The organism is Bacillus sp. PAMC28748, from assembly GCF_014250415.1.
In the GTDB taxonomy this organism is placed as follows: Bacteria; Bacillota; Bacilli; order Bacillales; family Bacillaceae; genus Bacillus; species Bacillus licheniformis.
Genome location: NZ_CP060192.1, coordinates 1,883,312 through 1,940,982, shown reverse-complemented (window position 1 = coordinate 1,940,982; position 57,671 = coordinate 1,883,312). Strand labels below are relative to the sequence as shown.

General features: G+C 46.3%; 52 protein-coding genes, 2 pseudogenes and 1 other annotated feature (2 of these 55 running past the window's edge). Of the genes and pseudogenes, 18 read left to right on the top strand and 36 right to left on the bottom strand.

Features of this window, described 5'->3' with window-relative positions; all coding sequences use genetic code 11:
• From guaA to H7F26_RS09875, 5 genes are all read right to left on the bottom strand, one after another.
• Positions 1-1,316: the 5' portion of a glutamine-hydrolyzing GMP synthase gene (gene guaA / locus H7F26_RS09895; RefSeq protein WP_016886474.1), read on the bottom strand. The gene continues 226 nt to the left of window position 1, outside the view; the window shows 1,316 of its 1,542 coding nt (coding positions 1-1,316); its start codon is at positions 1,314-1,316; its stop codon lies off the left edge, out of view.
• Positions 1,317-1,504: 188 nt separating this feature from the next.
• Positions 1,505-3,730, bottom strand: a complete 2,226-nt coding sequence (locus tag H7F26_RS09890) for a DUF4129 domain-containing transglutaminase family protein (protein ID WP_003179513.1) — start codon at positions 3,728-3,730, stop codon at positions 1,505-1,507.
• Positions 3,731-3,734: 4 nt separating this feature from the next.
• A complete protein-coding gene (locus H7F26_RS09885; RefSeq protein ID WP_003179510.1) occupies positions 3,735-4,946 on the bottom strand; it encodes a DUF58 domain-containing protein in 1,212 nt (403 codons plus the stop codon).
• Positions 4,946-5,908, bottom strand: a complete 963-nt coding sequence (locus H7F26_RS09880) for an AAA family ATPase (RefSeq protein ID WP_061565912.1) — start codon at positions 5,906-5,908, stop codon at positions 4,946-4,948. The genes H7F26_RS09885 and H7F26_RS09880 overlap by 1 nt, the downstream gene beginning before the upstream one ends.
• A 166-nt stretch (positions 5,909-6,074) precedes the next feature.
• Positions 6,075-6,947 (bottom strand): cation diffusion facilitator family transporter, encoded by an 873-nt coding sequence (locus tag H7F26_RS09875; RefSeq protein WP_003179506.1) that lies wholly within the window; start codon positions 6,945-6,947, stop codon positions 6,075-6,077.
• 646 nt (positions 6,948-7,593) lie between these two features.
• Here H7F26_RS09875 and H7F26_RS09870 point away from each other — a divergent pair.
• On the top strand, positions 7,594-8,091 hold the full coding sequence (locus H7F26_RS09870) for a DUF4352 domain-containing protein (RefSeq protein WP_011201574.1): 498 nt from the start codon (positions 7,594-7,596) through the stop codon (positions 8,089-8,091).
• 37 nt (positions 8,092-8,128) lie between these two features.
• On the opposite strand, the gene H7F26_RS09865 is transcribed toward H7F26_RS09870, so the two are convergent.
• Positions 8,129-9,139, bottom strand: coding sequence for an acyltransferase family protein (locus H7F26_RS09865; RefSeq protein ID WP_009329151.1), 1,011 nt, complete (start codon positions 9,137-9,139; stop codon positions 8,129-8,131).
• Positions 9,140-9,410: 271 nt separating this feature from the next.
• On the opposite strand from H7F26_RS09865, the gene H7F26_RS09860 reads away from it, so the two are divergent.
• Positions 9,411-10,952, top strand: a complete 1,542-nt coding sequence (locus tag H7F26_RS09860) for a multicopper oxidase family protein (RefSeq protein ID WP_003179495.1) — start codon at positions 9,411-9,413, stop codon at positions 10,950-10,952.
• Positions 10,953-11,054: 102 nt separating this feature from the next.
• The gene (locus H7F26_RS09855; protein ID WP_003179493.1) at positions 11,055-11,933 is read left to right on the top strand and encodes an AraC family transcriptional regulator; all 879 of its coding nucleotides are present in this window, start codon (positions 11,055-11,057) and stop codon (positions 11,931-11,933) included.
• Between the two features lie 42 nt (positions 11,934-11,975).
• On the opposite strand, the gene H7F26_RS09850 is transcribed toward H7F26_RS09855, so the two are convergent.
• The 3 genes from H7F26_RS09850 to lepB form a co-directional block, all read right to left on the bottom strand.
• Positions 11,976-12,620, bottom strand: coding sequence for an SDR family oxidoreductase (locus H7F26_RS09850; protein ID WP_003179492.1), 645 nt, complete (start codon positions 12,618-12,620; stop codon positions 11,976-11,978).
• Between the two features lie 318 nt (positions 12,621-12,938).
• Complete coding sequence (locus H7F26_RS09845; RefSeq protein ID WP_003179490.1) at positions 12,939-13,223, bottom strand: hypothetical protein; 285 nt, start codon at positions 13,221-13,223, stop codon at positions 12,939-12,941.
• A gap of 451 nt (positions 13,224-13,674) precedes the next feature.
• On the bottom strand, positions 13,675-14,223 hold the full coding sequence (gene lepB / locus H7F26_RS09840; protein ID WP_003179488.1) for a signal peptidase I: 549 nt from the start codon (positions 14,221-14,223) through the stop codon (positions 13,675-13,677).
• 287 nt (positions 14,224-14,510) lie between these two features.
• Between lepB and H7F26_RS09835 the strand changes: the two genes are divergently transcribed.
• The 3 genes from H7F26_RS09835 to H7F26_RS09825 all read left to right on the top strand — a co-directional run bounded on the left by H7F26_RS09835 (position 14,511) and on the right by H7F26_RS09825 (position 16,287).
• Positions 14,511-14,768, top strand: coding sequence for a hypothetical protein (locus H7F26_RS09835; protein ID WP_003179485.1), 258 nt, complete (start codon positions 14,511-14,513; stop codon positions 14,766-14,768).
• A gap of 131 nt (positions 14,769-14,899) precedes the next feature.
• Positions 14,900-15,202, top strand: a complete 303-nt coding sequence (locus tag H7F26_RS09830; protein WP_003179483.1) for a hypothetical protein — start codon at positions 14,900-14,902, stop codon at positions 15,200-15,202.
• A 92-nt stretch (positions 15,203-15,294) separates the two neighbouring features.
• On the top strand, positions 15,295-16,287 hold the full coding sequence (locus H7F26_RS09825) for a DUF4003 domain-containing protein (protein ID WP_003179478.1): 993 nt from the start codon (positions 15,295-15,297) through the stop codon (positions 16,285-16,287).
• A gap of 42 nt (positions 16,288-16,329) precedes the next feature.
• On the opposite strand, the gene H7F26_RS09820 is transcribed toward H7F26_RS09825, so the two are convergent.
• A complete protein-coding gene (locus H7F26_RS09820; protein ID WP_061565918.1) occupies positions 16,330-17,349 on the bottom strand; it encodes a PD40 domain-containing protein in 1,020 nt (339 codons plus the stop codon).
• Between the two features lie 56 nt (positions 17,350-17,405).
• The gene (locus H7F26_RS09815; protein WP_009329156.1) at positions 17,406-17,786 is read right to left on the bottom strand and encodes an RlpA-like double-psi beta-barrel domain-containing protein; all 381 of its coding nucleotides are present in this window, start codon (positions 17,784-17,786) and stop codon (positions 17,406-17,408) included.
• Between the two features lie 192 nt (positions 17,787-17,978).
• On the opposite strand from H7F26_RS09815, the gene H7F26_RS09810 reads away from it, so the two are divergent.
• The 4 genes from H7F26_RS09810 to tyrS all read left to right on the top strand — a co-directional run bounded on the left by H7F26_RS09810 (position 17,979) and on the right by tyrS (position 21,095).
• Positions 17,979-18,380 carry a hypothetical protein gene (locus H7F26_RS09810; RefSeq protein WP_202604420.1) on the top strand — a complete coding sequence of 134 codons (402 nt, stop codon included), beginning with the start codon at positions 17,979-17,981 and terminating at the stop codon, positions 18,378-18,380.
• Positions 18,377-18,943, top strand: a complete 567-nt coding sequence (locus H7F26_RS09805) for a hypothetical protein (RefSeq protein ID WP_003179472.1) — start codon at positions 18,377-18,379, stop codon at positions 18,941-18,943. Before H7F26_RS09810 ends, H7F26_RS09805 begins: the two co-directional genes overlap by 4 nt.
• A gap of 196 nt (positions 18,944-19,139) precedes the next feature.
• Positions 19,140-19,586 carry a MarR family transcriptional regulator gene (locus H7F26_RS09800; protein ID WP_223307103.1) on the top strand — a complete coding sequence of 149 codons (447 nt, stop codon included), beginning with the start codon at positions 19,140-19,142 and terminating at the stop codon, positions 19,584-19,586.
• Positions 19,581-19,798: a binding site (T-box leader), on the top strand. (Overlaps the previous gene by 6 nt.)
• A 43-nt stretch (positions 19,799-19,841) precedes the next feature.
• Positions 19,842-21,095: a tyrosine--tRNA ligase gene (tyrS, locus tag H7F26_RS09795; protein WP_003179468.1), complete on the top strand. Its 1,254-nt coding sequence runs from the start codon at positions 19,842-19,844 to the stop codon at positions 21,093-21,095.
• Between the two features lie 282 nt (positions 21,096-21,377).
• Here tyrS and pgmB read toward each other — a convergent pair whose 3' ends face one another.
• The 13 genes from pgmB to H7F26_RS09730 form a co-directional block, all read right to left on the bottom strand.
• Positions 21,378-22,058, bottom strand: a complete 681-nt coding sequence (gene pgmB, locus H7F26_RS09790) for a beta-phosphoglucomutase (RefSeq protein WP_003179466.1) — start codon at positions 22,056-22,058, stop codon at positions 21,378-21,380.
• Positions 22,055-23,761, bottom strand: coding sequence for a glycoside hydrolase family 13 protein (locus H7F26_RS09785; protein WP_003179464.1), 1,707 nt, complete (start codon positions 23,759-23,761; stop codon positions 22,055-22,057). The genes pgmB and H7F26_RS09785 overlap by 4 nt, the downstream gene beginning before the upstream one ends.
• Positions 23,758-26,040 (bottom strand): glycoside hydrolase family 65 protein, encoded by a 2,283-nt coding sequence (locus H7F26_RS09780; RefSeq protein WP_003179462.1) that lies wholly within the window; start codon positions 26,038-26,040, stop codon positions 23,758-23,760. Before H7F26_RS09780 ends, H7F26_RS09785 begins: the two co-directional genes overlap by 4 nt.
• A complete protein-coding gene (locus H7F26_RS09775; protein WP_003179460.1) occupies positions 26,018-26,899 on the bottom strand; it encodes a DUF1189 domain-containing protein in 882 nt (293 codons plus the stop codon). The genes H7F26_RS09780 and H7F26_RS09775 overlap by 23 nt, the downstream gene beginning before the upstream one ends.
• Before the next feature lie 4 nt (positions 26,900-26,903).
• The gene (locus tag H7F26_RS09770) at positions 26,904-27,755 is read right to left on the bottom strand and encodes a sugar ABC transporter permease (protein ID WP_003179457.1); all 852 of its coding nucleotides are present in this window, start codon (positions 27,753-27,755) and stop codon (positions 26,904-26,906) included.
• Positions 27,756-29,063, bottom strand: a complete 1,308-nt coding sequence (locus H7F26_RS09765) for a carbohydrate ABC transporter permease (protein WP_061565914.1) — start codon at positions 29,061-29,063, stop codon at positions 27,756-27,758. It lies immediately after the preceding gene.
• Between the two features lie 41 nt (positions 29,064-29,104).
• Positions 29,105-30,358, bottom strand: a complete 1,254-nt coding sequence (locus H7F26_RS09760; RefSeq protein WP_009329168.1) for an extracellular solute-binding protein — start codon at positions 30,356-30,358, stop codon at positions 29,105-29,107.
• Positions 30,359-30,452: 94 nt separating this feature from the next.
• Positions 30,453-32,216 carry a glycoside hydrolase family 13 protein gene (locus H7F26_RS09755; protein WP_011201572.1) on the bottom strand — a complete coding sequence of 588 codons (1,764 nt, stop codon included), beginning with the start codon at positions 32,214-32,216 and terminating at the stop codon, positions 30,453-30,455.
• 115 nt (positions 32,217-32,331) lie between these two features.
• Positions 32,332-33,282: a LacI family DNA-binding transcriptional regulator gene (locus tag H7F26_RS09750; RefSeq protein ID WP_009329171.1), complete on the bottom strand. Its 951-nt coding sequence runs from the start codon at positions 33,280-33,282 to the stop codon at positions 32,332-32,334.
• 162 nt (positions 33,283-33,444) lie between these two features.
• Positions 33,445-34,983: an alpha-amylase gene (amyS, locus tag H7F26_RS09745; RefSeq protein WP_011197602.1), complete on the bottom strand. Its 1,539-nt coding sequence runs from the start codon at positions 34,981-34,983 to the stop codon at positions 33,445-33,447.
• Positions 34,984-35,111: 128 nt separating this feature from the next.
• Positions 35,112-36,491 carry a polysaccharide deacetylase family protein gene (locus H7F26_RS09740; RefSeq protein WP_009329173.1) on the bottom strand — a complete coding sequence of 460 codons (1,380 nt, stop codon included), beginning with the start codon at positions 36,489-36,491 and terminating at the stop codon, positions 35,112-35,114.
• Positions 36,492-36,562: 71 nt separating this feature from the next.
• Positions 36,563-37,240, bottom strand: a complete 678-nt coding sequence (locus H7F26_RS09735) for a DUF3298 and DUF4163 domain-containing protein (RefSeq protein WP_017474611.1) — start codon at positions 37,238-37,240, stop codon at positions 36,563-36,565.
• 277 nt (positions 37,241-37,517) lie between these two features.
• The gene (locus H7F26_RS09730; RefSeq protein WP_003179423.1) at positions 37,518-38,465 is read right to left on the bottom strand and encodes a helix-turn-helix transcriptional regulator; all 948 of its coding nucleotides are present in this window, start codon (positions 38,463-38,465) and stop codon (positions 37,518-37,520) included.
• Positions 38,466-38,558: 93 nt separating this feature from the next.
• Between H7F26_RS09730 and H7F26_RS09725 the strand changes: the two genes are divergently transcribed.
• Together H7F26_RS09725 and H7F26_RS22220 are read left to right on the top strand one after the other, a co-directional pair.
• Complete coding sequence (locus H7F26_RS09725) at positions 38,559-38,984, top strand: VOC family protein (protein ID WP_016886212.1); 426 nt, start codon at positions 38,559-38,561, stop codon at positions 38,982-38,984.
• Positions 38,985-39,294: 310 nt separating this feature from the next.
• Complete coding sequence (locus H7F26_RS22220; protein ID WP_219192634.1) at positions 39,295-39,354, top strand: hypothetical protein; 60 nt, start codon at positions 39,295-39,297, stop codon at positions 39,352-39,354.
• A gap of 318 nt (positions 39,355-39,672) precedes the next feature.
• Here the strand turns inward: H7F26_RS22220 and ftsW are convergent.
• From ftsW to H7F26_RS09705, 4 genes and pseudogenes are all read right to left on the bottom strand, one after another.
• A pseudogene (ftsW, locus tag H7F26_RS09720) lies at positions 39,673-40,820 on the bottom strand (putative lipid II flippase FtsW).
• Complete coding sequence (gene rodA, locus H7F26_RS09715; RefSeq protein WP_003179414.1) at positions 40,817-41,974, bottom strand: rod shape-determining protein RodA; 1,158 nt, start codon at positions 41,972-41,974, stop codon at positions 40,817-40,819. The pseudogene ftsW and the gene rodA overlap by 4 nt, the downstream one beginning before the upstream one ends.
• A 15-nt stretch (positions 41,975-41,989) precedes the next feature.
• On the bottom strand, positions 41,990-42,634 hold the full coding sequence (locus H7F26_RS09710) for a helix-turn-helix domain-containing protein (protein ID WP_061565916.1): 645 nt from the start codon (positions 42,632-42,634) through the stop codon (positions 41,990-41,992).
• 194 nt (positions 42,635-42,828) lie between these two features.
• On the bottom strand, positions 42,829-43,461 hold the full coding sequence (locus H7F26_RS09705) for a homoserine/threonine efflux transporter (RefSeq protein WP_003179409.1): 633 nt from the start codon (positions 43,459-43,461) through the stop codon (positions 42,829-42,831).
• Positions 43,462-43,607: 146 nt separating this feature from the next.
• Here H7F26_RS09705 and H7F26_RS09700 point away from each other — a divergent pair, with 146 nt between their 5' ends.
• The gene (locus H7F26_RS09700) at positions 43,608-44,435 is read left to right on the top strand and encodes a TrmB family transcriptional regulator (RefSeq protein ID WP_011197600.1); all 828 of its coding nucleotides are present in this window, start codon (positions 43,608-43,610) and stop codon (positions 44,433-44,435) included.
• A gap of 32 nt (positions 44,436-44,467) precedes the next feature.
• On the opposite strand, the gene H7F26_RS09695 is transcribed toward H7F26_RS09700, so the two are convergent.
• From H7F26_RS09695 to H7F26_RS09675, 5 genes are all read right to left on the bottom strand, one after another.
• A complete protein-coding gene (locus tag H7F26_RS09695) occupies positions 44,468-45,523 on the bottom strand; it encodes an LLM class flavin-dependent oxidoreductase (protein ID WP_003179406.1) in 1,056 nt (351 codons plus the stop codon).
• 259 nt (positions 45,524-45,782) lie between these two features.
• The gene (locus tag H7F26_RS09690; protein WP_003179404.1) at positions 45,783-46,757 is read right to left on the bottom strand and encodes an SPFH domain-containing protein; all 975 of its coding nucleotides are present in this window, start codon (positions 46,755-46,757) and stop codon (positions 45,783-45,785) included.
• 21 nt (positions 46,758-46,778) lie between these two features.
• Entirely contained in the window at positions 46,779-47,546 is a 768-nt protein-coding gene (locus H7F26_RS09685) for a TPM domain-containing protein (RefSeq protein ID WP_003179401.1), read from the bottom strand.
• Positions 47,546-48,571 (bottom strand): TFIIB-type zinc ribbon-containing protein, encoded by a 1,026-nt coding sequence (locus H7F26_RS09680; RefSeq protein ID WP_017474607.1) that lies wholly within the window; start codon positions 48,569-48,571, stop codon positions 47,546-47,548. The genes H7F26_RS09685 and H7F26_RS09680 overlap by 1 nt, the downstream gene beginning before the upstream one ends.
• Positions 48,572-48,593: 22 nt before the next feature.
• Positions 48,594-49,286, bottom strand: coding sequence for a PspA/IM30 family protein (locus H7F26_RS09675; RefSeq protein WP_044789758.1), 693 nt, complete (start codon positions 49,284-49,286; stop codon positions 48,594-48,596).
• A gap of 369 nt (positions 49,287-49,655) precedes the next feature.
• On the opposite strand from H7F26_RS09675, the gene H7F26_RS09670 reads away from it, so the two are divergent.
• Positions 49,656-50,933 carry an MFS transporter gene (locus tag H7F26_RS09670; protein WP_003179395.1) on the top strand — a complete coding sequence of 426 codons (1,278 nt, stop codon included), beginning with the start codon at positions 49,656-49,658 and terminating at the stop codon, positions 50,931-50,933.
• 24 nt (positions 50,934-50,957) lie between these two features.
• Here H7F26_RS09670 and H7F26_RS09665 read toward each other — a convergent pair whose 3' ends face one another.
• Positions 50,958-52,430: a carboxylesterase/lipase family protein gene (locus H7F26_RS09665; RefSeq protein ID WP_003179394.1), complete on the bottom strand. Its 1,473-nt coding sequence runs from the start codon at positions 52,428-52,430 to the stop codon at positions 50,958-50,960.
• A gap of 151 nt (positions 52,431-52,581) precedes the next feature.
• Here H7F26_RS09665 and H7F26_RS09660 point away from each other — a divergent pair, with 151 nt between their 5' ends.
• The 3 genes and pseudogenes from H7F26_RS09660 (at position 52,582) to H7F26_RS09650 (ending at position 54,141) form a co-directional block, all read left to right on the top strand.
• Positions 52,582-53,346 carry an SDR family oxidoreductase gene (locus tag H7F26_RS09660; RefSeq protein WP_003179393.1) on the top strand — a complete coding sequence of 255 codons (765 nt, stop codon included), beginning with the start codon at positions 52,582-52,584 and terminating at the stop codon, positions 53,344-53,346.
• A gap of 83 nt (positions 53,347-53,429) precedes the next feature.
• Positions 53,430-53,792: a DUF488 domain-containing protein gene (locus tag H7F26_RS09655; protein ID WP_003179392.1), complete on the top strand. Its 363-nt coding sequence runs from the start codon at positions 53,430-53,432 to the stop codon at positions 53,790-53,792.
• Positions 53,793-53,857: 65 nt separating this feature from the next.
• Positions 53,858-54,141 (top strand): annotated as a pseudogene (locus H7F26_RS09650) (DNA-binding protein).
• A 27-nt stretch (positions 54,142-54,168) separates the two neighbouring features.
• Here the strand turns inward: H7F26_RS09650 and ppsA are convergent.
• Positions 54,169-56,790 carry a phosphoenolpyruvate synthase gene (gene ppsA, locus H7F26_RS09645; RefSeq protein WP_061576042.1) on the bottom strand — a complete coding sequence of 874 codons (2,622 nt, stop codon included), beginning with the start codon at positions 56,788-56,790 and terminating at the stop codon, positions 54,169-54,171.
• 15 nt (positions 56,791-56,805) lie between these two features.
• Complete coding sequence (locus tag H7F26_RS09640) at positions 56,806-57,420, bottom strand: TetR/AcrR family transcriptional regulator (protein ID WP_011197593.1); 615 nt, start codon at positions 57,418-57,420, stop codon at positions 56,806-56,808.
• Between the two features lie 160 nt (positions 57,421-57,580).
• Here H7F26_RS09640 and H7F26_RS09635 point away from each other — a divergent pair, with 160 nt between their 5' ends.
• A protein-coding gene (locus H7F26_RS09635) for a hypothetical protein (protein ID WP_003179386.1) crosses the window boundary here: on the top strand, positions 57,581-57,671 show its 5' portion. Its footprint extends 140 nt past the window's final position; 91 of the gene's 231 nt are visible here — the first part of the coding sequence; it begins with the start codon at positions 57,581-57,583; its stop codon lies off the right edge, out of view.

The window sequence follows — 57,671 nt, the reverse complement described above, 5'->3', positions numbered from 1 at the left end:
AGAACGGTGAAGTATTGCCAAATATCTTTTTCAAGATCAGCTTTGGCGATTTCTTCGCGGAGGATCGCGTCTGATTCGCGGACGATTTCAAGCTTTTCCTCCGTCACTTCTCCAAGAACGCGGATGCCAAGGCCCGGACCTGGGAACGGCTGGCGCCAAACAATTTCGTCAGGGATGCCAAGCTCGGTTCCGAGCGCGCGCACTTCGTCTTTGAAGAGCGTATTCAGCGGTTCGATCAGTTCAAACTGCATGTCTTCAGGAAGGCCGCCGACATTGTGATGCGACTTGATCGTCTGAGCCGTCGCTGTTCCGCTCTCGATAATGTCAGTGTATAGCGTTCCCTGTGCAAGGAAGTCAATTCCTTTCAGTTTTTCCGCTTCATCGTCAAACACGTAGATAAACTCATTACCGATGATTTTGCGTTTTTGTTCAGGGTCTGAGACGCCTTTAAGCTTGTTCAGGAAGCGATCTTTCGCATCCACTTTGATCACGTTCATGTTGAAGCCTTCACTGAACGTTTTCATCACGCCTTCCGCTTCACCTTTTCGAAGGAGCCCGTGGTCTACGAAAATACAAGTCAGCTGGTCGCCGATCGCTTTATGGATCAAGACCGCAACGACAGAGGAGTCAACCCCGCCGCTCAACGCGCACAGTACTTGCTTGTCGCCGACTGTTTCGCGGATTTTCTGCATTTCAATCTCAATAAAGTTTTCCATTGACCATTCGCCGACGCATTCACAAACACCGAAAACGAAGTTCTTCAAAAGGTCGTTTCCGTATTCTGAATGGCGGACTTCCGGATGAAATTGAACGCCGTACCATTTCTTATCCTTCTTGCTCATTGCTGAGTTCGGGCAATGATGGCTTGTCGCATCAACGGTAAAGCCTTCTGGAACTTCAACAACTAGATCACCATGACTCATCCAGACGACTTGTTCGTTTGGAAGATCTTTAAACAGATCCGGTTCACCCTCGATATGAATGTTTGCTTTTCCGTATTCGCGCTGGCTTGCCGCTTCTACTTTTCCGCCAAGGTAATGCGTCATCAGCTGCATGCCGTAGCAAATTCCAAGAACAGGGATGTCCAGTTCGAAAATCTTTTCGTCGCAGCGGAAAGATCCTTCGTCGTAAACGCTGTTCGGACCGCCGGACAAAATAATTCCTTTCGGATTCATTTTTTTGATTTCCTCTGCCGTCAACGTATGAGGATGCAATTCACTATATACACCAAACTCACGAATGCGGCGGGTAATCAGCTGGTTGTACTGACTTCCAAAATCCAACACAAGAATCATTTCATTTACTAACTTCGTCATGGTGTCACCTCTTTATCAAATTGTCTTTTTGCACAGAAAAAATGGCGGCAGACACACGGCCGTCCTGCCCCCATTCACGGGACAAGGCCCGGCTTGTCCGATAGATAAGCCGCCGAGCCTGCCAGCAAGAATATATAAGGGTTTTTAATATTCACTTATTCTAACAATACGACTGAAAGCGGTCAAGACTATCTCTTTTTAATTAAATTTTCCCATAACTCAGCCGAATCATTCCAAAGCTTTGCGGCGTCTTCCTTTCGATACAAAGCCCGTTCATATTGAAGAGTCAAAGCCGTCATGTCCCCGCTTTGAAAGCGTTCATCAACCGTCTTCGCAAACTCGCGCAGCGTCTGGCCTTCTTCTTTTTGCATGCCTTGGCGCTTCAGCTGGCGGAGCAGTTCGTCGTAGGCTTTAAAGAAAACCGCTTCATCACGCCGTTTTTTCAGCCTGTTGATGATGATGTGCGGCATCCATTTCACCCTTGTATAGTAAAGCACCGCTGCAAACGCCAGCAACAGACCGAGTACGGCCGCACCAGTCAAAAGAGTACGGTCTGCATCATCGCTTCCGGCATGGGAATCGGCTTTGGCATCACGCTTTGCCTGGGATTCGGGCTTCTCTTTGTTGTCTTGTTCTTTTGCATCCTGCGGACGCTGGCCTTCATCATTTTTCTTATCATCTTCTTTTTTATCAGAAGCCGCGCCGGCTTGCTGACCGCTGGACTCTTCAACGAGCTGCTCGGGATTTAAAAAGCCTTTCGTCGGTTCAAACGTAACCCAGCCTTGCCCTTCAAAATACACTTCAACCCAGGAGTGGGCATTGTTGTTTGTCACCTCGTACATCGTGCGTTTCCGGTCTGCCGTCGTTCCTGCATATTCACCGGATGTGTAGCCTTTCACCCAGCGGGCCGGTATTCCGGCCGACCGCAGCAGTACGATCATAGCCGTGGAAAAATTGTCGCAGTAGCCGATTTTCGTCTCAAATAAAAACTGATCGACGTAATCCTGGTCTCCTTTAGGAACAGCGACATCTTCCGTCTCATAAGAAAATTCGGAAGAACCGAGATACTTCTCAATCGCTTTCGCTTTGTCATATATATTATCTTCGTCTTTCGTTAAATCGTGCGCCAATGTTTTCACGCGGTCGGGAAGGGAAGTGGGAAGCTGCAGGTACTTCTCATGGCTCCTGGCCCATTTCCCCTCCGACTCCAAGCTGACTTTCCTCAGCTGATCGACATCAAAGACGGGTGATTTATAGGTGACCGAATAGCTTTCCAGATTCTGAATGTCCGCGCCTGTCTTGCCGGCCGGTTTTATTTTCTCCGTATTTAAGTTCATGCGGAGCGGCACAAAGAAATTATTGAGCTTGATTTCGGTCGTCCCGATCGGATACAGGACATGATCGTACCGGTAAGCGGGATCGATATCGACGATCGCTTTGCGCGTTTCGGTCTTCACGCTTTCGTCGTACCACTGGTAATCCAGTTTATCCTCTTCAAGCTGAATGGATGCGCCTGATTTTTCGTCTTCAATCCAGCCTTTTCCTGTATAGCGGCTTTTTGTTTCCACCCTGAAATAGCTTCGTTCATTTCCCTGCCATGTAAATACCCATGTATCGTCTTTTGAAAATGGACCGCCCAATGCCTCATCATTCGTTCCATAGCCGACTTTGCTTCTGCCTGAGGAAGCAAAATCGCCGGTCGCAGCCGTCTGCAGAAACGGCACCGGATCAGGCCAGACGGGATCGGCTTTTGGCGAGACCGCGCCGATGCACACGGCGGCGGCAGTCATCAATAAGAGCGGTGCAAACCATTTGGCAAACCGCGATTTCGAGGATTTGAGCGCTTCTGATTCCCTGATCCGTTCCAAATACAGCAGGCCGAGAAGCAAAAAGCCGATCAGCACGATCCTGACGATCGCATATGACGCGTCAAACGGCGTAAATGTATCGATCACCGCGACATAAACAACGGTCATAATAAAAAAGAATAAAATTCTGCGCTGATAGATCACCCAGTAGTGCAGCAAGTATACGAGCAGCCAAAGAAGGACGTAAAAGAGCAGCGTCCGAAACAACGGCGACATATCCCGCCACATGCCGGAGAAAATATAGGAGAAATTTCGCTTTAAATCCTGGAAAAACAGGGCAATCCATGAAGGTGAAAACACCGATCCTTCGTAAAAAATCGTGTGCAGTGCAAACAGAACGAAGCCAAGGCTGACCGGAAATCTGATAAACCAAGGGACCTTAAAAAATGTAAGCAAAAATACAAGAGCGATAAATAAAATAAAAAAGACGGTGTGCCCCGTATCGGTAAAATACTGCAAAGGACGGAGCCACTCCCACAGCAGCAAAAAAGTCAGCACATAAAAAAGCAATAAACCGAACCTGTTTCTTTTTCCCCCGGACAACATTTTCTCACCTCGCTTCAGCCAAACCCCGGGAAAAATGTTCCCCGTAAATGACGTTTACTTCGATTCCCCGCGCTTTTAAATGCTGGACAGCCGCGCTTTCCTCGCTTGATAGATCTCCGCCTTTTTTCTTCACCAAACAAATGACGGGCCGCCCGCCGGAGAGCGGTTTCTTCAAAGCCTGCACCAGTTCGATCGTGATGCGGCTTGTCACAATATATTTGACGGCTTTTCTCATATCGGAATGTCCCAATTCCCCCTCTATCAGACTGTGAAACGGCTGGACTGCATTGCAGTCGGCAATCGCCAAGTAGTAGAACAGCTTTCTCAGCTGCTCTTCCCCCTGCCGAACCGGGAAGACATTCCGCTCCTTACCAATGGAAACAAGCCCTGCATTCGTCCCGCTCCGCATTGCCGAACGAATGATGGAAGCGGTAAACGTGACGATCTCTTCAAAAGCCTCAGACGGGGACTGATCCATAAAGACGAGCAGGTCATCCCCTTTCGTCTGCTCAAATTCCTTCGTCATCAGCTGGCTGCGGCGGGCTGACGTCTTCCAGTCGACCCATGCAAAACGGTCGCCCGGCTGATATTCTCTGATACCTGACGCCAGTGTACTGTCCTTGCGGCGAAGCTCTGAAACGCGGCCTGCATGCTCGTCATAAGAGCCTCCGCTGGCGCGGTAAGCGATCTCCTGATAGGAAGGCAAAACGAGAAAGGAAGCTTCCAATTGAATCTCGCATTCCCTTTCCAGCAGGCCGAGCGGATCACCTGTACGGACTCTGATTTTTGCTAAACGGTGGTCTCCTCTCGGAACCGAATCGATCGTGTACGCCATTTTAATTTCTTTTTTAAACCAAGGAAAGAGAAGCTGTTTGGCCTCTGCCGAACCCCTGTTTTTCCCCAGCGAATCAGGCAGGCAGTCTTCCACGATCATAAACATGATCGGAAAAGGCCATTTTCTCTTCAGCACGACGAAAGCCTCCAATTGATCACCGGCTTTATACTGCCCTTGGCTCAGCCTCCGCTCCGCTGTCAAGTTCTTCAGCGGATAAAAAGCAAACAGGAAAGCATAAAGCGCAAAGGGGAGAAATGAGTAGAACAGAAACCAGCTGACAAATCCCCCTTGAAACATCGCATAGCAAAACGTTGAAGCAAACAGAAGAAACAGAATAAACAGCTTCCATCCGTACATCACAAGACCGATGCGCTCTCTCATCAGCTGCTCATCGGCCTTCCGACGGGAACTTCGGTTTTTGACATGATGTCCTGAAGGACAGCTTCAGGCCGCTTTCCTTCAAATTTCGCCTCTGACCGCAGGATCATTCTGTGCGCAAGGGTAAAAGGCGCCAAATACTGAATATCATCAGGAATGACATAATCGCGGTTATATAAAAATGCAAACGCCTGAGCCGCCTTCATCAAGGCGATTGAGCCGCGCGGACTCACCCCGAGATAAACGGCGGAATGACTCCTCGTTTTTTGGGTGATCCCAACAATGTATTCTTTAATCGCAGCGTCTACATACACCTTTTCAGCTTCTTTTTGAAATGCGGCAAGCTCTTCCTTCTCTATGACAGGCTCAATTTCCTCAATGGGGCTGCGGTTTTCCTGAAGATTGAGCACTTGAAGCTCTTCGCGGACTGTCGGATATCCCATTCTCAGCTTGAATAAAAAGCGGTCAAGCTGAGCTTCCGGCAGCGGGTATGTCCCCTCATACTCGACAGGGTTTTGCGTGGCCATCACAAAAAAAGGCTTTGAGAGCGGCATTGTCACACCGTCTACTGTCACACTTCCTTCTTCCATCGCTTCCAGAAGCGCCGACTGGGTTTTCGGCGATGTTCTGTTGATTTCATCGGCGAGGATGATGTCCCCCATAATCGGACCTGAACGGTATTCAAATTCCAGCGTTTTTGGATTATATATGGAAACCCCTGTTACATCTGAAGGCAGTAAATCAGGCGTAAACTGGATTCTTTTAAATTCAGCGCCTGTTGATTTTGCCAGGGTGCGAACCATCATCGTCTTTCCGACGCCGGGTACGTCTTCCAGCAGAACGTGTCCGTTTGCAAGAATGGCAGTCAGGCTTAAAACGGCAATATGTTTCTTTCCTACCATTACTTTGTCAATATTATCAGCTACTTTTCCCAAAACGGGATGCAGCATTTCTTCGTATGACATCCTCTTCCTCCTCATTGCTGACGAATCGAATTTATTTAACTTTACCATAAACGATGTGCTCCCAGAAAACAACTGACTGGCGGAAAATAGAATTTTGTCTTTTTTCATTTCGAATTTACAGAGTGATGAGTGATGAAAGTAAAAAAAAGCGGTCAGTGACCGCTTTTTATTTTTCTTTAGAAGGCTCTATGTGAACATGGGAATGAACGATCGAGTGCTCCTCCTGCATTCTTCTCTCTATTTCATCGGCGATGTCATGGCTTTCTGCAATGTTGAGATCTGACCTTACCTCCACGATAATTTCCACGTGGATGGCGCTGCCCAAATAACGCGCTTTTACATCTTTGATGTTGCCGACGCCGGGAACTTTCCGGATCGTTTCTTTATAGGTTGAAATATGTTTAATATCGAATCCGTCCGTCAAGGAATGGGCCGCCTCTTTAAAAATCCCCCAAGCCGTTTTGCAGATGATTAATCCAATGATAAACGCGGCTGCCGTATCGACCCATGCAAGGTTAAATTGCGAAGCAAAGATGCCTGCGAATGTTCCGATGCTGACATAGGCATCTGATTTATTATCGGCGGCGGCTGCATAGAGGGCATGGCTGTTCACCTTTTTTGCCAGCCTTTTATTGTAGAGGAAAACCAAAAACATCACGACGGCGCTGCCTGCAGCCGTCCAGGCCGCAATCATGTCCGGTGTCGTTTCCTTCGGATTAAACAGCATTTCGCCCGAGCTGTACAGCACTTCAAGACCGACCACCATCATGATAAATGAAGCGATCATCGAGGCGATCGTCTCAGCGCGGAAATGTCCGTACGGATGGTCTTCATCAGGCGGCTTCTGCGAAATCCTGAGGCCGATCAGCACCGCTAATGAGGCGATAATATCGGTTGTATTGTTCAGTCCGTCGGCTCTGAGGGCTTCGGAGTGAAATGCAAGCCCGACGGCCAATTTAACAGCCGACAGTACAAGGTAAGCGATGATGCTGACCCATGCCCCGGTTTCACCTTTTTTTAATTCATCATACCGTTCCATAAAAAGCTTCCTTTCCCATCCGAGTTTTCGCTTTTAATCATACAAAGCAAAACTTGAGTGAGTCTATAGAAACATGATTCACTTCTTGCAGAAATATAGTCAGAGTAGAACTTTTTTTATTTAAGGAAACAAATTTCAGTTTGGTCAAAACCGTTAAAACCCGCTCTATATAAGGATTTTTCGAAAACCTCAAATTATTCAAGCGTCATAGGATGGAAAGGACGGTTTCTTCTTTCAGAATATTTTTTCTTTAGAATCCATGAATGATTCTTCTGAAAAACATTAAACAAACTCAAAATTTAAACGATATTAAAAAAGTCGAAAATAGTCCTTAAAGCTCTGACGATTAAAATATCATAATAAAATAGACTTTTTCCTTTTTTTGGATTATTATGTTTCAGACATTATTACATAGATTATGAGGTGGACATTACGATACATGCACCGACAATGGCCAGCGCAGATAGCAACCTTTTTATATCGCTGCTGCAATAGGAGGAACTGTCGGCGTCAGCCTGGCATATATCGTTCCGCTTATCCTGCTTTTAATCGGCGGATGTAAAGCATTGTTCAGCGGCGGGAATAAAGGCCTTGTCTATAAAAATGGTGGTTCTATGTCACGATTATTGGCTCCATCGTATTCGTCATGATGTTCGCTTCAAGCGGCTCTTCTACTCAAGAGAGCAAATCGTCCGGAAGCAGCGCAAAGACGACAGCCGCAAAAACTAGCGAAGAAAAAAGCAATGACGATGCCAAAGAAAAAACTGAATTCGGTTTAAATGAAACAGCTGATCTTGACGGCACACACATCACAGTTACTAACGTTAAAAAATCGATGGGCAATGAATATTTCAAACCAAACAACGGTAATGAATATGTAGTTGCAACACTTAACATAGAAAATAAAAGCGATAAAGATATTTCCTATAACCCGCTCGATTTTCAAATTCAAAATGAAGATGGACAAATTACGCACAATACGTTTGGACCATCAGATGATAACGACCTATCTTCTGGAAATCTGACACCAAACGGCAAGGTATCTGGAACAATCACTTTCGAGACTAAAAAGAGCAAAACATATAAAGTTATCTACACTCCTGAATTTTGGAATGACAAAAAGATTACTTTCAACCTTAAATAATTCAAAAAAACTTGCAAAGAAAACTTTGCAAGTTTTTTTAATTGCATTTCTTCCGCCCAAGTACGATCGGATACCGGTTCAACAAAAAGATGCAAGGCACCATTACAAGCAATGTCATGCCGGTGTAAAGCGCGCTCCACAACAGGGAGCCGTATGTCTCATCAAGGGAAACCTGTGTGAAGTAGTAGACGACGGCTTTCAGCATCCTGATGACCGGATAGTGCAGTACGAGAATGATCAGCGAGTTTTTGCCGAGGAATTGGAGAAGCCTTGCTTTTTCAAGGTGAAAGCTGCTGAAAATGACGCCTGCCGTCCCCAGAAATGAGGTCATATAAAAGAGCGCCATGTTTCCGTACTCATTGGCCCTCATATCCACTCTGACGTTCAGGGTCTGCAAGCAGCCGACCGCGATGAATAAAAGAAGCGTGAGCAGCAGCATTCTTCGGTCTCTCATCTCTTTCAGATTATTTTTCAACAGAAAACCGGCCGAATAAAAGACGATGGCGGTCAGGGCCACTTCAATATTCCACGGCAGCTTGATGCCGAGATATTGATAATTCAAAAAGCCTAAAGCGGCTGAGACCAATACGGCTATGACGATAAACAGTCTGCCTTTCCCCCATCTCTTCACGATGAAAAACAGTATTTCAACGATGAATAAGCATGTTAAAAACCAGAGCGCCGGGTTGTGTGTCAGCATGTAGTCATCAGGCATCGAATAAAAAATCCCTTTAAACGGTACAACCGGGTCGACATCCGAACTGCCGGTGAACGTAAAATGCCTCTCGACGAGAACCCAGAATAAATAGGCAAGAACGGAGAAGATGAAGTACGGCAAAAGGAGCGTCTTTATTTTTTTTAAGAGAAAAGATGTAAAAGTCATATTCCCATCATGGTAAACGAGGCCGGACAGAAAGAAAAACAGCGGCATATGAAATGCGAAAATGAACGTTTTCAGCCAATCCGGCGTCGGTGTATGGCCCAATACGACCAATATAATTCCCACGCCTTTCGAAACATCAATCCACTCTATTCTTTTCTGCAACACGGGTATCTCCTTTCAGACCGCTTCGCCCCATAAGAAAGGGTTTACACATAATGTACCATCATCCCCGCCTTTCTTCCTCCGCGAATCACGCCTCAAGGCGATTTTTAATCGTCAGGAAATATTTTGTTCATCTTCTTGTAATGATCGATTCTATTTTTTAACATACTCAGCACATACTGCGTTTCTTATTCTCATCATGAGGAACCAGACCATGCAACCCGTCTTATAATGTAATGATCTTTTCATCAGAACAAAAGAGGACAGGTGAAACATGAAACTTGAAAAATTCGTTGACCGGCTCCCCATTCCGCAAGTGCTTCAACCCCAAAGCAAAAGCAAGGAAATGACCTATTATGAAGTCACCATGAAAGAATTTCAGCAGCAGCTTCACCGCGATCTGCCGCCGACTCGGCTGTTTGGATATAACGGAGTTTATCCCGGCCCTACCTTCGAAGTGCAGAAACACGAAAAAGTCGCAGTCAAGTGGTTAAATAAGCTTCCGGATCGCCATTTTCTCCCCGTCGACCATACGCTTCACGATGACGGCCATCACGAACATGAAGTGAAGACGGTCGTTCATTTGCACGGAGGCTGTACGCCTGCTGACAGCGACGGATATCCTGAGGCTTGGTACACAAAAGACTTCCATGCAAAAGGCCCTTTCTTTGAAAGGGAGGTGTATGAATATCCGAATGAGCAGGATGCTACAGCTCTTTGGTATCATGACCATGCAATGGCCATCACAAGGCTGAATGTATATGCGGGGCTTGTCGGTTTATATTTTATTCGCGACAGGGAAGAGCGTTCATTGAACTTGCCGAAGGGAGAATATGAAATCCCGCTTTTGATTCAGGATAAATCATTTCATGAAGATGGTTCATTGTTTTATCCGCGGCAGCCTGACAACCCTTCGCCGGATCTTCCGGACCCGTCGATTGTTCCGGCTTTTTGCGGTGATACCATTTTAGTCAACGGCAAGGTATGGCCTTTCGCTGAACTGGAACCCCGAAAATACCGTTTTCGGATACTGAACGCCTCCAATACGAGAATCTTTGAGCTGTATTTCGATCATGACATCACATGTCATCAAATCGGCACGGACGGCGGTCTTCTGCAGCATCCGGTCAAAGTCAATGAACTGGTGATCGCGCCGGCTGAAAGGTGCGATATCATCGTTGATTTTTCACGAGCAGAAGGAAAAACCGTGACACTGAAAAACCGGATCGGCTGCGGCGGACAAGACGCAGATCCCGATACTGATGCCGACATCATGCAATTCCGCATCTCAAAACCTTTGAAGCAAAAAGATACAAGTTCATTGCCGAGAATATTGAGAAAGCGCCCATTTTACCGGAGACACAAGATCAATGCCCTCAGAAATCTGTCATTGGGCGCGGCCGTTGACCAATATGGAAGACCTGTTCTGCTTTTAAACAACACAAAGTGGCATGAACCGGTAACCGAAACACCCGCACTCGGCAGCACTGAGATCTGGTCGATCATCAATGCCGGAAGGGCGATCCATCCGATCCATTTACATCTTGTTCAATTTATGATTCTCGACCACCGGCCGTTTGATATCGAGCGGTATCAGGAAAACGGAGAACTTGTTTTTACCGGTCCGGCAGTTCCTCCGGCACCGAATGAAAAGGGGCTGAAAGACACCGTCAAAGTACCCCCGGGTTCAGTGACGCGCATTATCGCCACCTTTGCGCCGTACAGCGGCAGATATGTTTGGCACTGCCACATCCTTGAGCACGAAGATTACGATATGATGCGCCCTCTTGAAGTGACAGATGTTCGTCATCAATAAGAAAAAGCCTCCGCATTTGGAGGCTTTTAAAAAAGCACAAATCATCAAAAAAACCATCGCTTGATCCTGTACAATAGGATCATCAAATCGTAAAGGCTGTGGATGAATATGAATGATTACGAAAGAATTCAAAACGCGGTTCAGTTTATCGAAGAACACCTTCAAAACGATTTAAACATCACGGATATTGCGGCTAAATCGTGTTTCTCCCCATTTCATTTTCAAAGGCTTTTTCAGGCGATCTCCGGTTTTTCCGTTTATCAATACATTCGCAACCGGCGTCTGTCTGAAGCTGCGCTTCTGCTTGAGAAAACAGACCGTTCCATTCTCGACATTGCAATCAATTTCGGCTATGGCTCACAAGAAGCTTTCAGCAGGGCTTTCTCACAGTACTTCGGCATCACTCCGGCCAAGTATCGCAAAGCGAAGGTCAAGCTTGATTTTCAATCTAAAATTAATTTCCTCGAATATAAAGAAAGGATGACTGGAGATATGAACATCCCAAAGCCGCACATCACTCATTTAAACGACATACATATGATCGGATATGAGTACCGGACAAATTTAAACGATGAAAAGTATTTCGAAGATATCCCGAAATTCTACAACGATTTCGGCAGAAATGGATACTTTATGCAAATTCCTCAAAAAACGGATCCGAATATGTGTTACGGGCTGTCATGCCGCTTCCAGGATGACGGAGGTTTCTCATTTATTATCGGGGAAGCCGTTCGCGAAACAGCAGCCGGGGAAGTGCCGGAGCCGCTTATCTATACGAAAATTTCCGGCGGCAAATACGCCGTATTTCATGTAAACGGATCGACTGAATCAGTGCAGAACACAAGAAGATACATCTATGGATCATGGCTGATGAATACCAATTACGAGAGAACAGAAGGACCGGACTTTGAAGTGACTGATGTGTGCCGTTCCGTACCGCCGAACGAGATGAAGATGACCATCTATATCCCACTTCTGTAAAAACGCCGGGGAACCTTCTGACCACAGGTTCCCCGAATCCTTTTATATAGATTTCAGCGCCTCGGCGGGCGTTTGATCACCCGAAACCAAATCGAACGAACGACGGAATGTGTGCTCCTCGGTGAGCGCCGCCAAGATGGTATCGGCCACATCTTCACGCGGAATCGTTCCGCGCTCAAGATTTTCCGCGGCTTTCACCCGGCCTGTGCCCGGTTCGTTTAACAGGCCTCCCGGACGGATAATCGTGTAGTTTAATTCGCTGCCTTCAAGCATCCGATCCGCATAATGTTTGGCGACATAATACGGCTTTAACGCTTCATTCCAATTTTCACGGCGGTGTGCCTGCAATGTGCTGACCATAATAAAGCGGCGAATGCCTGCTTTTTCGGCGGCTTCGATCGTTTTAACCGCCCCATCCAAGTCGACCAAAAGCGTTTTGTCAGCGCCCGTATTGCCGCCTGAGCCGGCGGTAAAGACAATCGCGTCGCAGCCCTCCGCCGCTTCTGCGATGCTTTCAACGGTGCCTTCTAAATTAGCGAGCGCTGTTTCTGTTCCCGATTGTTTCAAAGCTTGCGCCTGCTCTTCATTTCTCACCATTGCCCTGACCTGATGTTCGCTGCTCTCATTCAAACTTTTCGTCAAACGGCGCCCGATTTGTCCGTTCGCCCCCACTACAAACACTTTCATCTGCTTATCCTCCTTGTTGCCAGTTTCTTATTTCATTATTTCACTGTCCAGATAATTGTTCAAACCGTCCGCTCGCCAAAATGCGCAAATGCTAAAAAGGCTTCCCATCCTAACTGCAGGCAGCCTTTCAGATCGTTGACAAAATAGGTCGGACTTTTATATTCTGTCCTATTTTTATGCAATTCATTCTGTTTTCTGGCGATGAGGACTCTTTCAAGTCAAGTCGCCGGATTTTTGAGATTTTGGCAGCAATGTTAAACGTAAATTCGCCTTTTCTCCGCGGGCTGAAGCCACTTTTGTTTTTTATATCCGGACTGTTTATGCTCGAAGCCAAAAGTATGTTGCCAGTGCCAATAAAAGCAAATAAAGGCCGGCAATGAAACGAAACACCCCTTTTTTTTCGGAAAAAGGAGGGTTGATTAACATGACAATAATAGTGGGTGCGAATAATACAATGAGAAAATATTTGTATTCTATAAAAAACGTACATATGGAAAGAAGAATAGAAATATAGAAAACTGCGATAAAACCACTTCCGAACTTTTTCTTCAGCTCTCCTTTTTTTTCTTCAAGCAGATGATCTATCTGTTGTCTATTAAACATAATGACCTCCTATCAGAATTTATGTAATATAGTACTTCAATCATTGCAGCAAACAACGTAAGAATTGCGATAACAATAAAAAATATTTAGAACAACTAAAAAACAAACCAAGAAATACGGTATGTTGCTTTGGAGCGAAAAAGATAGTTTTTTGATTACATGTTTAAAGAGTACCATACACTAAATTGTTAAATCGAGGATTTTTTAGTTATTTTTGTTTGGGTAATCAGCGATTAAACAGGCTTTTATACCAAATTAAAGGCAATCCTTATAATTCAGAGAGACCTAATTCTGCAACTGCGATATCAAAAACTGGCTCTAATTTAAATTTAAGTGAATAGTAGAATTGCCGCCGTGCTCAAGCATAGCGGCTTGGTTTAAACCACTTTTGGTGACTTTGCGACAAACAAAAAGACTTCCCATTAGGTATCATGGGAAGCCTTTTTGTTTTCTATTCTATTCCGCCGATCTCATTGAAAGGGAAATAACGGAACTCAACTTTGCCGACAACGGAGTCCATTGTGATAAATCCGAAAAAGCGGCTGTCTTTGCTGTTTTGACGGTTATCCCCCATCACGAACAAGTGATCTTCCGGCACCTTTTGTTCACCTGTTAATTTCTCCAATGTGAAATTATCGGTTAAATGTTCATGAAGCGTCAGCTTTTGCTTGTTTTTCTTTAAATAAGGTTCATCGTATGCTTTTCCGTTTATATAAAGGACATCATCCTTCATTTCGATCGTATCTCCCGGGAGCCCGATCACCCTTTTCACATAGTTTTCATCCGAATCAGGCGCGTGAAAAATAATTTTATCAAAGCGCTGAATATCGCTGATCTTACTAACCATGACCATGTTGCCGTCCTCTAAAGTCGGATACATTGAATCTCCCAAAACGGTTGACGGCGTAAACAGAAAATAGCGGCAAACCATCACAAGCGCTGCGGCGATGACAAGTGTTTTCACCCACGATAAGATCTCTTTTTTTCTACTATTTTTCATAAGTACTCTCCTTCACTTCCGGATCGTTTCATCGGCATTCCGCTCCTTCTATCATATCAGGCCGTCCGTCTGAATGCTTTCCGCAAGCACCGGCAGGCGCAGCCGTAAAAAAATGGTTGATACATATAATATTAGCGGTTGAAACGAAAAATCCTTTATTCAATGTTGAATTTTGTCAGTTGATCAGCTTATTAACAGCACGAAAAACCGTTATATATGCACAGGCAAAACGCCCCTCTTTATAATACATTATCATATCATGACCCAAAGGCGGTGATTGCCTCAAAATGAGCAGCTACGAAGAGTACTATGACAATTACGATCCATACAGCCCTGAGCGGGAAAAAGAAAGACAGTCAATGAAAGCGCGGCGTTCGGCGGATAGTAATAAAACAGATAAAACGAATAAAACAGATAAAACAGCTAAAGCGGATAAAACGGATAAAACCCGCAGCTCTGACGATGACCGGTTCAAATGCAGAAAAAGAAAGTGCTTTTCTGATGACGATGACGACCGCTTCAAATGCCGCAGAATGAAGTGCTGACCGTTGATCTTTAAAGCCGATTCATATATGATAATCGGCTTTTTTACATAAAATCACGGCTTCACCGCTTCAAACCGGAACATTCATCCATCGGGTGAATACCATGTATCTAAAAGGAGATGGAAAGGAATATGAGTGTTCCGAAAGATGCCGCTTGCTCGATGCCCCATGATCATCAAAGGTCTTTGCACGATTTATGCCGCAAATACATGCACTATCACGTCGTGCTGAAAATGAAGGACGGCAGTTCTGTTCACGGCATTCTTGAAGGGGTGAACCGTCAGGAAGCATCTGTCCTCATTCCCGAAGACGTGACAGATGAAAGGCAGTTTTACGGCGGTTACGGATATCCGCGCCGACGATTCAGGCGGTTCAGGAGAAGGATCTTCCCGTTTGTTTTTATTGCTGCGCTGTATCCTTTTCCATATTATTAAGCAGAAGCCCGATATGATGCCAAATCCCTGAAACTTATTTCCCTTTGTTTCGTATATACAAAAACACGCAAACCTAGGAAGGAGATAGATAAATGGCATCTGCTAAACTGCAGCAGCGATTGGATCAATATAAAGCAATTTACTCTGAGTTAAAAAGCGATTTAAAATGGAAAGTCACAGATCAGCGGACATTAATGATGATTGCTTCCATGTATGTCGTCAACAAGCGGCCTTTTGATAAAGAACGGTTTTTAAAGCTGAGTGAGGCTGTCAAACAGGCCGCCGGTACATTTTCGCCGTTGAGGTCAGCCCATCGCTACACTTTTGCCGCTATGTTTGACGTACGCTTCGAAGAACCTGAAACGCATATCAGACCTTTTTTCACTCTTTATGAAAAAATGACCGGCAACGGATTCAAAAAAAGTATTTTCACTTATTTGTCCGCTCTTATTCTTTTGACAAAATACCGTGATGAGCATGATCATGACAGCAAAATCAATCGGGCTTTGTCTATTTACAAAGGAATGAAGGACAAGCACGTTTTTTTAACATCTGCCGGCGACTACCCGCTCTCCGTGCTTTTGGCCGGTTCAGATATGGAGACAGGTGAACTGATTGACTATATCGAAGCGTTTTACCAAAAGCTTAACCAGGCGGGTTTTCGCAAAGGGAACGATTTGCAGTTTCTCAGCCACATCCTCTCGCTTATGCCGGAGCAGGATTCAGATCAGCTTGTCGCCCGCTCCCTCCGGATATACGATGAATTGACAAAAAAGCATAAAAGACCAAAGCCTGTCCATTACCCGGAAATCGGACTGCTCGCGCTGCTTGAGAACGGCGAAAAAGACATAGATGCCATCACTATCATGGCAGGCGCATTGAACAGCGATAAACTGTTCAGGTGGCAGAAAGACATGAATCTGAAAACGGCCGTCAACTTGTACATGAGCGAAAAAACGGAAGACCCGGCGCTTTTGGATACAGGGCTTTATCAAACGCTTGAAGCTGTTATTCAAGCACAGCAGACGGCAGCAATCGCCATTATGACAAGCTCTGCTGCAGCGTCTCAGGCAAACGGCTCATAAAAAAACAGCCGGCGCAGTCTGTTTGTGCCGGCTGGTGCCCGTTTATTCGTCAATGACCGTAAAGGTGTTGATGATCCCGTTTGTTTTTTCCCAGGCTTTGCTCACTTTTTTCGTATCCATATCATACGAATAGATCGTTCTCACCCTTGCTTCGCTCCCCGTTTCATCTTCAAGCAGCTTCGCATCTTTTGCTTCAGCGAGAAAGTAAAGCTTTTTCCCGTCTTTCGAGAATTGCGGCTGTGCTGAATCGACCAATGAAAATGCCTGCTGATCTGAAATGATCGCTTTGTATTTTTTCGTTTCGGCATCCATCGCATAAATCGCCTTCTGATCATCAGCCGATTCTGTAAAGACAATCGTTTTTCCATCCGGCGAAATTGCCACGTCATTGATAAATTTTGCTATCGTTCTCACCTTTTGCCGATCTTTCACACCCGCCATGGAAATGTTCATATTCGTCGGTTCGGGCGGCACGCCTTTGTTGTTCGCATCATCTGTTTTTTGATAGTCTTCCTTCAATGAATAATGCAGCATAACGAATTGATTGTCAGCTTTGTTGTACTGATAGTAGCTGACAGTTTCGTCCTTGTTTTTCAACGATGGATAGATGACATGAAACGCCTTTTGTTTTAAATCAAAGGAAGCAAGGTGAAAATTCCTCTCTTCCACAAGGTTGTATCTCATGAACAGCTTCGAACCGTCCGCCGATAAACTGAGCCCGTCGACATATTCATCTCCTGAATATAGGGTTGTTTTTTTGCCCGACTGTAAATCCAGCCTGATCAAATGCTTCACATTGCTGTTATCGGTGTTTGTATAGTAAAGAATTCGTTTTTTCCGGTCTAATGCCATAGCCGGATAATCCGTCATCTTTTCTTCATACAGCTTATTTTGATTTTCATAGTAAGCGGTCATCAGCTTCTGATCGGTTATCGATACAAGCAGGTCTGAACCGCCGCTCTTTGCCGGCTCCGCTTTTTCCGGGACGAAATAGCGGACGGCCGCAAATGCGCCTGCGGCTAAAATGACTGCCGCCAACAAAACAACTGAAACTTTTTTCATATTCGACCCCGCCAATTGAAAGAAGCAAGAAAACGATTTTTCTTGCTTCATTTCTCCTATTTTTTATATGTATAATGTCCGGCTACCTTTCCTTTGCTTGTCGGAAATCCCAAAGCTCTAAAAGCTTTCGGGCTTACATCCAAAACAGCGCCCGGCATTCTGCCGACATCATATTTATAGACTGTAATGACTTTGTGCGGTTTTGCTTTTGAATAGGCTCTTATTTTTGTGCCTTTTCTCGGAACATCGAAGCCCATCTTTGTGGCGCAGTCCCAATGGCCGAGCCTCTTGCCGTCAGCGCCGATTTTGCCCACTCCGTTGTACCAAGTGATATAGCCGCTGACTTTTTTCGTTTTAGCACTCGCTTCACCGGCAAAATTAAAAGCCAATAGCAAGCTGCCTGCCAAAACAAAAACAGAAAAAAGTATCTTCTTCATATAAAAATATCCTCCGTGAATGGGATTTTTTTCTGACATTCAAATTATACCTTTTTTCATAGAAATGGTATTTTACAGTTTGTTTACGTTTAAAATGCAATTGTTACGCCCTGTTTTCTGCCAATCTATTTTGAATAGATGACACCTTTGCCCGGATCGTTCGTATATAAAAGCGAAACCGAAATGAATAGGATGATCACAGTGAAAAAATCGAAACTGATCTCTTTATCCGCGGCTGCGATGCTTTTAGCCGTTCCCTTATCAGGATGTTCATCATCCGCTTCAGACCGTTCACAGGAGGTCGCAGATGACCAATCCATTCAAAAATACGATCTCGTATGGTTTGATTACGTGAATGACAGCGAATCCGACAAAGCACCATTACTGAAAGCAGCATACGTGAAAGATGGAAAAGAAAAGACGGAGACTTTCAAAAAATATGTGGAAAATGTAGAAAATGTCGAACAGCCTTATATTAAAATCCGCGATCAGGAAGCCTTCATCTTTCGTCCCCCATACATTAAATATGATCAGGAGCCGCTTGAGGGCGTCGTCAAAGACAAAGTTGAACAAAAAAGCAGTGATGAACAATGAAGAAAAAAAGCGCTCCTCTTATTTTGATCATGGCGCTGTCCCTCTTGCTGCCTTTTGCTCAAGCAGAGGCAGCAGGCAGCAAAGGAGCATCCGGGGTGAAGGCTTCGAGTTCCTCGGCTAATAACAGCGCTCTAAAAACACGTGCGGGTTCAGTCAACCAGAGTATGCGCAGTTATATGAAACAGTCTGCGAGCCGACGATACTTAAACAAGAACAGTCAGTTCAACACCATTCAGCGGACACTGCCTCCCGATGCCCTGTACAAAGGAAGCATCAAGCGGACACTCAATCAAAATCCTGCTGGATCAGCCTTTTTGAATTACTACTTTCCATATTGGATGATCTTCCACGTAGGCGGATATACAGCGGAACAAAAAAACATCCTCCGTACCGCAGGAATCAAAGAAAAAGCGCTCTCTGAACGAAAAGAAAAAAGATATTGGCTGTTGATTGAAGATCAAAACGGAAAGAAACATGCCGTCCTCGTCTCGAAAAAACAATATGACAGCATTCAAAAAGGGGACCGAATTGAAGTGCGCCGCAAACAGATCACCAAAAAATAGCTGAAACAAGCGCCGGTCATCATCATGATGCCGGCTTTTCTCATCATGTCAAACAAGGGCTTGCATTGATGGAGACCGTCTGTTAAAATTCATTTCATAGCTAATAATTCTGAAAATAAAAAGGCAGGCGTCACGATTGAATAGATCCCCCCATCTTCGACAGGAAGAACACGACACCCTCAGCAAGCTGAAGCGCATGCCGATCGAATCCTTGAATCTTGAAGCCATTTCGGTCGCCACCAACCTTTACCGGTCGGCGCAAAAGCTCCGCGTCAAAATGGAGACCGAGGTCCTTTCCTCATATCAATTGTCTTGGACGGCTTTTTCGATTCTTTACGATCTATGGGTATGGGGCAGGCTTGAAACGAGAAAACTCGCCGAACTGTCAGGAATTTCAACAGCCACTGCGAGCAATGTCATTAAAACGCTTGAGAAAAAGAACTTTTGCGTCAAAAGCGCGGATCCGAGAGACCGCAGACACGTTTACGCCGAGATCACACCGGAAGGAAAAGCCGCGATTGAAGAGCTTTATCCGGCGTTCCACAAAGGGGAAACAATGCTGATCAAGGGCATGACAAAAGAGGAGCAGAATACATTGATCGAGCTCCTTCGAAAAGTGAATGACAATCTTCATAAACCATAAGCAACGACGGGAACGAGTAGCGGACTGTCTCCCTGTTCCAGAGAGCCGGCGGCTGGTGCGAGCCGGTACAAAGGCAGACGTGAATTACCTCCCTGAGCTTTCTTTGTGAACCTTCAAGTAGCAAAGAACGGGAAGCCGTTACCGGAAATTGAGCGGAAGATGAAGGTCTTCAATCAGGGTGGTACCGCGTGCATTTGAGCCACGTCCCTTATCGGGATGAGGTTCTTTTTTTATACAAAAAAAGGAGGAGTTATCATGCAGCAACAACAATTTGATCAACTGACAACTGCCGAAAAGCGGGAAGTCGAAAGGCAGCTTCACTTATATATGGACGGAGCGGAGGAGGTCATTCCCCCGGAGGAACTGCGGGCAAAGCTGGCCAAATCGATTTTGACCGGCGAACCGCTGAAAATTAAGCTCGGCCTCGATCCGTCTGCGCCTGACGTACATTTGGGCCACACCGTCGTCTTGAATAAGCTTCGTCAGTTTCAGGAAAACGGACATATCGTCCAGCTCCTGATCGGCGATTTCACGGGGAAAATCGGTGATCCAACAGGAAAATCCGCCGCCAGGAAACAGCTGACGGACGAAGAGGTCCGCCGCAATGCCGAAACATACTTTCAACAGTTTGGAAAAGTGCTTGATCAGAACAAGGTCGAGCTTCACTACAACTCAAAATGGCTTAAACGATTAACCTTGGAAGACGTCATTGAGCTCGCGGGCAAAATTACCGTCGCCCGTTTAATGGAACGCGATGATTTTGAAGAAAGAATCGCCATGCAAAAGCCGATTTCGCTTCATGAGTTCTTTTACCCGTTGATGCAGGGGTATGATTCAGTCGTTCTGGACAGCGACATCGAACTGGGCGGAACGGATCAGCATTTTAACGTGCTCATGGGCAGACACTTTCAGGAAAAGTACGGAAAAGAAAAACAGGTCGTCATTCTCATGCCGCTGCTTGAAGGGCTTGACGGCATTGAAAAAATGTCTAAATCAAAGAACAATTACATCGGCATCGATGAAGACCCTCATGAAATGTTCGGGAAAACGATGTCTCTGCCGGACAGTTTGATGAAAAAGTATATCCATCTTGCGACCGACTTGGAGGCGGAAGAAAAAAAACGTCTTGTCAAGGATTTGGAAACGGGGGCCGTTCATCCGAGAGACGCGAAGATGCTTCTCGGGAAAACCATTGTCAACATGTATCATGGAAGCAAGGCGGCAGAAGCGGCCGAACAGCAGTTTAAGAAAGTTTTTCAGCAAAACAGCGCGCCGGACAATATAACAGCCGTACACTGGCAAGGTGGCGGAACGGTGCCGGTCACCGATTTATTGGTGACGCTCGAACTCCTTCCTTCCAAAAGTGAAGCCCGCCGCATGATCCAAAACGGCGGCGTTAAAATCAACGGCGCCAAAGCGGAATCGATTCATGCGGACATTGCACTCGAACACGGCATGATCATCCAAGTCGGCAAACGAAAATTTGTCAAATTGCAAATGCACCAATAAACAAACAGCCTAATCATCCTTTTAAAGGGATCGATTAGGCTGTTTTTCTTGAAAAACGCAGGCGATAGACTCTGCAACAGGACTGTATCCAACCGCCTGATAGATTCGAAGTCGGGTTGCTGAGATCGGTTGTATAACCAGCAAAACGCATATCTGAACGGTCTCCCTCTCCGGCCAGCCGAACGCCTTGATCTTGATCTTGTTCTTGGTATTGCTTCCCTCTCCGATTGCAGATAAGGCCGCCAGCGGCGGCCTGTCATTTTATGATTCTCGGGTTGCTTTTCATTTTCCTTCTCTTATACAGCAATAGCGCTGCCATCCTTCATTCAGCAGCTCAAACGTCAGCTCGTTTGTGTTGTGCACGATCAAATCGGCTCCGCGCAGCGATGTCTCATCACCGACTCCCACCGCGAACATCCCTGCGGATTTGATCGCGGCGATCCCGGCTTCAGCATCTTCGATTGCTGCACATTCAGACGGAGGCACACCGAGCAGTGCAGCGGCCGTCAAAAAGATTTCGGGGTCGGGCTTTCCGTGAGCAAGTGCGGCCGGATCAACGACACCCTGAAATTCGTCCATGACACCGAGCCGCTGCAAAATAGCAGGCGCGTTTCGGCTTGACGAAGCTAACGCAATGCTTATATGTTCTCTTTTCAATTCGGCAAAAAGCACGGAGATTCCCGGCAGCAGGTCGTGCGGAGTCAAGTTTTGGATCAGCTGTTGGTAGTATTGATTTTTCCGGCGCATGATCTCTTGTTTCTCCGCCTCCTGAAACTTTCCGGCCGCGCCGCCGTGAATCAAAATCTTATCAAGCGACTGCTCTCTGTTGATGCCTTTCAGCCGTTCATTAAAGCTCCGGTCAATCTCAATGCCGATTTGTTCTGCAGTATGTTTCCATGCGAGATAATGATACTCGGCCGTATCCGTGATCACGCCGTCCAAGTCAAAAATGACCGCTTTCATGATGTGTAATCCTTTGCCCGGCTGATCATCATGAAAGCTTCATAAGGCTCCATGTCGATACTGCCGCTTATATTAAGCCGCTCTCGGGCGTAGTTTGACAACAGCACATCCCATCTGTCCTCAAGCAATTCCGGCGAAGCATGAAACAGCGCCTTTTCTTCTGATAAATTCACGGCGACTAACAGCTTTTCGCCCCGATATTCGCGGATATACGCAAAGATTCGCGGATCTTCCTCGAGCAGCAGCCGATAGTCTCCGTACACGATGACTTTATTTTGTTTGCGCAGCCCGATGAGCTTCTGATAATAATAGAAAATCGAATCTTCATCGGCAAGCGACTCTTTCACATTGATTTCTTGATAGCGGGGATTTACCGCCAGCCAAGGCTCTCCATCCGTAAAGCCCGCGTATTTCCCGTCATCCCATTGCATCGGCGTTCTCGCATGATCCCGCCCTTTTTTCGCCACGGCTTTTCGAAAGTCTTCCTCTGTCATCGTTTTGTTTTCAATGACAAGTTCGCGGTATGCGTTTTTGATTTCGAGATCATCATACATTTCGAGCGGCATCTCGCTGTTTGTCATGCCGATTTCTTCACCTTGATAAATGAACGGGGTTCCCTTCATGCCGTGCAGAACTGTTGCAAATGCTTTGGCGCATTGTTTGCGGAGCTCGCGGTCATTGCCCCAGCGGGATATGACCCTCGGCTGATCATGATTTTCGAAATAAAGCGTATTCCAGCCGACATTCATTAAAGCGGTCTGCCACCTCGTCATCGTCTTTTTTAAAGCGATCGGGTCAAACGGCTTCATCTGCCATTTCCCATTCGGAGAATGCTGTTTGGTATCAATATCCATATGTTCAAATGTAAAAATCATGTTCAGCTCATGTCTGCTTGGATCCGTGTATTTTTTCGCTTCTTCAACATCTGAGCCGTTTGCTTCGCCGACCGTCATACAGTCGTAACGGGACAGCACTTCCCGGTTCATCTCTTGTATAAATTCGTGCAGACGGGGGCCGTTCGAATGATAGCGGCCGACGACATATGGACGGCTGTCATCTGTTTCATAATCGGGAAAGTCGACGAATTTGGAGATGGAACCGATCACGTCCATCCGCCAGCCGTCCACGCCTCTGTCCATCCAAAATGTCATCAAATCGTATACTTCGCGGCGAACCGCTTCATTCTCCCAGTTTAAGTCAGGCTGCTTTTTCGAAAAGTAGTGAAGATAATACTGTCCTGTCCGCTCATCGAGCGTCCATGCCGGCCCTGAAAAGATCGATCCCCAATTGTTCGGCTCTGAACCGTCCGCCTTTGGATCCTTCCAAAAATAATAATCACGGTAAGGATTGTCCTTTGACTTGCGGCTTTCGGCAAACCAGGCATGTTCATCAGACGTGTGATTCACGACAAGATCCATAATGATTTTCATTCCGCGTTTATGCACTTCATCAATCAATTGAAACATATCATCGTTCGTCCCGAACTTTTCGTATATGCTTCTATAGTCGCTGATGTCGTAGCCGTTGTCATCCTGCGGGGAATCAAACACAGGACACAGCCATATGACATCGGCTCCAAGGCTTTTGATGTAATCGAGCTTTTGAATCACCCCCTGCAAATCACCGAAGCCGTCTCCGTTGGAATCATAAAAACTCCGCGGGTAAATTTGATACACGACTGCCTCTTTCCACCATTGGCTCATCGGGCCATCCTCCTTTCATACCGTCCGTTCAGTGCGATCTGTTCTCCATAAACTGTCATAGAAAGCGGTTCTCCTTTTAAAAGACTGAAAACGACGCTGTTTTCCTCTACCTGCACATTGATTAGCCGGTCTCGATAATTGATGTTGAACGAATAACCGTCCCATTCCTTCGGCAGAAACGGAGCAAAAGACAGCTTCTCATCCTGAGTGCGCATGCCGGCAAATCCTTGCACGATGGCGAGCCAGCTTCCGGTCATCGAAGTGATATGAAGCCCTTCCTCGGTGTCATGATTGTAATTATCCAGATCAAGCCTCGCTGTACGCTTATACAGTTCGAGCGCTTTCTTTTCCATTTTGAGCTCAGCCGCCAGCACCGCATGGACAGATGGCGAAAGGCTCGATTCATGAACTGTCATCGGTTCATAAAATTCAAAGTTGCGACGTTTTTCTTCCATTGTAAATCGGTGATTAAAGAAATAAATGCCTTGCAGAACATCAGCCTGCTTAATAAAACTGGAGCGGAGAATTTTATCCCATGACCAGTTCTGATAGAGCGGACGGTCACCCGGTTCAAGCTCATCCGCTGCCTGAAGCTCTTTATCCAGGAAAGTATCATGCTGAATAAAAACATTTAATTCCTCACTGTATGGATAGTACATTCGCTCGATGATATCCTTCCATTTCTCGATTTCGGCTTCCCGTACATCAAGCCGGCGGCGTTTTTCCTCCGGGAGGATAGCGAGGTTTTCGAGCGTGTACTCAAGCGTCCATGACGCAATCAAGTTCGTATACCAGTTGTTGTTGACATTGTTTTCATATTCATTCGGCCCTGTGACGCCGTGGATCATGTATTTATTGTTTCGTTTTGAGAAGTGGACGCGGTCCGCCCAAAATCTGCTGATTTCGACGAGAACGTCTATCCCGTATTCTTTCATGTAGTCCCGGTCGCCTGTATAATTGACATAATTGTAGATCGCATAACAGATCGCGCCGTTGCGGTGAATTTCTTCGAAGGTGATCTCCCATTCATTGTGGCATTCATCGCCTGTGAAGGTGACCATCGGATAAAGGGCTCCTTTCAGCCCCAGTTTGGCGGCATTCCGTTTTGCTGCCTCCAAATGATGATAGCGGTACAAAAGCAGATTCTTCGTCACCTCCGGCTCTGCCGTCGCCAAATACATCGGAACGGCGTACGCCTCAGTATCCCAATAGGCGGCTCCTCCGTATTTCTCGCCGGTAAATCCTTTCGGCCCGATGTTTAAGCGTGAATCGGCTCCGTAGTATGTCGAGAAGAGCTGAAAGAGGTTGTACCGGATGCCCTGCTGAAGCTCATCATCCCCTTTAATTTCAATGTCCGCTTTTGCCCACCTTTCCATCCAATGTTCGGTATGCCTCCGCTTCGCTTCTTCATATCCCTGCCGAAGAACATTCGCCAAAAGCGCCCTGCCCTGTACTAAAAGCTCTGCTTCTTCAAAATCCCGGGACGTTGTGACAATGATCAATTTCTTTAAAGAAGCCTTTGTTCCCGGTCCCACTTCGTAACAGTAGCGGTTTTCCGCGTACATTGCATCCGTTTGAAAATGCTCGCTGACATATCCTTCCGTCACATTGCACATAGAAGCAGCCACCGTAAAACGCGGGGTTCCAAACGGATTCTCAATCGTTTTCGTCACAAGATGGCCGCGATGAGATTCGGCGCCTTTCGCTTCTTCCTGCCAAAACCGCTCTTCGAAATTGGCATCCTCATTTGCGACATTTCCATCAAGATAAGGAACAAGCGTGATGACCGCTTCATCGTTCAGGCATTCCGCTTCATAATGGATCGCGCACAGTTGCGGGACATCGAGGCTAAGAAAGCGCTCGGACGAAATTTTGACAGCCTTTTGATTCACACGGACGACAGCGCTTCTCCGCAAGATGCCTTCTTTCATATTAAGCTCCAATTCAAACGATTCGATGTCGTTTTGGCTGAGGTCGACTTTTTCGTCGTCTACATATACATCAATTCCGATGAAATTCATCGCATTGATCACTTTCCCGAAATATTCGGGATAGCCGTTTTTCCACCAGCCGACACGCGTTTTGTCAGGGAACCAAACCCCTGCGATATATGTGCCTTTGAGACTTTCGCCTGAATAGCTTTCTTCAAAATTCCCCCTGATTCCCATATATCCGTTCGCCAAGGATGTCAGACTTTCCTGAAGCCGTTTATGTTCCTTTTCAAATTTGTTTGTTTTGATTTTCCACTGGTCGATCTCAAATAGCCGCTGATTTGCCATGATTTCCTCCTGACTGTAGATTTTCGTTATGATGGCGGTTCTTGAAGATGTGCCTGAAAATGAAAGAGACCATCAAAGCACTACCGCACGAATGGATGAGCAGCATCGCGATGAAGTCAAAGCTGATCATACCGAAAGCCATTGCGGCTCCTGCCGGAAGCGCCGATCCGCACACCGCCGCTGCGGCCGCTTCCTTAAACGACCTTATCCCGGTCATGTTGGATTTTTTGGAGATCCAGATGCCTCCCGCCAGAACGGCCGTTAAAAAAAGCGAGATGATGAAAACCGCCGAACAGGCCAGCATGATGATAAGCGGCTTATATTGGGCAAACCACATTGCACCGATAAAATCCCCCAAATGACCGGCATCCAGATCATTCAGCCCAGCCTTTGCCGGATAGCGAACGGAAAACCCCGCTCCGCTTTGATCACTGATGATCAGATGATCTGACTGAAAGATGAGCGCATTTTGATAGCCTTCCGCTTTTATCCGCCCGTTCTCACCGCTTGTTTTTAATTCATCCTTCAAATCGACGGCCAGCAGGGTTCTCCCTTTCTCCACACGGTACAGCTCGTCTTCGCCCTTCAATCTTCCGTTTGTCAATTGGTAGCCTTTTAATTGTTTGATGAATGCCGCGTCAGCCTCTTGAGCGACGTTCGGGATCAGATACCCGGCATTGAAGCGGTCCATTTTCATAAACGCAAGGGTCATAGGCGCCATTAAACAAGCAGTCAAAAACATAAACAGAAAAGAAATTTCGAGCCAGCTGAATGCATGTTTGCAGCGCATGACGCCCGCCGGTGATGCCGCTGCTTTAAGAAATCGGACGATCAGCTTTTCGTTTCGCATGTCGTTCATCGATTTATCCCTTCGTTCCGCCGGATGTCAAACCGGACACAAAGTTCTTTTGGAGAAAGAAGAACAAGATGCAAATCGGCAGAGCTGCAAGAATCGCCCCAGCTGCAAACAGCGCGACTTTTTGCTGCTGCGGATTGGAGATGAATGTCTGCAAACCGACGGCGATGGTCAGGCTTTCCGGCGACCGAAGCAGAAATTTCGCCAGCAGATAGTCGCCGAACGGCCCCATAAACGCCCACAGCGCCTGGACTGCAAGCATCGGTTTCACAAGCGGGAGAACGACCGAAGCAAAGATCCGCAGGTGCCCCGCTCCATCAATTCGCGCCGCTTCATCGATTTCTCTCGGCACTGTATCAAAGTAGCCCTTCATCAGCCATGTGTTCATCGGAATTCCGCCGCCGATATAGATTGCAGTTAAAAACCAATATTGGTCCAAAGCTCCGATCAGCATGGCCAGGACGTAAAAAGCGGTCAGCGCCGCCATCGTCGGCACCATTTGAATGATCAAAAAGAAAATGAGGCTCTTTTTTCGGCCCGCAAACCGGTAGCGGCTGTACGTATAGCCGGCAAGCGTCACAATCGTCACCTGGAACACCATGACAGACAGAGCGATCACAAGTGTATTCCCGTACCAATTGAGGTAAAGCGTCTCTTCAAACAGCCGCTTAAAGTGGTCCAATGTCCATGCGCCCGAAAAATCGAGTGTAAAAGCCGCTACATTCCCGACCCGGAATGCGGATGATGCTGTGATCAAAAGCGGATAAATAATCACGATGCTTAAAAACGCCAAAAATATATAGGTCAAAACCTTGTTCAGCATCCCGGTGAACCGCGTATTTTTAAAAAGCCCTCTCATCTACATGACCTCCTCATTGCCAAAGGCATTCGATTTCTTAAAAGCAATCAGGGAAACCCCGATGACAATGAAAGAAATGAGCAGTGTGACAGCAGCCGCCACGGAATACTGCGGCGACGTCCCCGTCGTCAGCTTATAGATCCAGGATATTAAGATGTCGGTTGACCCGGCTCCGGCCCCCGCACTCCCCGGACCGCCTTCATTAAATAAATAGATGATCGAGAAGTTATTGAAATTAAATGTATACTGGGTAATCATCACCGGTGCGGTCGCAAATAAAATCATCGGCAGCGTAATGTGTTTAAAGCGCTGAATAAATGTCGCGCCGTCAATCTTTGCCGCTTCATAAAGCTCTCCGGGAATCGCCTGAAGCACCCCCGTCACCATGACATAAATGTAGGGAAAACCGAGCCACGTCTGGATCATAATCAAAGCCGTCTTCGTCCAGAACGGATCGGTCTTCCATGCGACAGCCGGGATGTCGACGAACGGAAGCTGGTTCAAAAGCGGGATCACCTGGACGTTCATCGCGCCCGCCGAGTCGTTGAAAATGTTGGCGAAGCTCATAATCGTAATAAATGCCGGAACGGCCCACGGAAGCAGGAAGATGATCCGGAACATCCGCTTGCCTTTAATAAAGTTCTGATTGACGATCAGCGCCGTCACGATGCCGAGAACAATTTGCAGCGTCGTCGCACAGATCGTCCAGATGATCGTCCAGCCCAGCACATCGGCGAATGTTTGCCGATACGAGCCAAGGAAAAAGATATTCATGAAATTTTTAAAGCCGACCCAGTCGATGAGACTGTTTGGCGGAATATGATAAAAATCGTAGTTTGTAAACGCGATAAACAGAGTCACCAGCACCGGAAAAATAATCACAAACACCATCATGAGATATGCCGGCAGCGTAAATAAATACGGAAACCCTTTGTCACCTGCATTTCTGATCATGTCCCCAGCCGTCTCGCTGATTTTCAAACCCGCCGCCTTCATCGCGGCGGTCTTCCGGGCATCATACAGATTAAAGATGTAAAACATCAAGAAAACGAGCGTCAAAATCAATTGCAGCGTGCCCTCTATCAAGAGAAACAGCGAGTGGTCTTCTCTGGGGACAGTCCCCAGCGTCACGAGACCGATCAGCGCCTGATAACCGAAAATCGCTAACTCACAAATAAACAAGCCTGTGATGACTAGAAAAAGGATCCCCTTTGAAAACTGCCGGTTTGCAATCTGGCCAGCACCGGGAATTATCGATAACAGCGCTGCCTTCCGGCTCCGGTTTGCTAGTGTTTGGTCTTTGTTCATTTTTTTCGCCCTCTATTCTTCCGGACGCTAAAACCGCCGTTTTATTTCACATACTTTTCTTTAATGTTTTCTTTGATCACGCGCACGGCATCATCCGCTGATTGCTGAGCCGATTTTTTCCCTGCTGCCGCGTCAAATATCAAGCTTTCTGCACCTGTCCACACTTCGGCCATTTCCGGAATATTCGGAGTTGGAGTCGCCGTTTCGTATTGTGTGATGACCGCCGACGTCAGCTCGCTTTTTTGCTCCCCTGCTTTCTTTCGAGCAGCGAGGTTGGCCGGAACTTCGTTCGTATCTTCATAAAAGCGGTAAGCGTTTTCGTCATTTGCGGCATATTGAAGCCATTTCTCAGCAAGCTCCGGCTCTTTCGTATATTTTGAGGCGACCCAGCCTTTTCCGCCTGCAAACGGGGCATACTCTTTTCCGTTCGGCAATGTCGGGATTTTCGCTGCGCCGTAGTTCAAACCGGCTTCTTTATAATTGGAAGCCGACCAAGGACCTCCGATAACAGCCGCTGCTTTTCCGTCCATAAAGGTCTGCTGGATAAAATCGTCTGCGCTCGTATTGTCCTGCATGCCTTTCGGCCAATATTCACTAAACCATTTTTCGGCGTATTCCACCGCCTCTACGGCTCCCTTGTTGTTCAGACCGATGTCTCCGGAATCCGTGCCGTCAGCTCCGAATACATATCCGCCGTATCCGGCCATTAAACCGTATGACATGTAAAAGTCCGTCCATTTTGCAAGAAAGGCGGTCGATTTTCCTTTTTCCGAAGAAAAAGCGAACCTCTTGTCTTTTGTTAAATCCTCGAGCTCGTTAAAAGTTTTTGGCGGCGTTTTTAACAGGTCTTTGTTGTAATAGAGTACGAGAGTTTCAATAACAAGCGGGATTCCATAGACTTTTCCGCCAACCGTCACCTGCTGCATTTCTTTGTCTCCGAAGCTTTTTGTGTCAGACGGTTTGACTTCCAGCAAATGACCTTGCTGTCCTAAGCCGCCGATACGGTCGTATGCCGCAAGCATGACATCGGGCGCATTGCCTGCCGGACCGTCAAGCGGAAGCGCTTCAAGCTGGTCGAACATCGGCTTTTCAACGATTTTGACTGTCACATCATTCTCTTTTTCAAAACCTTCCTTTATGCTTTCGACGTAAGGTTTATAGACCTCTTCTACAGACACGGTCAGCACTTTTTTCCCGCCGCTGCCTCCCGTTTCCTTTGAACTTGAACAGGCGGCAAGACCGAACAGCAGAACTGACGCCAGCAGCACTAAAATTCCTTTTTTTAAATGTTGCATCTTTTTTCCCCCTTCTATCTTGGAATCTGAGACAATTGTAATCCTCGACAGAAAGCGGTTACAATAGTTTTAAACCTGTTACCGGTAACAGAATTTAGACCGCCCCCAAAATGAAAAATCCGCCTGGCTGAATGTCGACCACATCATCATGCTGAAGCGCTTCTTCCGTCCACGCATCGTATATTCTTTTATCGCTTGCAATCTTCAAATCCCGCAATCTGACACGGCGCACCTCGCTGCCCTGGTGGAAGAAGTAGATCAGCTCTTTTCCTTCATGCGTTCGAGAAAAACTGACAAAATCGTTTTGGTCATCAACCAGCTTCCACTCAAGCGCGCCATAAGTCAATACATCATTCTCTTGTTTTCGCAAAGCGATCAGCCGTTTCATAAATGCGAGCATCTCTTGATTCTGTTTTTCCTCTTCCCAAACCATGCACTTCCGGCACAATGGATCATCGCCGCCGTCAAGCCCGACTTCCGTTCCGTAATAAATGCACGGCGAGCCTGTCTGAGCAAACATGAATGCCAAAAGAGAGCGCACCTTTTTGTCATCTCCTCCGCATCTTGTCAAAATCCGCTTCGTGTCATGACTGTCCAGCAAATTAAACATCACCTCATTGACCTGCTTCATCCCGCTCATTAAATGCGAATTGATGCGGCTGGCCATTTGCGAAGCTGAAATCGATCCGTCTGCAAAATAGTCAATCATCGGTTCTGTGAACGGGTAGTTCATGACCGAATGAAATTCGTCTCCTCTAAGCCACGGATCAGCCTGATGCCAGATTTCGCCCAATATAAAAATGTCGGGCTTTTCTGCCGTGACGGCTTGCCGGAATTTCTTCCAAAACGCATGATCAACTTCATTTGCCACATCCAAACGCCAGCCGTCGATATCAAATTCGCGGATCCAGTACAGCGCAATATCAAGCAAATAAGCCTGAACTTCCGGGTTGGCCGTATTGAGCTTCGGCATCTCGGGAGTAAACGCAAATGTATCATAGCTGCCTTCTTTAACAGGGAAAGAATGAATATGGAACCAGTCTTTATAGCGGGACGTTTCACCGTTTTTGACAACATCCTGCCACTCTTGCGAAGCGCTGCCAATGTGGTTAAAAACAGCATCAAGCATGATTTTCATTCCCCGCTCGTGAATCCGGCTGACCAGCGTGCGAAAGAGCTCCTCATCGCCAAAATGCGGATCGATGGAGCAATAGTCCAATGTGTCGTATTTATGGTTGGAAGGCGCGGCAAAGATCGGCGTCAAATAGATTCCGCCTACCCCCAAGTCTTCCAAATAGTCCAGCTTGTCCATGATCCCCTGCAAATCCCCTCCGAAAAAATCGTGCGCCTCAGGATCTTTGCTTCCCCATGGCAAAGCGTTTTCCGGAGACAAATCTTCCCGCCCGCTGGCAAAGCGCTCCGGAAAAATTTGATACCAGACGGTTGATTTGACCCAGTCAGGTGCATCAAATGTGTCTGCCTCATGAACAAACGGAAATTTAAAACAGTGTTTGCCTATATCCGCCGCTTTCCCGGCAAACGGACATGCACCATTGCTTCCGTAAAAAGTGTCTCGATCATCAGCGCCTGTCAGGATAAATCCGTATTGCAGACGCCTGAATGGAGGCGCCACTTCGGCAAACCAGTAATCATGGGTGCTTGTTGCGGCAATTTTCGCCATCGCAAGCTCGTTCGCTTTCCATGTGCCGCCGGTGTATTCGTAAGGATCGCCCCAAACCAAGCGGACGTGTTCGGCATCATCCTTTTTTGTACGGATCTTGATGTGCAATGTCCGTCCATTGTAAGAATAGGCATCAGAGCTGAAAGGCTGATGATGTATCGCTGCATATTCCATCATGTTTCCCCCTTTTGGTTGTCCGGCTGTGATAAACCGGCTTTTATTCTGAAATTATCATGACGGCGGTAACAGGAACAATCATTTTCAGCTGTTAACGGTAACAGAATGAGACACCCTACAAAGTCGATTCGCGGACAATAAGCTCCGGCTCAAAAAATTGATTGCCTTGCGGCGCTCCGTCTTCATTGATTTTTTTCAGCAGGATTCTCGCGCAAGCCTCTCCCATTTCAACAACAGGCTGTCTGACGGTTGTCAGGCGAGGCGAAGCGATCCGGTCGAGAAACACCCCGTCATAGCCGGTGACCGCGACATCTTCCGGAATTCTTTTACCAAGCGATTGCACCGCGCGGATAACCCCGAGCGCGATTCGGTCCGAAGCGCAAACAACCGCTGCAGGTGCGTCAAAGGATGCAAGCACTTCCCGCGCGCGTGCTTCACTTTTTTTTGAACTGTTTTCCATCCGGAAAATCGCTGCTTTTTTCAGACTGCCTTCCATCGCCTGAAGGTAGCCTTTTTCCCTTGACCGTTCAAAGGGCTCATCCAAATCGATCCCAAAAAAGACGACATTGCGGACGCCCAGACCAATGACGTGACGTGTTGCCATATAGGTTCCTTTTTCATTGTTAACATCAATAAAATCGTAGCCCATTTCATTTTGCCCGAATACAACGACAGGCTTTTCAAAAACCTTGATGAGCCCTTCAAAATCGGCTTTTCTCAACCCCGTCGCAATAATGCCGTCGCACTGGCCGATATTGAGAGATTTCCTTGTGACAAGCTGCAAAGCATAATGATGACGGTCCAGCTCGCGGCTGATTCCCGTTAACAGATTCATATAATAAGGTTCTGTTGTATCCATTTCTTCCAGTATGAGCAGCTTGACGACCTGTGTTCTGTTTTGAACGAGCGCTCTTGCTGCATAGTTCGGTATATAATTGAGCTCCTTCATTGCGGAATGAACAAGCTTTTTCAATTCATCCGTCACAGTCTCAGGATGATTGATCACCCGCGATACCGTCATTTTCGACACATTTGCTTTCTTTGCTACATCAGATAACGTTGCCATTTCATCCCCGCCTTACCTATGCGATTCAAACTGTCAGCAAGTCCTTCCTGAGGGCTGATGACACTTTGTTAAAATTAATTATAAAATGTAATCAAAGAAATTTATAAGACGGGCAAAATAAAAAAACGGATTTCCTTCAGGAAATCCGTCCTCTCTGCTCTTCTATCTTTGAACATAAATTGAAACCGACCCGCCGTTTACGTGAAACTCTCCCCAGCCTTCCGAATTGATGACAACCGGCTCCGAACGGTTTCCGGTAATGTCATGCCATGTCTCACCGGCGTTTTGCCGGCCGACATACATTCGCTTTGCCCCACCGGGTCCGTCTGTTATTAATGCCGCCAAACCTGAATTTGCAACCGAGCTGTCGCCTTCCCTTGTCCAGCCGACAATGTCATGGTGGTCGAAATAATCATGCTGTGCTCCGTACGCATACTGTTTTCTCGCTTTTAAGATCGGTTCAATTTTGTGTTTCAAGGCAGGAATTTCGCGCTGGGAGTCTCCTTTCGTCCCGTACATATCCCCGTAGAAAACCTGAGGGTATCCAGATTCCCTTGTGAGAATAAAAGCGTAAGCAAGCGGCTTAAACCATGTTTGGACAGTCGACTCAAGCGATTGCCCCGGCTGTGTATCATGGTTATCGACAAATGTAACCGCTTTCAACGGATGCTTGGAAACGACCGTACCGTTCAGCAATTTCCTCATATCATAGCCGCCTCCCTGTGTCGATGCAGCATGGAACTGATAATGAAGCGGCACGTCAAACACTGAATGATTAAAATTTGTTTTGTTCAAATAGTTTTCCAGCGCGCCCAAGTCATTCTGCCAATATTCAGCTACCGTAAACATTTCCTTCCCCGTTTTTTCCCTGACATGATTAACCCAATCCCGCAAAAAAGAAAATTTAATGTGTTTGACAGCATCAAGACGGAAACCGTCCAATTGCAGTTCATTGGCATACCAAGTGCCCCATCTCTTAATTTCTGCTGCGACATCAGGATGGTCATAATCGATGTCGGCATACATCAAATAATCATAGTTGCCGTTTTCATTGGAAACTTCCCAATCCCAAGCCTTTCCTTGAAACTTATAGATGCGGTTCAGCTTTCGGGACTCGTCCCAATCGGTTCCGTCAAAATGGTACCAATGCCATTTAAAATCGCTGTATGTGCTGCCGCGCCCCGGAAAATGAAAATGTGTCCAGGCTTTAATTCGGTGTTCTCCTGAAATTACGCGGTTGCGGTCAGCGGGATCGACTTCAACCGCGGTTACATCTTCGGTCGCATCAGCGCCGCCTTTGTGGTTGATGACCACATCCCCGTAAACGTTAATGTCGCGGGAATGAAGACTTTTGATCGCAGATTGCAGCTCTCCTTTTGTGCCGTACTTTGTCCGAACCGTCCCTTTTTGATGAAACTCCCCTAAATCATAAAGGTCGTAAGCACCGTAGCCCACATCCGCTTGGCTCGTTCCCTTATATGCCGGGGGAATCCAGACGGCAGTAATACCGTGTTCAGCCAAATATGCCGAGTCGTTTTGCAAGCGCTTCCAATGTTGGCCGTCATTGGGCATGTACCATTCAAAATACTGCATCAGCGTCCCTTTAAGATTTGCCGCCGCTGCTGCAGAATGAGGCAGCAAGAAGATGAGCGCAAATAACAGCGGCAGCAATCGGGCGTAAAGCCGTTTTTGTTGTTTCATGATTCTCCTCCCCTTTCAATGTGAAACATATGATATTGTATAAATATTCCGAATTTTTAACAAATACCATTTTCCCTATATTTTCTTCCAAAAGAAAAGCGCCGATATGGCGCTTTCTACTCATTTATTCAATAGCCTCTCTGCTTCTTCACTTCTTCAAGCTGAGATACAGTTACCAATTGATAGCCTTTTGCTTTCAGCTTTTTAATAATCTCTTCAGCAGCATCTGCGGACGTTGCATAAATATCGTGCATTAAGACGATTTTTCCGTCTCCCGCATGGCTCATGACATGATTGACAATCTTTTGCTTATTTTTGTACTTCCAATCTTCCGGATCAACATCCCACAATGAAACCTTCAGATTGGAAAGCGAGCGGACGGAATCATTGATCCCGCCGTATGGAGGACGCAAGTGTACAGGCAGGTGTCCGCTGATTTTTTCGATCATTTCTTGCGTGTCGTTAATCTCCTGATACGCTTTTTCATTTGACAGCCTTGTCAATAACGGATGGTCCCAGGAATGGTTGCCGACTTCGTTTCCTTCCTTCAGCATCCGTTTTATCGTTTCGGGATAATATTGCGCTCTGCTTCCAAGCACAAAGAAGGTCGCATGCCCTTCATGCTTCTGTAAAGCGTTTAATATTTTATTCGTTGTAGCGGGATTCGGACCGTCATCAAATGTGAGGGCAATCACTTTTTCATCGGGATTAATTTTCGCTTGCTTCGGAAGCGGAACAGGCTCCTGATCAGGTTTGGCCTGAAGACGATTCTTTTTCATATCCTGATATCGGTCTTTTAAAATATCTTTTACCCATTCTTTTTTTATTTTTACAGACTGTTCAAGACCGGTTTGTTTTTTCTCAAAATAAAATTCCACCTCGTTTTCAAGAAGCGCGAAGCGGCTGAAATGTTCTTCCTGAGGGCTCGTCCCTTCTTTTAATAAAGCCATGTCAGCAGACGGATTCCGATTTTTCAATTCCTGATAGGCAATGCTTGAAATCCTGTTCAGAAAATCTGAATTCTCTTCAAACAGATCTTGAAGGGACAGCAGCTTTTTCTGCTTTAAATCAGCGTTAAACGTCTTGACAGATGTTGTACCCGATACGCCGCCGGCCTCTATGTATTGATTCAGCACAACACTGGCCGTATCCTTTGTATAATAGACAACCTTATATTTAATGTTCAGTTCAAAAGGCCCGTCTTCATCCTGAGCCTGGGCCTTTGCGTTATCCTCTTTAAAACCGGCCAATTCTTGATTCACATAATCTTTTATTTGTTCATCGATTTCTTTTATGTGAAACACCGGATAATGGATGGCATACCTCTCTTGTTTGCTGTCATTGACCATGGATTCGACGCCGAGGCCGGATTGTCCGCGGTCTTTTTTTGGCTGAGGGGGCTCTTGGCTGTTGCTTGACACTTTATTGTAAGAGTACCCTGCCAAACCTATTAATATCGTTAAAAAAATCAACATTTTAACCCATCGAAATGATGGTTTGCCAGACATCGCTGCTCACTCTCCTGTTTCACGACTTGCTCTCTCTGTTTCTATTACAAATATTAGATCTAATGCCGGGGCTAATATAAAAGCGTCGACGGAAGCTTTATTTCCTGGTTTCCGGCTGCATACGGGGCGATATCATACTGCTGAAATACAATTGAAATTCCGCTGCTTGTATAATAGAATGCCGTATGTTCATCCAAACGGATATCGCTCTTTTTAAGATCAGAATAAAACTGTTCCGAATGTTCGTTGATATAGCTGAAAATATAGTTTTTTGCCTTTTCGATTTTCGCCTGATTGTTTAATACGTCAGTCAGCACGACTTGTTTATGCTTGTCAAAGTCAAAGTTGTAGGATGTTACGGTGTACTTGCCGTGCGCACCGCCGGAGAACTGATAGTCATAGATTAAAAAGCTCAGTTTGCCTTCCTCGTTGTATTTGACTTTGTAGGACGTTTCATAAACGTTTTCTTCATCCTTATCCTTCTTTTCGGCATCATTAACGATTTTTTGAAATTCTTTATAGGAATTTTTTAAATGAAGTTTTACCGCATCGTTCGCCAGCTTGGCATCCTCTTCCTTCAAATCGCTGAATACCGGAAAAGAAAGCGAACTGATGTCTTTGTAATACTCCGTGTGAACCGCGGCTTTTCTATTTTGTGAAGCGTTTATTTGAGATGTTCCTTTATTGATGATAAATAGCAGCGATGCTGTGAGTACAAGGAATCCTAAAATAGCCATCGCTTTTTTCATAAGCATGCTCCTTTGTCAATCTTCTTTTAAACTCGTAACATATCATTTTCTTTTGTAACAAAAATGTAATATTAATATCATATTTGTAATGATACTCACTTTTAAATCTGCCGTCAACTTTTTTGGGTAAAAATTTCTTCTGACGGCAAAAATAAGACACTCTCGATTCCTGAGAGTGTCTTTATCTGGAGGATGAAGAAGACATGCGTCTTCACGCGTTTTTTGCGGAACTTTAAATGCAGAAAAACGCAGGCTGCGGTATACCGGAGTCTTCATTTCAGCCGTATTGTTTCAGCATGTCGGATAATGTCCGTTTCATCCTTTCAATTAATTTGGAAGGCTTCTGAATAACCGCTTCCCGGCCGAACGAAATGAAATAATCCGCAAAAAAATCGATATCCTTCGGCGCGATTTCGCCTTTCAGCACGCCGGACCCATCTTCTCTTACATGCAGTTCAAGGTGCGGCCATTTGAGTGAACCGTGCCGCTCTACTCCCTTTTTTGTCAGCTCGGCGGATAATTCCAATGTCTCCCTTGGCCGGGACAAAGCCGAAAAACGGTTCTTTAAATTGAGGCCGGACAAATCAATCGGTGCCTTATGTTCATCAAGCTCGGCCCGCTTGATCCGGTCGCACCTGAATATGCGGTAATCCTTTCTTAAAAAACAGTAAGCCGGGCAATACCACTTCCCTTGATTGGCATAGATTCCGATCGGCTGAATGCTCCTCTTGCTTGATGCGCCATTTGCTTCATACTCGATGATCAACACCTTTTGCTGAACCGCTGCCTCAAGCAGCACCTTTAAAACCGGAATGTCGTCTGTTTGCTCATAAGGCGTATAAAAAGCAACGCGGTCCTTCATACTGTCAATCGCATCCCGGATATCTCCTGAAAGGTTTAAATAAAATTTCTTTTTGATGGATGCGTACTGGGCATCAAACGGCAGGGATATATAATGCTTCAGTGCATCGATCGCAAAGAAGATTGAGATCGCTTCGTTCTCGCTGAAGGCGATGGGAGGAAGAATCCTTTCATTTAACACCTGATATCCTCCGTGGGGGCCGGTTTCAGAATAGAGGGGCACCCCCATTTCGCTGAGCTCTTGCAAATCCCTTAAAACCGTTCTCTTTGAAACCCCGAATTCCCGCGCCAGCTCCCCGACCGTAAATCGTTTTTTCCGGTTTACCATCATGATCATTTCATTCAATCGTTTCGCTTTAGACATGAATACCTCCAATTATTTTTTAACCATGACATTAGTTGTCACCATTATAATATACAATCTCCTTAGATCAACAAAAAAGGAGATGTTCCCCCTATGAAAACGCGATTCACACCTTATATCCTGATGAATGGAAGAGCAAAGGAAGCGATTGATTATTACCGTGATGTACTCGATGCCGAAGTAAAGTTCAGTCAGACGATTAGTGAAGGCCCCGCAGATGAGGCAGCGAACTTTAAGGAAGACGAATTGGATTTCATCGCACATGCCGTTTTGACAATCGGCGACGCTGTCCTGATGATCGCCGACATTATTCCTGAACTGCCTTTCCAAAGCGGAAACCAATTGTCCATTTGCGTAACGGCAGCCGATGTTTCTTCGGCCAAGCGGCTTTTCGGCAAGCTGAGCGAGCGGGGCGAGGTCAAGCTTGAGCTGAAGGAAACTTATTTCAGTCCCGCATACGGCATTGTCACTGATCCGTTCGGCGTTACCTTCCAAATTTTTGCCGCGCGTCCCGCATAAATGAACAAGATATTTCAAACAGGCCGGGTTTTAATGAACCGGCCTGTTTTGCACTAGATCAGCTGCTAAAGGAATGAGCAGGGTTCCGGCTAAGAAAAAACAGCATTTACTCAGTTTGACCGCAGAACGTTTTAAGAAAACTGCGGTTTTTCAAATTTGCATGTCAACGGACATTTATGGAAACAACTCTGCTTTTTGGTATAATAAGGGTTGGCAGCAGTTCGGTTCTATATAAGGGCGGTCGGCTCATCCTCCATCTCTTGAAGAGAAAGGGGGTGAGCATGTGACAGTATCAGAGGCCTTGCAACTCATGGTGTCTTTCGGCATTCTCGTAGTGGCCATTCTGTCATCAAACGACAAAAAAAAGTAAGATCGCCCTTGATTCCCACAACAAGACGATCTTACTTTTTAATTGGGATCTAAAAATAGAGCCGACTCCTTTTTATGGAGCCTCTCTGTTGCTTCCGGGAGATGTTGCCGCATCTTCCGGTCTTTTTTAGTTTATGCATTCATATAAAGAGATTATTCTGTTTCATACACCTTGAATATATCATGATTTCCTTTATTTATCAATATGAACGCATTTATATGTATAAACACGTCCCGGTCAAATTCGATATGAGAAGACAAAATCAACAATCGTAACTTTGAGATAAAATTCTCCACTTCAAAGTTAAGAAAAGACTCTCTACAAAAGAAAGGCCACATCTTTTTTAACTCCCCGCTTAACATGTGATGAGAGGTTGACCAATATCCCGGCTGTCGTCAGCATGAACAATAACGAAGAACCTCCGTAGCTGACAAACGGAAGAGGAATTCCGGTAATGGGAAGAAGGCCGAAAACAGCGCCCAGGTTAAATAACGCTTGAATCATGATCTGGAAAGTAAGGCCGACCGCCAGCAGCTTTCCAAACGGATCATCGATTTGCACAGCGATCCGAACCCCTCTGAACATGATCAACAGGTAAGCCCAGATGATCACCGCCAGCCCGATACCGCCGAGTTCTTCAGTGATGACCGCCATGATAAAGTCCGTATGGGCTTCGGGAAGAAATCCCAGCTTTTGAACGCTGTTCCCCAATCCATTCCCCCATAACCCGCCCGAATCAATGGCAAGGTAGGAATTGATCAACTGGTAGCCGTCTCCGTTTTCATTTTGAAAAGGATCGCTGAACGATGTCAGCCTTTTTAACCGGTACGGCGCTGTTATTGCAAAATATGCGATGCCAGCCCCTGCCATTGTTCCGAGAAGCAGCAAGTGCCGCATTCTGAGGCCGGCGCACAACAGAACCGCTCCGCAGCTTAACAGGATGGAAACGGCGGTGCCCAAGTCAGGCTGTTTTAAAATCAAAAAAACACAGCCGCCAAAATCAGCAGCGGCGGCATGACGCCCTTTCCGAAATCGGCGATGTAATTCTGCTTTTTTGCATACACATAGGCGAAATAAATAACCATCACAAGCTTCACAGCCTCAGACGGCTGAATCATGAGCGAACCGAATTGAATCCACCTTTGGGAATTGTTTTTCTCCATCCCGATTCCCGGCAGCAAAACGAGAATCAGCATTAAAAAAGAAAGCTTCACCAAAAACCGAATGAGTTTGCTGTAAGCTTTGTATGGGAAAATGGCGGCAGCCGAAAAAAAGGCCAAACCGATGAGCAGCCATTGCAGCTGCTTCATAAAAAAATAGCTGCCATCATGATACTTCATATATCCGAGGGGGTAGCCGGCGCTGTATACCATCAGCAAGCCAAACGCAGATAAAAACAGTACCGCGGCAATCAATACATAATCAAGTTTCTTTAGATGGGAAAGAATCATTTTGAGCAACTTCATCCCCAATCATTCCCAAACATGTAATGTTTAGATCTGATATTCACACTGAAAACGAGACCTAAAGCGATCATGTTGGTCAACAGCGCGCTGCCGCCATAGCTGATAAACGGAAGAGCGAGCCCCGTGATCGGCATTAACCCGATCGTCATCCCGATATTTTGGAACACTTGGAATACAATCAACCCTGCAACCCCCGCACATATATAAAGACCGAACAGACTGTTGGACGAAAGCGCAATCCTGATGATTCTGTAGATCATCAGAAAATACAGACAGACTAATGTTACGGCACCCAAAAAACCGAATTCCTCACCAATCACGGCGAAAATAAAATCAGTATGAGCCTCCGGAATTTTCCCTCCCTGAACTTGGATTCCTTGAGTAAAGCCGCTCCCTGACAGCTGGCCTGATCCGATCCCCAATAACGCCTGCGTCAGCTGGTATCCATATGTAGAGGCATGTTCATGAGGACTGAGCCAGCCATATATCCGGTCAAGCTGGTGAGGCTTAATAATCTTTGAAAATATCTCAAAGTAATGATTGTGCAAATACGTCAAAAAGGCGACCAATGCCATGAATCCAAGTGACAGGGACACGATCATCCTGCCCGAAATCCCCGAGACCAGCATCAACGTGAATGCGATCGATAAAATCACCAATGCGGACCCTAAATCTGGCTGAACCAATATAAAGAAAAACGGAATCACCGTGTACATCATGATTTTTCCCGTCGGAATGATGCTCTCGGCGAAGGAGAACCTTTTATGCTGAAATTGATTGAGTATCGAAGCCAGCAGAAGAATCAAAATGATCTTCATAAATTCTGAAGGCTGGATTTCGATGACCCCGAAGCTGATCCACCTTTGCGAACCGTTTTTGTAAGTTCCAAAAAAATGAACGAGAATCAGAAGAAAAACGGCTCCCACAAATAAACGAAGCGCCAATCGTTCAAGCAGCTCATAGTCGATGTAGGCCGTTCCCGCCATGACGCCAAACCCGACAAGATACCAAAAGACCTGCCGTTTGGCAAAATAAAAAGGGTCCTGTGTTTCATACTGGCCCGACCCGCTGTAAACGGCCAGCAGGCTGATGATAAACAAACAAAATAGAATGAGCAGCAGACTGATGTCAATGTTGATATGCTTTCTTTTCATCTTGAACATGCTCCATCATGATTTATATGACAGCTGGTTGAAAACGAAATGAACCGCTGCCGCATCATCGATATAGCCGATCGGAAAAATATAATCCGGTATGACATCAACAGAAACGATGAAATACAGCAAAGCGCCGCCCATCAGCAGCAATTCACGCGGCGTCCCCCGCCCCGAGGTAAATCTGCTGTACATGTCGTGCAGACGGGTCAGAAAAGGACCAATGCCGGCAACTTTGTCGATTTTAGATTCAAACTCAGCCAGAATGGTACGCTTTCCTTCCTCCGTCTGAGAATATTGTTCGCACTCATTCAATTTGTTTTTCAGTTCTTCCATGGTAAATGACCGATCATAGACATTTGAGGTTTGCAAAACATCTTCAATTTCGGCAACTGACGAGTGAATATCCGGACGTTCGCTTTCCTGCGTCTTCTCCATCGCATAGCCGGCCGCTGTCATCAGCTCATCAAAAGAAACGCCGAGGCTTTCTGAAAACCTTTGCAAATGGTTCAGGTTTGCTTTTCTTTTGCCATTGATGATTCTTGAGATGGTCGCTTTATCGATTTGAGTGCGTTCGCTCAATTCTCTTAAAGATAATGATCGTTTTCGCAACTGCTCTTTCAGCAGCACTCCCAGCTGATTTTTCTTTTGTTCATCCACGAGCTTTTCTCCTCTCACGCTAAAAATGTATCAATCTATCAGCCCAAAGACCAAGTCGGTATAAATATATAGAATCGTTGTCAAAATGTCAACGAATAACCATAGCACTCTTATTTCATCTAGTGTTTTCTATCAAATAATCGTTGACAAATAAACAAAAGAAGTGAGCCAAAGCGCTCACTCGTTCTCCAATATCAATCTAAACCCGTTTTAACGCCAAATCCGACAAGCACCAGACCCGCAGCTTTTTGAAAGATCTTCTGGAATTTCACGCTTCTCAGCCATTTCTTTGCGAAATCGATCAAATATACGAGGATGAGGAACCAAAACACAGCAAGAAAAGTAAGGATTAAAGCGAGGATGATCAACTGCTGGTTGACGCTTTCTCTTAAGTTAATAAATTGAGGCATAATCGTGATATAGACCAAAACAGTTTTCGGATTCAGAATGTTGCTGAACAATCCTTGCATAAAAGAATCCTTATAATGCCGGCTTGATGCGTTTTCGTTTTTGTTCTTCTCGGCTTGTATCTCTTCCAAAGAAAACATTTTTTTCGCGAAAAAGCTTTTAATGCCTAAATATATTAAATAGGCCGCCCCCAAGTATTTGATCGTATTGAACAGAATCACCGATTTCGCAATCACCACCGCTAAGCCGAGAACGGCAATCAGCGTCCAGAAAGAAAGCCCCGTCGCCAAGCCGAGAACATTGCAGCGCCCGGCGTTCGGACCGTATCGAAGCGTGTTTTTCACCACAAGCATCGTATCGGCTCCGGGTATCACCACCATCATGGCTGCAATCGATATGTATGACAGCAGGCTATCCATCAGATGTCTCCCCCCATACTGTTTTTATATAGTGACTACTCAAGTAACCACTTATAAAAAGTGTATCAGCGGACTTGAAATAAATCAATACATCCAGCAAAATATGAGTGACAAAGGTAGCGACTCTTGTTGAAGCTGGAGGGCTTATGAAGGAAAACATATTAGACGTACTGAAAAACCTGAATTTCACCGAGTATGAATCGAAAGCATACTTGGCGCTCTTGGAAGAATCGCCGCTGACAGGCTATGCGGTGGCAAAAAAATCGGGTGTTCCCCGGTCGAAAATATACGAAGTGCTGGAGAGCCTTGTAATCCGCGGCGATATATTTGTCAGCTACGGCAACACACCGCAGTACATTCCCGTTCCCGCCAAGGACCTGATTAAAAACCGGCGGATGAAAGCGGAAGAGACTTTTGAACAGGCAGAAAAATATTTCGAGAAGTTTGAGCGCACTGCAAATGACCGGGAAAATATTTGGAACATCACCGGGCGAAGCGAGATTCTCGATAAAGTAAAGGCGTGCATATCATCGGCCGGAAAAAGGATTCTCCTGGAAATTTGGAAAGAGGATTTTCCTGAATTGGAGCCTGAGCTCAAGCGGGCCGCAAAAAAAGGCGTCATTGTGACCATTATTGCATACGGCGACATTGAAGCGGATTTCGCCAATGTCTATCTACATGACAACAGCAGGCAAATTACAGAAGAGTATGACGGACGCTGGCTCGTATTCAGCGTCGACGATTCAGAAGTTGTGGCCGGCATTGTCTCGCATGGGAAAGACAGCCGCGCAGCCTGGACGATGCATGTAGGCTTGGTGATGCCGATTACCGAAGTGATGATTCATGATTTGTACCTGATGGAAATCATGGAGAAGCACAGAGAGGTATTGGAGGAAAGTTTCGGCGAAAACCTGATCCATTTGCGCCGCAAATTTTCGATACATCCGGATTTTAAAAAGCATTATATGAAATAAAAAGGCCTGCGCTAAAGCGCGGGCCTTTCATGTTATGACCTTTCGGATGCCTCCCAGCGGGATACTTCTTCCCTGACGAGCGGCGCCGTTTTTGTTCCAAAAAGTTCAATCGCCTTCATGACATCTTCGTGCGGCATCGAACCGACCGGAACGTGAAGCAAAAATCGGGTGATCCCGACATTCTTGCGCAGATGAATAATTTTTTCCGCCACCGTCTCAGGATCGCCTACATAGAGCGCCCCTTCAAAGCTTCTGGCTGCATCGAAGCTCGACCGGCTGTACGGCCCCCAGCCCCGCTCTCTTGCGAGCGTATTCATGGCCTGCTGGGTGGAAGGGAAAAAACGATCGGCGGCCGTCTCGGTATCCTCCGCGATAAAGCCGTGGGAATGGGAAGCGACAATCAGCTTTGAGGCGTCATGCCCTGCATGTTCCGCTGCTTTGTAATAAAGCTCAACAAGCGGGGCAAAGTGCTGCGGACTCCCGCCGATGATCGCGAGAACCAGCGGCAGGCCGAGCAGGCCGGCGCGAACGACGGATTCCTGGTTTCCGCCGCTTCCGATCCATACAGGTAGCGGCTTCTGCACGGGACGCGGGTAAACGCCTGTATTGTGAATAGCCGGGCGATGCTTGCCGCTCCATGTGACCCTTTCCGACTTTTGCAGTTCGAGCAGCAAATCAAGCTTTTCTTCAAAGAGCTCATCATAATCGTCTAAATCATATCCAAACAGCGGAAAGGATTCGATGAAAGACCCCCTGCCCGCCATGATTTCCGCCCTGCCGTTTGAAATCCCGTCGAGCGTCGCAAAATCCTGAAAAACACGGACGGGATCAGCCGACGACAGCACGGTGACCGCGCTCGTTAATCTGATGCGCTTCGTCTGTGAAGCTGCTGCGGCCAGGACGACGGCAGGAGAAGAAGCTGCGTAATCTTGACGATGATGCTCTCCAACTCCGAATACATCCAAGCCCACCTGATCGGCAAGGACGATCTCCTCCACTACTTCGCGCAGCCGCTCCGCATGGCTGATGACTTTTCCGGTTTTGATATCAGGGGTCGTTTCTACAAAGGTGCTGATGCCTAATTCCATGTCGCTTTTCCTCCAGATTGTTTCCTTTGATTATTCTGTACATCCTTGATTGATGTATGCCGCATTCTTTTCATCCGACATCATTGTTATATATAGAATACGGCGGGCGCTCTGATCACGCAATTAATCCGACTTGTGTATCAGGATCAGCTTCTGTTCCATCAGTTTCCGGCTTGGTATGCCGGCGATCGTGCCGGCAGCGAAAGCCCTCATTCACATAGAAGATACCAACTTTGCCGGCATCAACCGATCCCCCCGCTTACACTAGCTTCTGACCGCAGTTCGGACAGAAATTGGCTTCGCCCGTTTTCGTTCCGCAGTTTGGACAGAAGTTCGGTTTTGCCGCTGGCTGCGGCGCGCTTGGTGGCGTCTGTGTTTGCGCCTGCTGATTTTGGTTCATCTGATTCATCATTTGGTTCGCCACGTTCATCCCCATCATCATGCCGGCCATGTCAGATGCGGCACCGCCGCCTGTCATCTTTCCTGAAGCCATGCCGTCTGTCATTGAAATCTGCTGATATCTGTTCAGATCGCCGACCATGCCGTGGGAAGCGTTTTTCGTGATCATGTCCTGGACTTCTTTCGGATAATTGAAACTCATGATGTTAAAGCCTGTTATCGTCATGCCGTCGCCGACAATCTCCATATCAAGATCTTCCTTGATTCCCTTTGCGATATCAAAGGCGTTGGCTTGAAGGTTGAACATATCTTTTCCTTCTTTTGTGATCCACTTCATCAGAAGCTGATCGAGAATGGATGTGATCCGTATTTTGATATCTTCCACAACATACTGATCTTTCACACCGGCAATTTTATCGATTAATGCGACATAATCATTCACCTTAAAGTTAAATGTTCCGTTCGCCCTGATCGGCATGCCGCCCGGAAGTCCTGCAGCCGGGATATTGATGGCATTCTTCGTCCCCCACTTGACGGTAAATTCCTTCGTGTTGACAAACAGGACTTCGGCGCGCATCCCGCTGTTAAAGCCAAATTTAAAACCTTTTAAAGTGGATAAAAAAGGAATAATTTCGGATTCAATATCATAGTCGCCCTCATCCTGGAAAATGCCTTCAATTTTTCCGTTGTTTAAAAAGACGGCATCCTGACCGGGGCGAATGATCAGCCGGCTCCCCTTTTTGATTTCGCGGTTGTTCCATTTATAGAAAATCATATCATCGCGAAATTCATCCCACTCTACTACATTTGCAAATTGATTTCTAAAAAACACCATTTAAGCTCTTCCTTTCCCTTTCTAAAAGCTTCCCCGGCTGCCGCTGTGCGAATGGCCTCCGCTCGTCGTTCCGCCGCCTGAGCTTTTATTATTGGACGGTTTTCTCTGTTTTGTGACGGTCGTTCTGATGTATTCGTCATTATTTCTGATCACTCCGGACGTATCACCGTTCATATAAGTGCTTGCACTTACTGTCACTTTGCCGCCTGAATTGTATTTCATAATGGCGACGGCAATTCCCGCGATGACTGCCGAAACAAGCAATTGAAACCACGTCTTAAAAAAGATGCTGTCCGCCCACGGTTTCTTCTCCATATCATCATGCGCCGCCTTCATAAACATTTCGAATGCGGCCTCATAATGCTTGTCGGATATATCCGGCGTGATTTTTTCTCTAATTTTGTCCAGCCTGGCGTCATTCAAATATTCTTCAGCCTTTTTAAAGCCGGCAAGATAGACTTCTCTATGCTCCATATCTACCGTTAATACGGCTGCATTTCCGTGCTTCTTCTGGTAGCCGGGCGCTTTTTCGTCATAGAAGTCCTCCGCATATTTCTTTACATCGCGGCCGTTTGTATCATTGGTCGTCACAATGATAAAGTCGGTCTCCCGTTCGGCGCCCAATTTGGCTGCCAGCGTTTCCAGCTTCTCGATTTCCTGTTTGGTCAGAAGCCCGGCTTCATCATAAACAAACCGCTTCTGTTCAGAGGCTGCCGCACCGGAGGCTATAGGGATGAAGACAAGGAAAATCATACATAAGATCATCGCGCTTCTCAATAAACTTCTCATCACGCCCCGCCTCCCATTACAGCAGCAATGATTTTCCAGAGTGCAAATATGGAGACGGCCAGCCCGCTGAACCACATTTTTTCTTTAAATGAGCTGATCGGCGGCTTGCCGACGACTTTTCCCGTTTGTCCGTTCATGGCAAAGATGTAATCCTTTTGTTTGTAGTTGTAATTGACCATCCAGACGGGCAAAAGCACATAAAAGCTTTTCACTTTTTGTGTATCGACGTGTTTCGTTTTCACATCGACTGAGCTGTACCCGGACAGGGTGGAATCGATATATGACTCGATGTAGCCGCTGATTTTGCTTTTCGCCCGCGGAAAAAGCTCTTCATCATCGTAATTATATTTTTCAGCGATGTAGCCTGCCAAATAGGCCGTTTTAAAATCTTTCAGCTGATCATATGGATATGGCTCCAATTTGTCCATCAATTGATCGTTCATCTTTTCTGAGGCATCCACCGGGACTTTGATGTAGTCGAGATTGATATCGCGAAACGCATCATAATGTTCGGTCTCCGTGTAGATATAGTCGCCCTGTATATACCTATGTACCTTTGTGCAGCGGGCGCTGACCTGCACTTTGCTGTTTAAATCGTACATCCAGAAAGGGACGTACATGCCTGTAATGCTTTTAATCCGGTCAGCCGACATAAAGCCCTTTGGTGTGAGCAGCCCTTTTCTGCACCACTTGCGAAACGCGTCCGCCGCCTCCTCTTTGCTGATCGTAAAAGGAATGACCTTTGCCGGAGCAAGGCTTCCGGACAGGCGGTCGGCGATCACTGCCGCTCCTCCGCAAAAGCTGCAGGATGTAGCCGTCGTTTCTTTCTCAGTGATCAAAATAGCGCCGCAGTTTTGGCAATGATATTCTGTTGCTTCATCTTCAGTAAATCTCGCAGTTTTCAATTCTTCCGGAATGTTTTCAATCTTGTCCTGTCTCCCGCAGCTGCGGCAGGCGAGCGTGCCCGATTCAGCGTCAAAGGCCATGTCATCCCCGCAGCCCGGACATTTATAAGAAATTACCATGTCTCTTAACCTCTCACTTTATTCATTTCAAATGATATGACTTTTGACTCGCCATTTTCGCTTTCAATGCGGCAAGCGCATCATCCACATTAGAAGGGCTGTCATATTTAGCCTTCAGGTCTTCTATGTCATCTTGAGGAGCGGCGTTCAATTCAGCCATCGCATTCGCTTCATCAAGCGCCCGGTTTGCCTTTTCTTCCATTCTGCCGAAAGCGGACATTGAATGGTTGGCATTCGCTGCAGATGCACCGAGTTTATTCATTCTTTCCTGTGTTTTCGCCGCTGTCCATTTCGCTTTGATCGCGGCGCGGCGTGCTTCAAGCTCCCCGATATCGGAAACGAGCTTATCGTGCATTTTTTTCATTTGATTCGCATTGGATGACGCCGTTTGAAACGCGGTTTCTAACTCGGATGCCTTCGTTTCAAGCACCGCTTTCTTTTCTAAAAATGTTCGGGCATCCGCCTCGCTGCCGGCTTCCAAAGCCTTCATTGCATAGCGCTCAAGCTTGTCGATTTCCGCCCGGCAATCCGCCAGTTCTCTTTTTGCCCTTTGCTCGGCCGCCATGACGGACGCCGTTTCCGCCTTTACTTTGTTTAAGTCGCTGTTTAAGTTCCTGACATACTGATCCACCATTTTTTCCGTGTTCTCCGCTTTATCCAGCAAAGCGTTAATATTGCTGGCCATAATGTCTTTGAACCTGCTTAATATACTCATCTAAGAAATTCCTCCTTATAGTAAAATATACTTAGTTTAAATATACTATTTTCCAGAGGAAAAGTTTCGGTTTTTTAATAAAAAATTGATATAATGGCAGTTTTTCGAGAAAAAAATCCAAACAAAAACAAAAATATTCAGACGGAATATTCTGATTTTTATGTTGATTTATTTTTGTTTTCCGAATAAAGTAATACTATAAGCAAAACATTCGGAACAGCCTGAAGGCTGGAACGGATGCAGGGTCGGGATTACCACGAGATGATAACGCTTACAATTTTGCATGACTCGCTAGGGTAAAATCGAGCATTCAACGCATCAATCCGGCTTCTGTCAGAAAAGAATTCTGATTTGAAAGGGGAACGAATCATGCCAGGGAGAAAAAAAGGCAGTTTGAAGTCGACGATTACGGTCGCCATGTCCAACTATTTGGAGGCGGGATCCATCGTCGCGGGGGCCGGCGGGCTTTCGTTATGGGTTGAATATTTAGGATTGGACGACGCCCGGGTCGGACTTCTCGGCGCCTTAAGCGCAAATGGTTTCGGCGCGGCGATCGGCGCTTTTCTCGGCGGTTTTTTAGTCGACCGTTACGGGAGAAAATTCATATATAAATACGATCTATTAGTCTATATGCTTGGCGTTTTACTGATCGCCGCGTCGTTTAATTTTCCCATGCTTTTAACCGGATACATCGTGACGGGAATTGCGGTGGGCGCAGCAATTCCGGCTGCTTGGACTTACATTGCCGAGGAGGCCCCTGACCATGAACGGGCCGGACGCGTCGGCTGGGGGCAGCTGGCATGGTCGGTCGGACCGGCGCTTACGCTGCTGTTATCAGTTGCCTTGGCGCCGCTCGGTTTAATGGGAAGCCGGTTGATTTTTGCCCAATTATTCGTCGTCGCAGTCATCACCTGGATTTTGCAGCAGCAGATTCACGAATCGTCCATCTGGGAGGAGCAAAAGCGAAAAGAAGCCGAAGACAAAGCAAAAGGAGTTGAAGAAAAGGCGTCGATCAAAGAGCTGTTGACCAACAAAGCGAACCTTCGCGCGATGATTCTCCTCATCGGAATTTATGCGTTTTGGAACCTTGTTGCCGGGACGATGGGATATTTCATGCCGTATATCTATGAGACGGTCGGCGGCCTAACAGCGGCACAAGCCAACCTGCTGCAGGCATTTTTATGGATTTTGACTGTGGCGTCCACATACTTCGTCTTTATCCGTCTCGGCGATAAAGTCAATCGGAAGTTGCTTTTTGGCATAGGAGCAGCTATGGCAACCGCCGCATGGGTCATCCTCACCTTCGGCACGATGAACATCACGGAGCTTTTATTATTCGTATGCCTGTGGGGCATTTCTGCGGGTTTTGGAGCGCAGGCGTTTTACGGACTGTGGGCGGCAGAGCTGTTTCATACGAAATACAGGGCGCTCGCTCAAGGCTTCATGTTCTTCATCGTCCGCATCGGCGTCGGACTCATCTCATTGGTCGTTCCGGCGATGATTACGGGCTTGGGCTTCAAAACAGCCGGCGCCGTCATGATTGCATTTCTCGTCATTCATATGATCATCGGGCTCCGTATGGCGCCGGAAACGCGCGGCAAATCGCTTGAAGCCATTCAAAGCGAACGCTATCATCAAAGCGGCTGACCACACAGGTCAGGCCCGCTTGTTCTAAATCTGCGGGTTCGGGGCTGTCAACATCTTTCTCTTATCTGAATAAGGATCGCTTTCAACTGCGACCTCTTGATCAAAAATCAGCGTTTTCCGTGAATCTTCATCATAATCAGGCCAGCTGACATCATCGGTGCTCGGATTTCCGGATCGGGCAAAAGACACCCAGGCAGCCTGGATCTGTTCAGCAAGCAGCTGCGCTTCTTCACCGGCCTTCGTACCTGTCAGCTGTTCCAAAATGTCCATATTTCCAAATACAAACGGAATCTCTAAGCCGTGCGCAGCTTTGTTGAACGGCGGCTGCTCTGAATCCGCATGCCAGTCAAACCGGTACATAAAGACAGATGCATATCGTGATTGAGCCGAAGCGAACACAACAGACGGATGCCAAAAGATCAGATCTGTCATCATATCAACATGGCCTTCCAATGACCTCGGATACAGAGAGGAGGCGGCTTCGGCGGCCTCTTTACCCATGTATTCTTCTAAAATCTCGTTGATCTTGCTCTCAGGCAAAAGATCCGAATCAGAGGGAAAAAACAAGACGCCTTCATCACGGTTTGTTCCGATTAATAGATTGATCTCTTTTGCCGCGCCTTTTGCGACGGCGACCTCCGGCTTCAGCGGCAAGGTTTTTTCGTCAAGCGCAGGCAGAAAAATCAATTCAAAAATATTTTCTCCCATTAAAGTGCGCAGCTGATCGGCGGCTTCAAGAAGTTCTTGATCAGATACATCATGAAGGCGCTCCAGATGATGATGATCAATATCGAGAATCCTTAAGAATCTTTCTGCTGCAGCTTTCGCAAGCTTATCGGACATAGTTGCGGAAGCCCCGCTTTCCATAATGGCCTGTTGAAAAAGCCCCTTTGCTTTCGGCATCGCCAAAAGCGAAGCGATGCTCATCGATCCCGCCGACTCTCCAAAAACCGTAATGTGATGACGGTCTCCGCCAAAGAAAGCGATATTGTCTTTCACCCACTCGAGAGCCGCGATTTGATCCAGCAGGCCAAGATTGCTGCTGTAGGAATCATCAATTGAGGATAGATGCAAAAAACCGAACGGACCGAGGCGATAATTGATGGTGACCACGATCACCTTTCCCTGCTTTGCAAGCTGAGTCCCGTCATAGAGCGGTTCACTTCCGGCGCCGAGATAAAAAGCGCCCCCATGAATCCACACCATAACAGGCAGATCCCCGTCCGCCTCTTCGGGTGCGTACACATTTAAATAAAGGCAATCCTCAGACTTTTGAACCCCCGCTGACTCAGGCAATACCCCATCAGGCTGCGGACAAACCGGGCCAAATTGAAAAGCATCCAGCTCACCTTCCCAGGCCTCCATTCGCTGCGGTTCCCGAAACCTTAGGTCGCCGACGGGAGGTTTTGCGTATGGAACGCCTTTAAAGATACGGACTCCGTTTTCCGCTCTGCCTTTCAGCTTTCCGAAGCGTGTTTCGACAGTTGTATCATACATTTTATTCCACCCCTTTCACTTTTCAATGATAATGGAATCGGAACATACCGTCTAATCAGAATACTTGCATTTTGGAAAATAAAGGGGCATTATAGGGTCAGAAGAGATGCTCAACCTATTGTTTAAAATTTGACGGAAAAGAGGGATTCCAATGGAACTGTCGGGAAACACAGTGCTGATCACAGGCGGCGCATCGGGAATCGGCTTTGCTTTTGCCGAACGATTTATAAAAGCGGGAAATACCGTTATCGTCTGCGGGAGAAGGGAAAGCAAGCTTAAAGAAGCAAAGGAAAAACATCCGGAGCTGATCACGCGTGTATGCGATGTGGCCGTTGAAGCGGAACGACTGGCATTATTTGAATGGATCAAAGAACATCATCCGGGAGTAAACGTACTTGTGAATAATGCGGGCATACAGCAGCGCTACCACATTTTAAAAGCCGATGTTATAGACAATTGGGCTGACTACAATAAAGAAATCACCGTCAATATGGAGGCGCCTATCCATCTGGCCATGCTCTTTAGCCAATGCTTTGCCGAAAAAGCCGGGAAAACTGCGATCATCAATGTGTCGTCAGGGCTGGCGTTTACACCGATGGCGGTCGCACCAATCTACTCATCGACAAAAGCCGCTCTCCACTCCTTTACGATGAGTTTAAGACACCAGCTTTCCGAGGCCGGCGTTGAGGTCATAGAAGTCGCTCCTCCTGCGGTCAATACGGATCTGGGCGGTGTCGGACTGCATGATTCCGGAGCTCCTCTGGATGAATTTGCCGATGCGATCTTTAAAGGGCTGGAAGAAGGCCGGTTGGAAATCGGCTATGCCGTATCGGAAAAAGCCTTGCGGATGTCAAGAGATGAAATCGATGAAAGCGTCAGCCAATTGTACAGTTCTTTAAAACATTCCATCGAATAAACGGGATTTTGGCATTGTCTTTTTCAATAGGGTTGTTCCTTCCAGCCTGCCGTTTTATCATAAAATGAGAAGGAGTGATCCGCATGCCGTTTATTCTCCAGCGCATTTATCAAGAAAACCAGCAAGCAGAAGGACGCCGCATTTTAATCGATCGTGTGTGGCCGCGCGGCATATCAAAAGAAAAAGCGAACCTCGACTGCTGGATGAAAGAAATCGCTCCAAGCCCCGAATTAAGAAAATGGTTCGGTCATGATCCGAAAAAATTCGAATCGTTTAAAGAAGCCTATCAAAACGAAATTAAACAAAACGCTGAAAAACAGAAAAGCTTCAGGGAATTAAAAAAAATGGCGGCGGACGAAACCGTTATTCTGCTTTACGGGGCCAAAGATGAGCGCCATAACCATGCCGTCGTTCTTTATGAGATGCTGAACCGGCAAAGCCTTTGACCTTGAAACTTTTTTCAATCCTTTTCGTATGACAGATAAAGCAATATGAGAAAAGGATGGTAAACGTGGAGATGAACCTGTTTTGGATCGGACTTGGTTTAGCGGCTTTAGGCTATTTTATCGGTGACGGCTTGAAAAACTTTAAAAACCCAAAGGGAAGTTATTCAGGCTATCCCTATTTAATCAAAGAAGACGATTTACATTATTATTTAGGCTTGAGCAAAGTAGAACGAAAGAAATGCTGCGTAAATATCCTGACATACCTAAAATTGAATTAAATGGCACGACCTATTATCCGTATCAGCAATTGATGGATTGGATGTTGTCCGCCGACCTTTATAAGAATTAAAGCGCAAGCTTCTAGCTGCGCTTTTTATCATTCGAGTATTTCAACATATCCTTCCGATCCGTTAATCCTGATCTTCTGTCCGTCTTTAATTTCTTTCGTCGCATGCTCAACTCCCACCACCGCCGGAAGCCCGTATTCCCGCGCAATAACAGCGCCGTGTGTCATGAGGCCGCCCACTTCAGTCACCAAACCTTTGATTGAGACAAATAACGGTGTCCAGCTCGGATCTGTAAAAGGCGTGACAAGGATATCCCCCTCTTCGATATCGGCTTCCTCCAATTTCAGAATCACTCTTGCCCTTCCTTCGATGATCCCCGATGAAACAGGAACGCCCGCCAACGCTCCTGCCGGAATGTGATCCCCCAAGGCTTCTCCGGTGATGACCTCGCCTTCTGAAGTCATGATTCGCGGAGGCGTCAATTTTTCATAATGCCGATATTCCGCTTTTCTTTCCTCGATCTTCTTCACATCGAGACGGTTTGTGCACACGGCTTCTTTCAATTCATCAAAGGACAAATAATAAATATCCTCCTTCGCTTGTATCAGCTTCTTTTGCTGTAAAACAGCGGCTTCTTTCATCAACGCTTCCTTATATATGAAATAGCGTTTGATCAGAGCATATTTGGGATATTCCCGATAGCCGATAAAATTCCGCAGCACGCTGATCATCTTCTTTGTCCTTTTTGCCTTTTGTCTGCCTCCCTTTAGTTGTTGCTGACGGCTTAACAAATCCCTCTCCTTTTTCTCCGCTTCCAATCGCCCCTGTTCAAACTTAGCCGTTCGCGCGCCGGGCTCAAAATTCTTGATGTTGCTCAAAATGATTGGAGCAAGAATGGAAGGACGTTCGCTCCAGCGGGTCTTGGTTATATCGATCTCACCGGTGCAGCGCATGCCGTACTTCTCAAGGAATGCCCGCAATGCGCCGATAAAGGCGGGACCGCCGTCAAGCTGTTTGAGATCTTCAAAAAAGGTTTCATTATTGGCATATGCTAAATACTTCTGAACCTCGGGGTATCCTCTGGCAGCATCTGATACATCCAAAAGCGCCAATCCCATTTCAGATGTGACATTGTACAATACCGATTGAGAAAGGGTATCGGCGACATTTTTTTCGCCAAGCCATTTCTCCATTTTTCGATTGAGCCAGTAAACGGCATATAAACCAACCATAATTACAGCCATGCTCTCTGAATCATAGAGAACTTTTTTCAAGCTTTTTTGATCCTCTTCTATCTGTGCAAATAACGTTTCACCCGATGCGTTTTTCAATCGCTGTTCAGCCTCTTGAATGGATGCTTCCGCTTTCGACATGAGCCGTTTGACTACATCTGTGTCGTTTTTCCGGTAAATCTTCAGCGCATCACCCGGCAGCGACCATGACAGCCCTTCAGCCCCTAATCTAAACATCCGCTTCCCTTTCGGCAGGGTTTTGACAAGCTCCTTTCTTTTCAAAAAATTCACAAGAGCGCTATGCATGAAAGGATCATTTTTCCCCGCCGTACTGAGGACGACTTTCCGCCCTGCAAAAGATGCCAAATCGTGTGATAAATCAATAAAAAGCCTTCCGCCGGCACAAGTCAGCTCATAATCCGAGATCAACCCGAAAAACGATATTCCAAGCGGATTGATCGGTTCTGTCATCATTTGCTGATGCCCGACAGACATATAGACGCGAAGCTTGTCATCGCTCTGTTTCGGAAGAGGAAACAATGTCGTTATAGGCCGGCTCTGGACAAAGAAAAATTCGCCATCAGCCAGACACCATTCAATATCCTGCGGAAAACCGAAATGGGCTTCGATTCTCCTTCCCAGTTTTTCAAGCCGGATGATCTGTTCATCTGTTAATGTTTGCTCTTTCCGGCAGCCCGCTTCGACTTCGCGCGCCTCAGTGCCGCCGCTTTCCAAAGAATAGACTGCCGTCTTTTTCTCGGAAATCGTTTTTTGAATGATCGCGCCTTCACGAACCTTGTAGTTGTCTGCTGAAACTGTACCAGATACAAGCGCCTCTCCCAAAGCAAAGCTTGCATCAATCGAGGTGACCTTCCGGTTGGATGTAATAGGATCTGCCGTAAACAAAATGCCGGACGCATCCGGGAACACCATCTGCTGGACGACGACCGATAATTGAACTTTGCGGTGGTCAAAACCGTTTTGAATCCGGTAGATCACGGCCCGCTCTGTAAACAGTGAAGCCCAGCATTTGCTGATATGCTTCAAGATCGCCTCTATTCCTTTTATATTTAAATACGTATCTTGCTGCCCGGCGAAAGAGGCATGAGGCAAATCTTCTGCCGTAGCGCTTGATCGGACCGCATATGCATCGCCGCCAGCATTTGAGTGAGCGCTTTTAACCGCTTCTTTGATCTCTTCGGCGATTTCGGCCCTTTCAATACCATTGCGGATCTGAAGGGCAAGATCGTTAATCTGTTTTCTGTCCTTCACTTTTAAAAGAGACAGCTGATCAATCTGTTCACTGACCTTATCGTTTTCACCGATCATCTTTTCATATGCTTTTGTTGTTATACAAAAACCGGGAGGCACTTGGATGCCGTCCATTTTTGACAATTCGCCCAAGTTCAGCCCTTTTCCTCCGATAAGCGGCAAATCGGTTCGATCGATCTCATGAAAGCCCAATACATAGTGTCCCATCAGGAATCCCCCTTTTTATTCGCCTTCAATGCCGAAACGAATCATATCCAAAAACCGTTTTCGTTCTTCAAGAAGACGTCTGCTCCAGGCTGGATCAAAATCGTCCTCAGCCGTTACTTCCGCTAGAAACTTTTGTTCAAAATGCCCCATCATGACCATGATAAGTTCGAACGCCTCTTCACGATCCACTCCTTCCCTCAACGGAACTTTCGCAAAAAGCTGTTTTAGAATACGATTTCTAACGGCAAATTGCTCCCCATACTTTGCAGCGATTTCTTTTTTTAATTCGGAAGGCGGTGAATAAAAGGCATCTTTCGTGAGCTTGTATACATTTGAATAATCCGCGAAAAACTCAAGCTTAGCCATGCTTATTTTTTCTTTCGCTTCAAAGAAATCATCATAAGACGCCAGGTCATCAAGGGAAAGGCGCGACTTTACCTTCTCAATACAATAATCGAGCACAGTTAAGTACAGATCTTTTTTGCTTTTAAAATGATGAAAAATCAGCGCCTTTGAAATGCCGGCCGCTTCCGCCAGCATTCCGGTCGAAGTCTTTGCATAGCCATGCCGGGCAAAAACCTCCAAACAGGCATCGAGTATTTGCTCTTTTTCATAAAGCTGTAAAGGCATTGACCATCATTCCTTTTCGTTATTGACCAATCGGTTAGTATAAATTGCAACGATTGCTGACCATTCGGTCAATATAATAAAACAAGAAAGAGGTTTTAACAGATGAATTTATTGGTAAAATGAAGGTGGAGCTTACAAAATATGCCGGGGTGAAAAGGCAATGCTGGTGTTGATGGTAAAGTTTATTTTGCTCTTTATTTTATGTTCCATTTCGTTTTCTTTATTTAAAGCATGTGTTTACACAGCGGGTA

Coding starts and splice junctions, on each gene's coding strand:
- H7F26_RS09890 (WP_003179513.1), bottom strand. CDS start 3,730: ATGTTGTCCGGGGGAAAAAGAAACAGGTTCGGTTTATTGCTTTTTTAT.
- H7F26_RS09885 (WP_003179510.1), bottom strand. CDS start 4,946: ATGAGAGAGCGCATCGGTCTTGTGATGTACGGATGGAAGCTGTTTATT.
- H7F26_RS09880 (WP_061565912.1), bottom strand. CDS start 5,908: ATGTCATACGAAGAAATGCTGCATCCCGTTTTGGGAAAAGTAGCTGAT.
- H7F26_RS09875 (WP_003179506.1), bottom strand. CDS start 6,947: ATGGAACGGTATGATGAATTAAAAAAAGGTGAAACCGGGGCATGGGTC.
- H7F26_RS09870 (WP_011201574.1), top strand. CDS start 7,594: ATGATGTTCGCTTCAAGCGGCTCTTCTACTCAAGAGAGCAAATCGTCC.
- H7F26_RS09860 (WP_003179495.1), top strand. CDS start 9,411: ATGAAACTTGAAAAATTCGTTGACCGGCTCCCCATTCCGCAAGTGCTT.
- H7F26_RS09855 (WP_003179493.1), top strand. CDS start 11,055: ATGAATATGAATGATTACGAAAGAATTCAAAACGCGGTTCAGTTTATC.
- H7F26_RS09850 (WP_003179492.1), bottom strand. CDS start 12,620: ATGAAAGTGTTTGTAGTGGGGGCGAACGGACAAATCGGGCGCCGTTTG.
- H7F26_RS09845 (WP_003179490.1), bottom strand. CDS start 13,223: ATGTTTAATAGACAACAGATAGATCATCTGCTTGAAGAAAAAAAAGGA.
- lepB (WP_003179488.1), bottom strand. CDS start 14,223: ATGAAAAATAGTAGAAAAAAAGAGATCTTATCGTGGGTGAAAACACTT.
- H7F26_RS09835 (WP_003179485.1), top strand. CDS start 14,511: ATGAGCAGCTACGAAGAGTACTATGACAATTACGATCCATACAGCCCT.
- H7F26_RS09830 (WP_003179483.1), top strand. CDS start 14,900: ATGAGTGTTCCGAAAGATGCCGCTTGCTCGATGCCCCATGATCATCAA.
- H7F26_RS09825 (WP_003179478.1), top strand. CDS start 15,295: ATGGCATCTGCTAAACTGCAGCAGCGATTGGATCAATATAAAGCAATT.
- H7F26_RS09820 (WP_061565918.1), bottom strand. CDS start 17,349: ATGAAAAAAGTTTCAGTTGTTTTGTTGGCGGCAGTCATTTTAGCCGCA.
- H7F26_RS09815 (WP_009329156.1), bottom strand. CDS start 17,786: ATGAAGAAGATACTTTTTTCTGTTTTTGTTTTGGCAGGCAGCTTGCTA.
- H7F26_RS09810 (WP_202604420.1), top strand. CDS start 17,979: ATGATCACAGTGAAAAAATCGAAACTGATCTCTTTATCCGCGGCTGCG.
- H7F26_RS09805 (WP_003179472.1), top strand. CDS start 18,377: ATGAAGAAAAAAAGCGCTCCTCTTATTTTGATCATGGCGCTGTCCCTC.
- H7F26_RS09800 (WP_223307103.1), top strand. CDS start 19,140: ATGCCGATCGAATCCTTGAATCTTGAAGCCATTTCGGTCGCCACCAAC.
- tyrS (WP_003179468.1), top strand. CDS start 19,842: ATGCAGCAACAACAATTTGATCAACTGACAACTGCCGAAAAGCGGGAA.
- pgmB (WP_003179466.1), bottom strand. CDS start 22,058: ATGAAAGCGGTCATTTTTGACTTGGACGGCGTGATCACGGATACGGCC.
- H7F26_RS09785 (WP_003179464.1), bottom strand. CDS start 23,761: ATGAGCCAATGGTGGAAAGAGGCAGTCGTGTATCAAATTTACCCGCGG.
- H7F26_RS09780 (WP_003179462.1), bottom strand. CDS start 26,040: ATGGCAAATCAGCGGCTATTTGAGATCGACCAGTGGAAAATCAAAACA.
- H7F26_RS09775 (WP_003179460.1), bottom strand. CDS start 26,899: ATGAACGACATGCGAAACGAAAAGCTGATCGTCCGATTTCTTAAAGCA.
- H7F26_RS09770 (WP_003179457.1), bottom strand. CDS start 27,755: ATGAGAGGGCTTTTTAAAAATACGCGGTTCACCGGGATGCTGAACAAG.
- H7F26_RS09765 (WP_061565914.1), bottom strand. CDS start 29,063: ATGAACAAAGACCAAACACTAGCAAACCGGAGCCGGAAGGCAGCGCTG.
- H7F26_RS09760 (WP_009329168.1), bottom strand. CDS start 30,358: ATGCAACATTTAAAAAAAGGAATTTTAGTGCTGCTGGCGTCAGTTCTG.
- H7F26_RS09755 (WP_011201572.1), bottom strand. CDS start 32,216: ATGATGGAATATGCAGCGATACATCATCAGCCTTTCAGCTCTGATGCC.
- H7F26_RS09750 (WP_009329171.1), bottom strand. CDS start 33,282: ATGGCAACGTTATCTGATGTAGCAAAGAAAGCAAATGTGTCGAAAATG.
- amyS (WP_011197602.1), bottom strand. CDS start 34,983: ATGAAACAACAAAAACGGCTTTACGCCCGATTGCTGCCGCTGTTATTT.
- H7F26_RS09740 (WP_009329173.1), bottom strand. CDS start 36,491: ATGTCTGGCAAACCATCATTTCGATGGGTTAAAATGTTGATTTTTTTA.
- H7F26_RS09735 (WP_017474611.1), bottom strand. CDS start 37,240: ATGAAAAAAGCGATGGCTATTTTAGGATTCCTTGTACTCACAGCATCG.
- H7F26_RS09730 (WP_003179423.1), bottom strand. CDS start 38,465: ATGTCTAAAGCGAAACGATTGAATGAAATGATCATGATGGTAAACCGG.
- H7F26_RS09725 (WP_016886212.1), top strand. CDS start 38,559: ATGAAAACGCGATTCACACCTTATATCCTGATGAATGGAAGAGCAAAG.
- rodA (WP_003179414.1), bottom strand. CDS start 41,974: ATGAAAAGAAAGCATATCAACATTGACATCAGTCTGCTGCTCATTCTA.
- H7F26_RS09705 (WP_003179409.1), bottom strand. CDS start 43,461: ATGGATAGCCTGCTGTCATACATATCGATTGCAGCCATGATGGTGGTG.
- H7F26_RS09700 (WP_011197600.1), top strand. CDS start 43,608: ATGAAGGAAAACATATTAGACGTACTGAAAAACCTGAATTTCACCGAG.
- H7F26_RS09695 (WP_003179406.1), bottom strand. CDS start 45,523: ATGGAATTAGGCATCAGCACCTTTGTAGAAACGACCCCTGATATCAAA.
- H7F26_RS09690 (WP_003179404.1), bottom strand. CDS start 46,757: ATGGTGTTTTTTAGAAATCAATTTGCAAATGTAGTAGAGTGGGATGAA.
- H7F26_RS09685 (WP_003179401.1), bottom strand. CDS start 47,546: ATGAGAAGTTTATTGAGAAGCGCGATGATCTTATGTATGATTTTCCTT.
- H7F26_RS09680 (WP_017474607.1), bottom strand. CDS start 48,571: ATGGTAATTTCTTATAAATGTCCGGGCTGCGGGGATGACATGGCCTTT.
- H7F26_RS09675 (WP_044789758.1), bottom strand. CDS start 49,286: ATGAGTATATTAAGCAGGTTCAAAGACATTATGGCCAGCAATATTAAC.
- H7F26_RS09670 (WP_003179395.1), top strand. CDS start 49,656: ATGCCAGGGAGAAAAAAAGGCAGTTTGAAGTCGACGATTACGGTCGCC.
- H7F26_RS09665 (WP_003179394.1), bottom strand. CDS start 52,430: ATGTATGATACAACTGTCGAAACACGCTTCGGAAAGCTGAAAGGCAGA.
- H7F26_RS09660 (WP_003179393.1), top strand. CDS start 52,582: ATGGAACTGTCGGGAAACACAGTGCTGATCACAGGCGGCGCATCGGGA.
- H7F26_RS09655 (WP_003179392.1), top strand. CDS start 53,430: ATGCCGTTTATTCTCCAGCGCATTTATCAAGAAAACCAGCAAGCAGAA.
- ppsA (WP_061576042.1), bottom strand. CDS start 56,790: ATGGGACACTATGTATTGGGCTTTCATGAGATCGATCGAACCGATTTG.
- H7F26_RS09640 (WP_011197593.1), bottom strand. CDS start 57,420: ATGCCTTTACAGCTTTATGAAAAAGAGCAAATACTCGATGCCTGTTTG.